This is a genomic window from Ciceribacter sp. T2.26MG-112.2 (genome assembly GCF_900492205.1).
In the GTDB taxonomy this organism is placed as follows: Bacteria; Pseudomonadota; Alphaproteobacteria; order Rhizobiales; family Rhizobiaceae; genus Allorhizobium; species Allorhizobium naphthalenivorans_A.
In genome coordinates, this window is the sequence record NZ_UEYQ01000005.1 from 111,721 (window position 1) to 167,234 (window position 55,514).

Below are 55,514 nucleotides of genomic sequence, written 5' to 3' on the forward strand. Positions count from 1 at the left end.
TTTGCGTCGCACAGCACATTCTGCGTCGCGGCCAGGCTGTCGCGCAACGAGCGGCTGCGCAACCGGCGCGGGGTGAACAGATCATAGAGCGCCATGTCGGCCAGCGCCACGATCAGATTGCCGTCGTTTTCCAGAATGGCGGTATAGCTCGGTGTGGCGCGATCGAGGAAGACGACCGGGCAATCCTCGATCCCCGCCTGCTCGGCGGCCGTCGCCACGCGCTGGCCGTTCGCATCGCCGCCGCGCGGCGCTATGAGGCGGACCGGATGGCCGAGCCGCGCCAGATTGCAGGCGGCATTGAAGGCCCCGCCGCCGGGCTCTTCGAACCAGGTGCCGGGATTGCTCGCGCCCAGGCGGGTCTGACCGCCGATCCGGCCGCGGCGGTCGATATGGGCGCCCCCGATGACCAGCACCGGCGCGGTCAAAGCGGACCTGCCGAGGCGTCTTGAAAGCGCGAATCGCCGGCCCATGAACCCGTCGCCCGGTCGTCGGCCGGAGGGCTCGCGCCGCGTGGGATCGCGTCCGGGACAAAAGTGGAACGCAGGCCTGGAAAGCCAGTTGATCCAATTGCTTGACCGGGTCTTGCCAAATGAGAACAAAACATGTACATATTCGCCATCGGCTGCTTCATTGCCTATGCGGCTTCAATAACCTAAAGGTGGACCAGATGGCACAAAATTCTTTGCGGCTCGTAGAGGACAAATCGGTGGACAAAAGCAAGGCATTGGAAGCGGCGCTCGCGCAGATCGAACGATCGTTCGGCAAGGGCTCGATCATGAAGCTCGGCGCAAACGAGAGCGTGGTCGAAGTCGAGACGGTTTCGACCGGCTCGCTCAGCCTCGACATCGCGCTCGGCATTGGCGGACTGCCCAAGGGCCGTATCATCGAAATCTACGGCCCGGAAAGTTCGGGCAAGACGACCCTTGCGCTGCAGACGATCGCCGAAGCGCAGAAGAAGGGCGGCATCTGCGCCTTCGTCGATGCGGAGCATGCGCTTGATCCGGTCTATGCCCGCAAGCTCGGGGTCGATCTGCAGAACCTTCTGATCTCGCAGCCGGATACGGGTGAGCAGGCGCTCGAAATCACCGATACGCTGGTCCGTTCGGGTGCGGTCGACGTTCTGGTCGTCGATTCGGTTGCGGCGCTGACCCCGCGCGCCGAAATCGAAGGCGAGATGGGCGACAGTCTGCCCGGCCTGCAGGCCCGCCTGATGAGCCAGGCGCTGCGCAAGCTCACCGCCTCGATCTCCAAGTCGAAGACTATGGTGATCTTCATCAACCAGATCCGCATGAAGATCGGCGTGATGTTCGGCTCGCCGGAAACCACGACCGGCGGCAATGCGCTCAAGTTCTACGCTTCGGTCCGCCTCGACATCCGCCGCATCGGCGCGGTCAAGGATCGCGAAGAGGTCGTGGGCAACCAGACCCGCGTGAAGGTGGTGAAGAACAAGATGGCGCCGCCCTTCAAGCAGGTGGAATTCGACATCATGTATGGCGAGGGCGTGTCGAAGACCGGGGAGCTGGTCGATCTCGGGGTGAAGGCCGGCATTGTCGAGAAGTCGGGTGCCTGGTTCTCCTATAACAGTCAGCGCCTCGGTCAGGGCCGCGAAAACGCCAAGCTTTTCCTGCGCGACAATCCGGCGCTGGCCCAGGAAATCGAGATGGCGCTGCGGCAGAATGCCGGGTTGATCGCCGAACGCTTCCTGCAGAATGGCGGTCCCGACAGCGAGGATGCGGGCGGCGACGAATAGTTCCGCATCGCGCATTTGCCTTTCGACCTATCGGACGGCCACATCTCGAAAGAGGTGTGGCCGGTTTTACGTTCGGCGGCTGGACAGGGGGAGTGGCGAACGATAAAAGCCATTGATTTTCGCGGATAGGCCGGTTTACGGCCTGAATGAAGGGCGTGACATGAGCGGCGTGAACGACATCCGGTCGACTTTTCTCGATTTCTACAAGGCGAACGGCCACGAGATCGTCTCATCGAGCCCGCTGGTTCCGCGTAACGACCCGACGCTGATGTTCACCAATGCTGGGATGGTGCAGTTCAAGAACGTCTTTACCGGGCTCGAGCATCGTCCCTATTCGACGGCGGCAACGGCGCAGAAATGCGTACGGGCCGGTGGCAAGCACAACGATCTCGACAATGTCGGCTATACCGCCCGCCATCACACCTTCTTCGAAATGCTCGGCAATTTCTCGTTCGGCGACTATTTCAAGGAACAGGCGATCGAGCTCGCGTGGAAGCTGATCACCAAGGAGTTCGGCCTCGACCGCAAGCGCCTGCTGGTTACCGTCTACCACACCGACGACGAGGCCTTCGACCTGTGGAAGAAGATCGCCGGGCTGACCGACGACCGCATCATCCGCATTCCGACCAGCGATAATTTCTGGGCCATGGGTGACACCGGTCCCTGCGGTCCGTGCTCGGAAATCTTCTACGACCACGGCGACCACATCTGGGGCGGTCCGCCCGGCTCGCCGGAGGAGGATGGCGACCGTTTCATCGAGATATGGAACCTCGTCTTCATGCAATATGAGCAGGTGACGAAGGAAGAACGCGTCAGCCTGCCGCGTCCGTCGATCGACACCGGCATGGGTCTCGAGCGCGTCGCCGCCGTACTGCAGGGACGCCACGACAATTACGACATCGACCTGTTCCGGGCGCTGATCGAGGCATCCGTCGACCTGACCGGCGTTCCGGCCCAGGGCGATCGCCGCGCCAGCCACCGGGTGATCGCCGACCATCTGCGCTCGTCGGCCTTCCTGATTGCCGACGGCGTGCTGCCGTCCAACGAAGGCCGCGGCTATGTGTTGCGCCGTATCATGCGGCGCGCCATGCGCCATGCGGAACTGCTCGGCGCCCGCGAACCGGTCATCTACAAGCTGCTTCCCGTGCTCGTCCAGCAGATGGGTCGGGCCTATCCCGAACTGGTGCGCGCCGAGGCACTGATCGCCGAGACGCTGAAGCTCGAGGAAACCCGGTTCCGCAAGACGCTCGAGCGCGGCCTGTCGCTGCTGTCGGATGCGACGACCGATCTTGGCAAGGGCGACACGCTCGACGGCGAGACGGTGTTCAAGCTCTACGACACCTATGGCTTCCCGCTCGACCTGACGCAGGATGCGCTGCGCGCCCGCGGCATCGGCGTCGACATTACCGGTTTCAACGATGCCATGCAGCGGCAGAAGGCCGAGGCGCGTGCGCACTGGGCGGGATCGGGCGACAAGGCGACGGAGACCATCTGGTTCGAGCTCAAGGAAAAGCACGGGGCGACCGAGTTCTTCGGCTACTCCTCCGAGACCGCCGAGGGCCAGGTCCAGGCCATCGTGCGTGACGGCGTGGCGGTCGAGAGCGCCTCGGCCGGCGAGAACGTGCAGATCGTCGTCAACCAGACCCCGTTCTACGCTGAATCGGGTGGCCAGATGGGGGATGCCGGGATCATCGCCAGCGATGCCGCGCGCGTAACGGTCAGCGATACCCAGAAGAAGGGTGAGGGCCTGTTCGTCCATGTCTCTACCGTTTCCGAGGGTACGCTGAAGGTCGGCGACGCGGTCGTGCTCACCGTGGATCACGCCCGCCGCTCGCGGCTGCGTTCCAACCATTCGGCCACGCACCTGATCCACGAGGCGCTGCGCGAGGTGCTTGGTACCCATGTGGCCCAGAAGGGTTCGCTGGTCGCGCCGGAACGCCTTCGCTTCGACGTCTCGCATCCGAAACCGATGTCGGCGGAGGAGCTCAAGGTCGTCGAGGATATGGCCAATGCCATCGTCGTGCAGAATTCACCGGTGACGACGCGTCTGATGAGCGTCGACGACGCAATCGCTGAAGGTGCGATGGCCCTTTTCGGCGAGAAATACGGCGACGAGGTCCGGGTCGTGTCGATGGGCACGGCGCTTGACGGTCCCAAGGCCGGCAAAGCCTATTCCGTCGAATTGTGCGGCGGCACCCATGTCGGTGCCACCGGCGATATCGGCCTGGTGCGCATTCTCGGCGAAAGCGCCGTCGGCGCCGGCGTGCGTCGAATCGAGGCCCTGACCGGGGAAGCCGCACGGGCCTATCTCGCCGATCAGGACGAGCGGGTGAAGCAACTCGCCTCGACCCTCAAGGTGCAGCCCGGCGATGTCGTTTCGCGTGTCGAGGCGCTGATCGACGAGCGTCGCAAGCTCGAGCGCGAGCTGGCCGACGCCAAGCGCAAACTCGCCATGGGCGGCGGTCAGGCCGGGGCGGACGAGGCTGTTCGCGAGGTCAACGGTATCCGTTTCATCGGCAAGGTGCTGAATGGTGTCGACCCCAAGGACCTGAAGGGCCTGGCCGACGACGGCAAGACGACGCTCGGATCGGGCGTCGTGGCGCTGGTCGGGGTGTCGGAAGACGGCAAGGCAAGCGCCGTCGTTGCGGTGACCGCCGATCTTGTGGCCAGGGTGAGCGCTGTCGAACTGGTGCGCGTCGCTTCGGCCGCTCTCGGCGGCAAGGGCGGCGGTGGTCGTCCGGACATGGCACAGGCCGGCGGCCCGGACGGTACCCAGGCGGACGCGGCGATCGAGGCCGTCGCAGCGGCGCTCGCCGGCTGATCGCCGGCAGCCTGGTTCGCTCGCCGCAGTTTTGCGGCGGCGGGTTGTCGGGCGAAGGTTCTGTTCGATCCTCTGAAGTTTAAGAGGGCGTGGCTTGAGACCGCGCCCTTTTTTGTGCCCATGGACCTTCCGCAGGGTTTTCGCCGCGCTGCGCGACCGTTCGCGAGGGGCGCACTTTACGGCATGTGGCGGATCCCGGTCCGATCCGTGCGCAGCGTCCCCCTCTGTCGATCCGGCGCATTGCGCAGGACGGTGGTAAATCCCGATCACCCAGACTTTTCGGCAATCAGGGCGCGCGCTTCGCCGACCGAGGGCAGGTAGACGACATTGGCGCCGTGAACCTCGTGGGTTTCCAGCATGCGGCGCACATCCGGTTCGGCGCCGGTGATGTAGACGCTGACGCCGGCGCGTCGGGCCTTGCGCACCGTGCCGGCGATGACATTGGCGGCGGTCGAATCGATGAAATGCAGGCCCGAGCAGTCGAGGACGAAATGGTGGTATTGGTCGGCGATCCGGTCGAGAACCGATCCGACCGTTGCCGCCGCGCCGAAGAAGAAAGCGCCGCCCAGGCGATAGACGACGGTATTCCCATCGATATTGTCGAGCGGCCGTTCCTTGAGTTCGTCCTGGGGCGCGACGGTGACGCTCTTTCCCATGCGGTCGATGAAGAGCAGTGCACCGAGGGTGAAGCCGACGATGATCCCTTCCGTCAGGTCGCGGAAGACGACGAGCAGCATGGTGACGAGCAGTACCACGGCGTCGCCGCGCGAGGTGCGGATGAGGGCGGCGAAGGCCGGTCGCTCGATCATGTTCCATGCGACGATCGCCAGGACGCCGGCAAGTGCGGCCAGTGGAATATAGCTGGCGAGCGGCGCGGCGATCACCATGAACAGCAGCAGGAAAAGCGCGTGCAACATGCCGGCGACCGGGCTCGTCCCGCCGGCGCGGACATTGGTCGCGGTGCGGGCGATCGTGCCGGTCACGCAGAAGCCACCGAACAGGCCGGAGCCGATATTGGCGATGCCCTGTCCGATCAGTTCGACATTCGAGCGATGGCGTCGGCCGGTCATGCCATCGGCGACGACGGCCGAAAGCAGCGATTCGATGGCGCCGAGGAGGGCGAAGGCGATGGCATCGGGCAGCACCGCCCGGGCGAGGTCGAGCGACAGGGCGGGAAGCTGCGGCAAAGGGAGGCTGCGGGGAATGCCGCCGAAGCGGCTGCCGATGGTGGCGATGTCGAGGTGGAGGAACGCGGTCACGGCGGAGGCGAGGCAGACGGCGATCAGCATGCCGGGCCAGGTCGGGCGCAGACGCCGCAGAGCGAGGATCGTGCCGACGGTGAGTGCGGCGATGGAGGCCGCGCCCGGGTCGAAGCTGGGCATCGCGGCGGCAAGCGCCGGCAGTTTGTCAATGAGCGGACCCGGTTCCTTGGCCGGCAGCGTCAGGCCGAGCAATTCGCTGATCTGGCTGGCAAAGATGATGACGGCGATCCCGGCGGTGAAGCCCACGGTCACGGGATAGGGTATGAACTTGACATAGTCGCCGAGCCTGAGCGTGCCTGCCAGAATGAGAAACGCCCCTGACATCATCGTCGCCAGCATCAGGCCATCGATTCCATGCGTTGCGACCGTTGTGGCCACAAGCACGATGAAGGCCCCGGCCGGTCCGCCGATCTGATGCCGGCTGCCGCCCAGCAGCGACACCAAAAAGCCCCCGACGATGGCCGTGTAAAGCCCGCGGTCCGGCGTGACGCCGGAGGCGATGGCGATGGCCATCGACAGCGGCAGGGCGACGACCGCCACGGTCAAACCGGCAAGGGCGTCTGCCCGAAGTCTCTCCAGGCCGTAGCCTTCACGGAAAACGGCTATGGACTTCGGTATGAAAGCGTCGGTCATGCAATCCCCCCGATGGCACAGGTCCGCCAGCGCAATCATCTAAGCAGACTTGGCTGGCCCATCGCTAGAGGCCCTGCCGGACAGACGTCCATTTTCAGGGCAACGACTGGCCGGCAGTTTCCATTTCCCGCATCGCGGCGTCATCCTTCTCCTTTGCACGGCGGAAGGCGGGTCGGTCGGTCACGCGGGCCAGGTAAGCCTCGAAGGCGGGTCGTTTCTCGATCGAGCCGAATTGCAGGCCCCAGCCCACATGGGAGCCGACATAGACGTCGGCGGCGGTAAAGGCGTGGCCGGCGACGAAAGGATTGGTCGAAACGGCGATCTCGAGCGTGTCCATGACATCCTCGAAACTGCCATAGCCGATCATGCGCCGTCGTTCGTCGGGAACTTCGAAGCCGAGGCTGCGATTGCTGACGGCCGCCTCCAGCGGGCCGGCGGCGAAAAACAGCCAGCGGTAATAGTTGCCGCGCTGGGTGTTGGGTGGCGCAAGCTTTGCCTCTGGGAAGGTGTCGGCCAGATAGGCGCAGATTGCCGCGCATTCGGTGACGACGATCTCGCGGTGGCGCACCGCCGGCACCTTGCCCATGGGGTTTACCGCCCGGTAGTCGGGCGACTTCATCGCCGGGCCGAAGGGAACGATCACCGCTTCATACGGCTGACCGGTCTCCTCCACCATCCAGCGGGCGATTCGCCCGCGCGACATGGGATTTGTGTAGAGCGTCAGATCGGCCAAGGCTTCCTCCCTCGTTCGTTCCTGTTATGTTCCATTTATTAACAGTCTTCGACCGGCTTCACAAGATGGCACAAAACAAAAAGGAAAACCCGGCGCGAGGCCGGGTTTCCGTCATTCTCAAAGGCGTGCTGCCGGATGGCTTAAGCCGCCATGGCCTTCTGCAGGTTTTCGTCGACCTTGTCGAGGAAGGCGGTGGTCGACAGCCAGGGCTGGTCGGGACCGATCAGCAGCGCGAGGTCCTTGGTCATGAAGCCGCTCTCGACGGTGTCGATGCAGACCTTTTCCAGCGTCGTGGCGAAGCGGGCGAGCTCGGCATTGTCGTCGAGCTTGGCGCGGTGGGCGAGGCCACGGGTCCAGGCGAAGATCGAGGCGATCGAGTTGGTCGAGGTTTCCTGGCCCTTCTGGTGCTGGCGGTAGTGGCGGGTCACCGTGCCGTGCGCGGCTTCGGCTTCGACCGTCTTGCCATCCGGGGTGAGCAGGACCGAGGTCATCAGCCCGAGCGAGCCAAAGCCTTGAGCGACCGTATCGGACTGCACGTCGCCGTCGTAGTTCTTGCACGCCCAGACATAGCCGCCGGACCACTTCAGCGCCGATGCGACCATGTCGTCGATCAGGCGGTGTTCGTAGATGATGCCGGCTTCGTCGAACTGAGCCTTGAACTCGTTCTGGTAGACTTCCTCGAAAATGTCCTTGAAGCGGCCGTCATAGGCCTTGAGGATGGTGTTCTTGGTCGACAGGTAGACCGGCCACTTGCGCATCAGGCCATACATCATCGAGGCACGGGCGAAATCGCGGATCGACTCGTCGAGGTTGTACATGGCCATGGCAACGCCGGCGCCCGGAGCCTTGTAGACTTCCTTCTCGATCACTTCGCCGTCTTCGCCGACGAACTTGATGGTCAGCGTGCCCTTGCCGGGGAACTTGAAGTCGGTCGCCTTGTACTGGTCGCCGAAGGCGTGACGGCCGACAACGATCGGCTTGGTCCAGCCGGGAACGAGGCGCGGAACGTTCTTGCAGATGATCGGCTCGCGGAAGATGACGCCGCCGAGGATGTTGCGGATCGTGCCGTTCGGGCTCTTCCACATTTCCTTGAGGTTGAATTCCTTGACGCGGGCTTCGTCCGGCGTGATCGTCGCGCACTTGATGCCGACGCCGTGCTTCTTGATGGCGTTGGCCGAGTCGATCGTCACCTGGTCATTGGTGGCGTCGCGGTTCTCGACCGAGAGGTCGTAATATTCGATCTGCAGATCAAGATAGGGCAGGATCAGCTTTTCCTTGATGAACTGCCAGATGATGCGGGTCATCTCGTCGCCGTCGAGATCGACGACGGGGTTGGCAACCTTGATCTTTTCCATGAATATCCTCGCAGCTAGGGGGAGGGACGAGGGTCCCTGTTTTCTGTCTGGCAGCGCCTATAGCATTCCGGATCGGGAACGCAAAGCGCCGAGCCGCGTGGTATGGGCTTTTCGTTGATGAAATGACACCAACTTTGGCCGCATTTCAGCCTCCCGCCGGCACTTGTGGCCGGTGTCGCCTTGGTTAGATTGCCAGCAGCATTCCACTCTTTTTCTGGAAGTCCCGCGATGAAATCTCTGGCTGCCGCCCATGTCCTTCTTCTCCTTGCCGCCGGTGTCTGCCAGGCAGCCGATCCGACCGCGCCGGTGCGGGAGGTGATCGACGTGGCGGCCGGCAACTGGGTGGCCGACGGGGCGACGAGCGAGGACGTGTTTGGCGAACCCCGCCTCGCCCGGCTGTTCAGCGCCGACTTCGCCAACACCTATCGCGAAGCGTCCCGGCATCCGGCCTATGATCCGCCCGAAGGGGGAACAACGGGTTCGCCATTCGACTACGATCCAATTGCCGGTGGCCAGGATGGCTGCCCGTTCGAGAACATCCGCATCGAGGACGATGGAGACGGACAGGTGACGGCGCTGTTCAACAACCGCAAATGCTTCGGTGATGGACCTGAATACCAGGAGGACACCGTCTTGATCTTCCACGTCGAAGAGGAGGGCGGGCGCCCGGTGATCGATGACATCTATCCGGTGGTGAACGGCAATTCCGGGGCGTCGATCAAGGACGAATTGAAAACCATCGCGGCCGATAGATAGGCAGTCGTGCCATCCTCGAGCCCGACGCATCGCCGCGTCGAGCACGTCAAGGGACCGGTGAACAATCGCAAGGATCGTCGCCTGGGGCCGATGTCCGGGCGAGAAAAAGGGCGGATGGGCTCGCAAGTCGGTGCGGGGTTTTGATTTTTCCGGCGCTTTGTGCCAGTTAAGCCGCGAAATTCCACTCGAGGCGGTCATGTCAGGCACCAATAGCGAACGCGAACTTCTGGCCGAGGGGCCGGCGATCATTCTTGTCGAGCCGCAACTCGGAGAGAATATCGGCATGGTGGCGCGTGCAATGGCCAATTTCGGCCTGTCGGAACTGCGGCTCGTCAATCCGCGCGACGGCTGGCCGAGCGAGAAGGCCCGGGCCGCCGCCTCCAAGGCCGACCATGTGATCGACGCAACCCGCGTCTTCGATACGCTGGAGGAGGCTCTGGCCGATCTCAACTTCGTCTATGCCACGACCGCGCGCGAGCGCTACGGCTTCAAGCCCGTGCGCTCGCCGGTGGTGGCGGCTGCGACACTGCGGGCGAAGTTCAAGGCGGGCGAGGCGACCGGCATTATGTTCGGGCGTGAGCGGTGGGGGCTCACCAACGAGGAAGTGGCGCTTGCCGACGAGATCGTCACCTTCCCGGTCAATCCGGCCTTTGCCTCGCTCAACATCGCCCAGGCCGTGCTGCTGATGTCCTATGAATGGATGAAGGGCGGCCTCGAGGATCTGACGGAGACCTCCTTCCAGCCGCTCGAGCAGAAGCCGGCCACCAAGGAGCAATTGTTCGGCATGATCGAATCCGTCGAGGAGGCGCTTGATGCGCGAGGCTATTTCAGGCCGGCCGCGAAGAAGCCTAAGATGATCGACAATCTGCGCGCCGTGCTGACGCGCCGCTCCTATTCGGAGCAGGAGATCAGCATCATGCGCGGCGTTTTCGCCACATTCGACCGATACAGCCGCAAGAGCCCGCGCGGCAAGGCGGGACCTTGGCAGGACCTGGACGGGGTGGACGATGACACAAACGGGGCATGAGCCGAAGCCGGTGCTGGTGTTCGACAGCGGCATCGGCGGGCTGACCGTGCTGCGCGAGGCGCGCGTGCTGATGCCGGAGCGCGGTTTCATCTATGTCGCCGACGATGCCGGCTTTCCCTATGGCGGCTGGGAGGAAGCGCCGCTTCGCAAACGCATCCTCGATCTGTTCGCCGAACTGCTCGCGACCTATGACCCGGAAGCGGTGATCGTTGCCTGCAATACCGCCTTCACCCTGGCGGGCACCGATCTGCGCCACGCCTTTCCCGACATGCGTTTCATCGGCACGGTGCCGGCGATCAAGCCGGCGGCCGAGCGCACGCGGTCGGGGCTCGTCTCGGTGCTCGCCACCCCCGGCACGGTCAAGCGCGCCTATACCCGCGACCTCATCCAGTCGTTTGCCGCCAAGTGCCATGTTCGGCTGGTGGGGTCGGAAAACCTGGCAAGGATGGCCGAGGCCTATATCCGCGGCGAGCCGGTGTCGGACGAGGCGGTGCTGGCCGAGATTTCCCCCTGTTTCGTCGAGAAGGACGGCGCGCGGACCGACATCGTCGTGCTGGCCTGCACCCATTATCCCTTCCTCGCCAATGTGTTTCGGCGCCTTGCACCCTGGCCGGTCGACTGGCTCGACCCGGCCGAGGCGATCGCTCGCCAGGCCCGCCGCTTGGTGCCGTTGGTCGAGGGGGCGGAACACCCGCAAGGTTTCGACTTTGCCGTCTTCACCTCCGGTAAACCCGATTTTTCCACCCGTCGTCTGATGCAGGGTTTTGGTCTCGACATCGCAGACGCATCGGTCAAAGCCATGTAGTGCCTCGAAAGCGCCGTCGGTATATTGGAGAACCACCGGCAAACATGGTAGTGGTCTCATTGCGGCCGGGCAGGCCGTCTTTCACAGGAGCCTCGAGCTTATTTTGTTTACGGAAATTCTGATTGTTGCCTTGCTGACCCTTCTCAATGGCGTTCTGGCCATGTCCGAGATGGCGGTCGTTTCCTCGCGCACGGCGCGCCTCAAGGTGCTCTCGGAGCAGGGCAATCGTGGCGCAACGATCGCCCTGCGGCTTGCCGAGGAGCCGGGCCGCTTCCTGTCGACGGTACAGATCGGCATCACGCTGGTCGGCGTCCTGTCGGGTGCCTTTTCCGGGGCGACGCTCGGCGCACGTCTGGCCGGATGGCTGCTACAGCAGGGGCTGTCCGAAAGTCTGGCCAGCGCTCTCGGCGTTGGCTCGGTGGTCGTGATCATCACCTATCTGTCGCTGATCGTCGGTGAACTCGTACCCAAGCAGATCGCCCTGCGCAATCCGGAGGCGGTCGCGGCCAAGGTTGGCGGGCCGATGCTGCTCCTATCGAAGGTGGCGGCACCCCTAGTCTGGTTGCTCGACAATTCCGGACGCACGCTGCTTGCGCTTCTTGGTCAGGGCGGCGCTTCCGCAGGGACGATGACCGACGAGGAAATCAAGTCCGTGCTGGCGGAAGCACAGAGCGCCGGCGTCATCGAGAACGAGGAATCGGCGATGATTTCCGGCGTCATGCGTCTGGCCGACCGTACCGCGCGGGGTCTGATGACACCGCGCCGCGACGTCGAGGTTCTCGATGTCGACGATACGCTCGAGGAAATCCGCGACAAGCTGCGCAGTGCCGCGCATTCGCGCCTGCCGGTGCGGTCGGGCGATTCCGACGAGATCATCGGCGTGCTGTTCTCCAAGCGAATCTATGACGCGATCGCGCTCGGTACCGACTTCGACATTCGCGAGCATCTGAGCGAGGTGCCGATCGTCTCCGACCTGGCCAGCGCCGTCGATATTATTCAGGCGATCCGCAGGACGCCGTTGCATATGGTGCTCGTCTATGACGAATACGGGCATTTCGAAGGGATCATCACCTCCGGCGACATTCTCGAGGCGATCACCGGCGTGTTCCAGGAGGATGAGGACGACGAACCCTCCGTCGTGCGCCGTGAGGACGGTTCCTACCTGGTCGCCGGCTGGACGCCGATCGACGAGTTCGTCGACCGCATCCGCATCCCGGTGGAATCCGATCCGGACTATACGACCGTCGCTGGCTATGTCATCGCCGAGCTGAAACGCATTCCCGATCTCGGCGAGAGCTTCGAGGCAAACGGCTGGCGCTTCGAGGTGATCGACCTTGACGGACGGCGCATCGACAAGCTGCTGGTCTCGCCGGTGGAAGCGCCCTCGATCTGAGGGGCTTACACCCCTGGCGAACACCCAATCGCCTGTGGGTTAACGATTTCGGGGCGCGAAAAACCGCCGCGCCTTTGCTAGGAAAGCCTTTGGTCCGCTACGGCGGTCTTTTTTCATTCTCCACGCGAGAGAGGTTCGCAATTGCAGGTCGGGATCGATATGGGAACGGTGTCGGGCGGGGAGCCGGCCAAGCTCGATATCGAGGAGCTTCTGGCCACGCGTCTTCTCGTGCAGGGCAATTCCGGCTCCGGCAAATCGCATCTTCTTCGGCGCCTGCTCGAGCAGTCGGCGCAATGGGTTCAGCAGGTCATCATCGACCCTGAGGGCGACTTCGTCACGCTTTCGGACCGGTTCGGCCATCTCGTGGTCGATGGCGAGCGCACGGAAGCCGAACTGGCCGGGATCGCCAACCGTATCCGCCAGCACCGTGTCTCCTGCGTGCTGACGCTGGAAGGGCTCGACATCGAGCAGCAGATGCGTGCCGCAGCGGCCTTCCTCAATGGCATGTTCGATGCCGAGCGCGAATACTGGTTCCCTGTGCTGGTGGTGGTCGACGAAGCGCAGATGTTCGCGCCCTCGGTCGGTGGCGACGTGTCGGAAGACGCCCGCAAGATGTCGCTCGGCGCGATGACCAACCTGATGTGCCGTGGCCGAAAGCGCGGGCTTGCCGGCGTCATCGCCACGCAGCGGCTGGCCAAGCTCGCCAAGAACGTCGCGGCGGAAGCCTCGAACTTCCTGATGGGCCGCACCTTCCTCGACATCGACATGGCTCGCGCCGCCGATCTGCTAGGCATGGATCGTCGCCAGGCGGAAATGTTCCGTGACCTGAAGCGCGGCAATTTCGTCGCCCTCGGTCCGGCTCTGTCGCGCCGGCCGCTGCCGATCGTCATCGGAACGGTCGAAACCTCGGCGCGCTCGTCGAGCCCGAAGCTGATGCCGCTGCCGGATGCGCCGCAGGACGTGGAAGACCTGATCTTCACGCCCGACCCGGAAGAGTTTACCCGGCCGATCGTGCGGCGCGCGCCGCCGGCGCCGCGTCCGACCACTGACATCCTCGCCGAACTGTCGAAGGCCGCGCCGGCCGCAAGTGGCGTCGGAGGATCGGGTGAGGGGCGTCCATCGACGCCGGAAATGTCTGGTGAGGAGCGCGAGGAGCGGCTCGCCCAGGTGCTGGCCGAAATTCTTGCCGACCCGCAGGCCGCCTATCGCACCGATTCGGTTCTCTATCAGGAGTTTCTGGTGCGTGCCCGCATGCGGCGCGTCTCAGGCCCGCCGATGGCCATGGGCGAGTTTCGCCGCCGCGTGGCGATCGCCCGATCCGGCGTCGACGAAGAGACGGCGGTGAGCGAAGGCTGGGCCATGGCGCTTGATCTGTCGCAGCGGGTCTCGGATGACCTGCAAGGCGTGTTCCTGCTGATGGCGAGGGCGGCCATCCGGGGCGAGGCCTGCCCGTCCGACCAGCGAATCGCCAAGGCCTACGGCACCCATTCGGCCCGCCGTGCCCGGCGTCTGCTCGGCTATTTCGAAGAGCACAACCTGATCGTCGTCCATACCGACTTTGCCGGCAAGCGCATCGTCGCCTTTCCGGACCTGCAGGCGGAGACCGCGCCCGGCGATCCAAACGCCACCGACGACTGCGAGGTCCCCTCGGCGGCGGAATAGCGGCCGGGCTAATCGATCAGCGCCAGCGTCTGCGGGTCCGGCTTTCCGTCGTAGTATTTTGCAAGCAGGGTATCGAACACGCTGTCGCCCTGCCTTGAGGCTCGGGCAAACAGCGTCAGGGACGAGCGCAGCTTGAGCACATCGGGGTAGCCGAAGATCTCCTCGGCGTTCCTGCCGTCGATGCCGAGCAGGATCTCGCAACACTCTCTCAGCCGCGTGCCAAGAACCGGGTGGTCGAGATAGGCGCGGGCCTCGGCGAGCGACGCAATGGCGTAGCGGATCGCCATCGGACTGCCGCCGAGGCCCGCAATCTGCGGAAAGACGAACCACATCCAGTGGCTGGCCTTATGTCCGCGGCGTAACTCGGCAAGCACGTTTGCGTACACGGGAGCCTGGGCTTCAACGAAGCGTTCGAGCGCATACGGATCGCCCCTGCGGGCGTCATTGGCGACAGTCTCGGTCATGGCGATCCGATCCTCAGGGTGTGTGGTGATCGACACCATATCCGCCCGGACGGCGGCCGTGAATGCCGTGTCGCGGGATCGCCGGGACTGGTCGGTTGATAACGTAGAGGGCGTGGGGCGGCCGGAGGCCGCCCCGTGCTCCTTATTCCTGCGCGACTTGCTTGGTGACGCTCTTCTCGGCCTTGCGGGTCGCCCAGAGAGAGCCGACAATTCCACTCGCCAGAATGGCGAGGGTCACGCCGAGCGAGACGGCCGGCGGGATCTTGGCGAGCCCCAGCATATCGGCGACGAAGATCTTCGAACCGATGAAGATCAGCACCAGCGCCAGCGCATATTTGAGGTATGCGAAGCGATGGATCAGCGCCGACAGGGCGAAGTAGAGGGCACGAAGGCCGAGGATGGCAAAAATGTTCGACGTGTAGACGATGAACGGATCGGTGGTGATGGCGAAGATCGCCGGGATCGAATCGACGGCGAAGATCACGTCCGCCAATTCAACCATGACCAGCGCCAGGAACAGGGGCGTGACGAAGGTCCGAAGCTTGCCACTCTTGTCGGCCTCGCGGACGAAAAAATGCTCCTCGCGCAAGCTCTCGGTCACGGGCAGGTGCCGGCGCAGATATTTCAGCACCGGATTGGCGGCGACGTCGTAGTCGTGATCGGCGGTCAACAGCATCTTCACGCCTGTGAAGACCAGGAAGGCGGCGAAGAAATAGAGCACCCAGTAGTAGTTCTCGACGATCGAGGCACCTGCGGCGATCATCACGCCACGCAGCACGATCACACCGAGAATGCCCCACAGCAGGACACGATGCTGGTATTGGCGGGGAATGGAGAAATAGCCGAAGATCATGGCGATGACGAAGATGTTGTCCATCGCCAGGCTCTTCTCGACGACGAAGCCGGTCAGGTATTCGAGTCCTGCTTGCTGGCCGCTCTGGAACCAGATCCAGCCGCCGAAGGCGAGGCCGAGGGACATGTAGAAGGCCGAGAGCATGAAACTCTCGCGAATGCCGATCTCGCGGCTTTCCTTGTGCAGGAGACCGAGATCGAGAGCGAGCAGGGTAATGACAATTGCGATAAAGGTGAGCCACATCCAGGCGGGGGTGCCCAGAAAATCAAACCAAAGAAAATCCATCGAGGGTTTCCTTTGCCGGAACGGTTGGGGATCGCAGCTCCGACATCACGGGAATCCGGCACTCGCGTCAGAGGGGCCCGGTGCTGCGTTTCCCCGAAATGGTCTCTGGATGAATTAGTTCAAGCGCAAGCCGTTGACTTTCGCGTGATCCACCGCTAATGACCCCCCAACGCCGGGCCGGAAAGCCCGGTGTTTCTTTGACATGTCCCGTGGTGTTCTCCATACGCTTTTTGTGAGAAACCTGTCAGAGCTTCCAAAACGAAGTTCAGAGGAGGGCGTGTTTCCTTGATCCGGTTTGGTAACAAACCGGTGTAACCTGTTGTAAAGGAAATGCGATGAGCAAGCGCGCTGCATCCAAGTACAAAATCGATCGCCGCATGGGCGAAAATATCTGGGGCCGTCCGAAGTCCCCGGTCAACCGTCGCGAATACGGCCCGGGCCAGCACGGCCAGCGTCGCAAGGGCAAGCTTTCCGACTTCGGCGTGCAGCTGCGCGCCAAGCAGAAGCTGAAGGGCTACTACGGCGACCTGCGCGAGAAGCAGTTCCGCGCCACCTACGACGAAGCCAACCGCCGCAAGGGTGACACCTCGGAGAACCTGATCGGTCTGCTCGAATCGCGTCTCGACGCGATCGTCTACCGCGCCAAGTTCGTACCGACCGTCTTTGCTGCCCGTCAGTTCGTCAACCACGGCCACGTCACCGTCAACGGCGTCAAGGTCAACATCGGCTCGTACCGCTGCAAGGCCGGCGACGTGATCGAAGTTCGCCAGAAGTCGAAGCAGCTGGTCACCGTTCTCGAATCGGTTCAGCTCGCCGAGCGTGACGTTCCGGACTACATCGAAGTCGACCACAACAAGATGGTTGCCACCTTCGTCCGCGTTCCGGGCCTGTCCGACGTTCCCTACGCTGTCGTCATGGAACCGCAGCTGGTCGTCGAATTCTACTCGCGCTGATCGCTGCGCGACCGGATTGTTGAAAGCCGCCTCTCGGGGCGGCTTTTTCTATTTGCGCTGCAATATTTTGCGGCGATTATGCAAGAACGGCGCTTGGCTGTGAAAGGATGCAGATGGATCTTCAGGCGGTCATCGACGACATCGCATTATCGCTCGCCGAGCGGCGCGGCGAGGGCAAGGTCGCCGATTACATTCCCGAACTTGCCAAGGTCGATCCCAACCAGTTCGGCATCGCCCTGACGACGGTGGACGGACAGGTGTTCACCGCAGGCGATGCGACGACGCCGTTTTCCATCCAGAGCGTCTCCAAGGTGTTCATGCTGACGCTGGCGCTCGGCAAGGCCGGCGAGGGAATCTGGAAACGCGTCGGCCGCGAGCCCTCCGGCTCCGCCTTCAATTCCATCGTGCAGCTCGAGCAGGAGCACGGCATTCCGCGCAACCCCTTCATCAATGCCGGCGCGATCGTCGTCTGCGACATGGTGCTGGCCGGTCACAAGCCGAAGGAGGCGATCGGCGAAGTGCTGCGCTTCGTGCGCTATCTTGCCGACGACGAGACCATCAGCATCGACAGAGCGGTCGCAAAGTCGGAAACCCAAACAGGCTTCCGCAATCATGCGCTGGCCAATTTCATGCGCTCCTTCGGCAATCTGCACCATGAGGTCGACCATGTGCTCGGCGTCTATTTCCACCAGTGCGCCATCGCCATGACCTGCCGGCAGCTGTCGCGCGCAGGGCTGTTCCTCGCCGCCCACGGCCATGATCCGATCAGCGGCTATTCGGTCGTCTCCCCGAAGCGGGCGCGGCGCATCAATGCGCTGATGCTGACCTGCGGCCACTATGACGGATCGGGCGACTTCGCCTTCCATGTCGGCCTGCCGGGCAAGAGCGGCGTCGGCGGCGGCATTCTCGCCATCGCGCCGGGCAAGGCCTCGATCGCCGTCTGGTCGCCGGGCCTGAACAAGGTCGGCAATTCGGCGCTAGGCTCCGTCGCGCTCGAAATGCTGGCGGCGCGCACCGGCTGGTCGGTATTCGGGACTTGATCTTGCCGCGGCAACCGGGCATTGGCAGGGCGCGCGCTCGATGCGCCCGTGGAGCCTGAAGCCATGACCGTCCCAGCCGCCGAACTGACCGTCGACCTGTCTGCCGAGGACGAGGAATTCGCCGCCGACGCGGCCGGCGTGCATCCGGTCTTCGCCCGCGCGCCGCGCTCGGTCGGCTTCAACAAGCTGCGCAAGCGGCTGATCCGCCAGGTTCGCCAGGCAATCACCGATTTCGACATGATGAAGGGCCAGAAGCGGTGGCTGGTCGGCCTTTCGGGCGGCAAGGATTCCTATGGCCTGCTCGCCATCCTGCTCGACCTGCAATGGCGCGGCCTTTTGCCGGTCGAACTCGTCGCCTGTAATCTCGACCAGGGCCAGCCGAATTTCCCCAAGCACGTGCTGCCGGACTATCTGGCCTCGATCGGCGTGAAACACCGCATCGAATATCGCGACACCTATTCGGTGGTGAAGGAAAAGATGCCGACGGGGGCGACTTACTGCTCGCTCTGCTCGCGCCTGCGCCGTGGCAATCTCTACCGGGTGGCGCGGGAGGAGGGCTGTGACGCCCTGGTGCTCGGCCACCACCGCGAGGATATTCTGGAAACCTTCTTCATGAACTTCTTCCACGGCGGCCGGCTCTCGGCCATGCCGGCCAAGCTTTTGAATGACGAAGGTGACCTGATGCTGCTGCGCCCGCTCGCCTATGCGGCCGAGGACGATCTGGCTCGCTTTGCCGCCACCATGGAGTTCCCCATCATCCCTTGCGATCTCTGCGGTTCGCAGGACGGCCTGCAGCGCAATGCGATGAAGGAGATGCTGGCCGGCATCGAGGCGAAGATGCCGGGCCGCAAGGACGCCATGCTGCGGGCGCTCGGCCATGTCGATCCTTCGCACCTGCTCGATCCAAAACTCTTCGACTTTTCCTCCCTTGTGACAAAGGACGTCTGACCATGGCCGAACTCGACATCGCGGCGCTTGCCAATGCGCTCCAGGAAGCGGCGGCGATGGAGATCCTGCCACGCTTCCGCAAGCTCGGCGACGGTGACGTGCGGATGAAAACCGAGGCCATCGACCTCGTCACCGAGGCCGACGAGGCCGCGGAGGAACTGATCCGCCAGCGCGTGACGGAGGCCATGCCGGACGCCGTGTTCATCGGCGAGGAGGCGGTCGCTTCAGACCCGGCTTTGCTCGACCGGATCGCCGATGCCGATCTTGCCGTGATCGTCGATCCGATCGACGGGACGTTCAACTATGCGGCCGGCCTGCCGCTGTTCGGCGTGATGCTGAGCGTGGTCGCCAAGGGCGAGACGGTCGCCGGCATTATCTATGACCCGATGGGCAATGACTGGCTGATTGCAGAAAAGGGCTCGGGCGCCTGGATGTGCGGCGCAGACGGTTCCCAGGCGCAGGTGGCGGTCGCACCCGCCGTGCCGCTCGACCAGATGGTCGGCATCGCCGCACTCACCTACATGGACACCGCGGCCAAGCGGCAGATCCTTGCCAATCTCGCCGAGGTCAGGCTGTTCACCAGCTACCGATGCTCGGCGCATGAATACCGCACCTTCGCCGCCGGCCATCTGCATTTCCTGATGTACAAGAAGCTGATGCCCTGGGACCACCTGGCCGGTACGCTGATCTCGCAGGAGGCCGGGGCCCATGTTGCCCGACTCGACGGTTCGCCCTACCTGCCGCACAATTTCGAAGGCGGCCTCCTGCTCGCGCCGGACCCCGAAAGCTGGCAGGAGTTGCGCGACAAGGTGTTCACGCTCTGACAGTGAAATCTCGACGTTAAAAAACCCGCACAGCCTGAGCCGTGCGGGTTTTTTCTTTTCCGAACGCGATTGTCAGGCCGCTCTTGAAGCGATCCGACCCGAGCCGGACGGGCCGTCGAGCCGGAAGCGGGACAAGGCATCGTTCAGCGTCTCGGTTTCGCCGAAGACCGAATGGACGGCCGCCGTCGTTTCCTCGACCATGGCGGCGTTCTGCTGGGTCACCTGGTCCATCTGGTTGACGGCGGTGTTGATCTCCTGCAAGCCGACCGACTGTTCCTGCGACGACGTGACCATGGCACGCACATTCTCGTTGATCGTCAGGACATGATCACCGATCTGCTTCAGAGCTTCGCCGGTGCGGGTGACGAGTGTCACGCCGGACTGGACATGCGCTTCCGAGCGTTCCAGCAGGGTCCTGATTTCCTTCGCCGCGGCGGCCGAGCGTTGGGCGAGTTCGCGCACTTCCTGAGCAACGACGGCAAATCCCTTGCCGGCTTCGCCGGCGCGGGCGGCTTCGACGCCGGCGTTGAGCGCCAGCAGGTTGGTCTGGAAGGCGATGTCGTTGATCACGCCGATGATCTGGCCGACCTGGTTGGACGAGGATTCGATCTCGCCCATGGCGGAGACGGTGTCTTCGACGATCACTGCCGACCGGCCCGCGACAGCGGTCGCCTCGCCGACCATGCGGCTGATTTCTTCGGCGCGGCGGTGGGCTGCCTTGACCGTCGTGGTGATCTGATCGAGGGCGGCGGCGGTTTCCTCGAGCGAGGCTGCCTGTTGCTCGGTGCGGCGCGACAGGTCGTCGGTCGAGCCGCGGATTTCCGATGTGCCCTGCCGGATGTTGTCGGAGCTTTCGGCAATCGTGCCCAGTGCTCCCGCGAGTGTTTCCATCGATCGGTTGAAATCCTGCCGCAGGGTCTCGAGCGCGCCGGAGAACGGAACCTCGATGCGGAAGGAAAGGTCACCCTTCGCCAGGCTGTCCAGCCCGCGGGCCAGGGCGTCCACGGCGATTTGCAGCCGGTGTGCCTGTTCGGCCTTTTCGGCTTCGGTGCGCTCACGTTCCTGCTCGCTGGCCGACCGGTTGTCGTCGGCTTCGTGCTCGAGTTCGATATTGCGCAGGGCCGACTTGCGGAAAACGTCAACCGCATCCGCCATGGAGCCCAGTTCGTCGGCACGACCGGCATAGGGCACCTCGGTGTTGAGGTCGCCGCGGGCCAGGAGACCCATATAGTCGGTCATCCGCGCCAGCGGGCGATAGACCATCGGCTTGCTGATCAGGGCGATGGCACCGGCAATCAGCAGCATGAGGGCAAAGACGCCCGCCGCCGCCCACAAGCCGGTGGAGGCGATTTCATTGTAACGGGCCCGATCGACCGCGACCACGGCGAGACCGATCGTGTTGTTGGAGAAGTCGCGGACCGGGAAGACGACGCCGGCAAGCGCGCCTTCGGTTTCCGGCATGGTCTCGAAGGTCGTGCGCTTGCCGAGCAGATCGTCGAGTTTGAAGACCTTCGCCGCGTCCATGCCGTTCGGCAAGGTGGAGCCGATCTGCTCCAGACCCTTCGTGCCGACCGCGAAGATGGCGGCGGGGTGACCGGTGCTCTGGGTGAATTTTTCGACGAAACCGCTGTGCAGGCTGAGGCCGAACTCGACGGAGCCGAGATGATTGCCGTCAAGGGCGATCGGTGCCAGACCGCGAATGCCGATGCCGGCCTCGCCGCCTTCCAGGCCGCTCAGGAGTTTCTTCTCGGAATTGACCTGAACGACCGTGGTGCGGAAGCTCGACAGGTCGTCGCCGAACTGCTCCGGCTTGTGGACGCGCAGGAAGGCGATGGCCGGGGGCAGATGAAACTGGAACTGGCGAACGTCGTAGGTGCCCTTCAGGGCCTTGAAGGCGCCGGCGAATTCACCGGCAAGGGCGTCGCGGTCGCCGGCTGCCATGGCTTGCTTGACGCCCTTTTGTTCGGCGGTGAGCAGAGCCAGCATGGTCGCCGCGCGCTGCGATGCGGTCAGCTCGGATTGAAACTGCATTTCGACGCTTGCGAGCTTGTCCTCCATCGCCTGCGAGACAAAGCGGGTGCTGAGCGTCACCACCGTCCCGGCGACGGCGATCGCTGAAATGAGCGCGCCTCCGAAGAGGAGGGAATTGAACTTGGTGCTAATCTTGAGTTTCAACATAAACGGCTCCGGAAAAGGACGGCCAGCGCGAACGGGCGACGAATGCAGTTCTGGTCCAGGCGCAGCGTGCAGATGCAATGTTCGGCGACGCGAACAGTGATCCTGCCCCTGGTGCGGACAGCGATTAAGGGAAGCGGGCGTCATGCCCGAGCGCTGCATGATTCGCTGGAAAAATGGCGACACGGCAGCTCGTGCTAGATTTATGGCACGAGTCGTCTTGAATAACTGTAAATATAGATGAGGAAGCGCGTATCAACGCAAGTGCGTAGCAATGGAAGAGCGTAGCAATACAGGACGGCTTGGCCGGGAAAGACCTTGCGAGCCGCTGCCGGCCCCGTCCGGAACGCTTTCCGGACGGGGCCAATGCCGGGTCGTCAGACGGCGGGGTTCTGCTGGCGGAACAGCACACCACGCTCGCCGATCAGGACGAAGACGAGGCCGATCACCGAGACGATGAAGTATCCGGCGACCATCGGCAGGGCCGTGCCGTCATAGGCCTGGCCGATCGCAGCCCCGATCAGCGAGCCGCCGACGGTTCCCATGAAGCCCAGAACGGACGAGGCCGTGCCGGCGACATGGCCGAGCGGTTCCATGGCGAGCGAGTTGAAGTTCGAGCCGATCCAGCCGAACTGGAACATGGCGAGCGAGAAGAACACCATGAACAGCAGGAAGGGCATGGGCTGCGGCCCGAGCACCTGTGCCACCAGCCAGACGAAGTTGATGGCGATGAAGCCGATCAGCGAGGCATGCGACAGGCGACGCATGCCGATCCGGCCGACCAGCCTAGCGTTGACGAAGGACGACAGCGCCATGAACAGCGCCACACCGGCAAAGGCGGCGGCAAACCATGCGCCGAGATCGTAGATCCCGACATAGACCTGCTGGGCGGAGTTGATGAAGCCAAATAGCGCGCCGAAGATGAAGGTGCTGGCGATCGTGTAGCAGAGCGCGATCCGGTTGGTGAGCACGATGCGAAAACCCTGGTAGATCGACGCGGCGGTGAACGGCCGGACGTCATCGGCCGTCAGTGTTTCCGGCAGGCGGGCATACATCCACAAGCCGACGACCATGGCCGACACCGCCATGAAGACGAAGATCCAGTGCCAGTGGCCCATGAACATGATGACCTGGCCCGTTCCCGGCGCGATCACCGGGATGACCATGAAGACCATCATGATGAGCGACATGACCTCCGCCATCTGCCGCCCGCCATAGACGTCGCGGACGATGGAGACGGTGATGACGCGGGTGGCGGCCGAGCCGATGCCCTGGATGAAGCGCAACAGGAGCAGGGCGCCGAAGGACGGGACGAGGACCACGGCAAGTGATGAAACGATGTAGATGGCAAGACCGAACAGCATGGGACGACGCCGGCCGAAGCGGTCTGCGATCGGGCCATAAAAGAGCTGTGCGACGCCGAAGCCGATCAGGTAGGCGGAGACGACATATTGGCGGTGGTTCTCGTTGACCACATTGAGTGCACTGCCTATCTGCTGAAGCCCCGGCAGCATGATGTCGATGGCGAGCGCGTTGAGCGACATCAGGAAGGCCATCATGGCGATGAATTCGACCCGGCCCATGCCCCGCAAATTGGCGGGCGCCGGCTGTAACGATGTAGACATGGCTCAATATCCAAAACAGAGATAAGGCGTTGCTTGGGGCAACGCCTTGAAAAAGTTGATTGAATGACGAAATCCGCTAAAAGGCGGATGACGGGTCAGGCAGCGCCGCGAACGGCGACGCCCTGGTCCTCGAAATGCTTCTGCAATTCGCCGGCCTGGAACATCTCGCGGATGATGTCGCAACCGCCGACGAACTCGCCCTTGATGTAGAGCTGCGGAATGGTCGGCCAGTTGGAAAAGTCCTTGATGCCCTGGCGGATCTCGTCGTCGGCGAGCACGTTGATGCCCTTGTAGTCGACGCCCACGTAATCGAGGATCTGGACGACCTGGCCGGAGAAGCCACACTGCGGGAACTGCGGCGTTCCCTTCATGAACAGCACCACGTCGTTGCTCTTCACTTCATTGGCGATAAATTCCTGGGCGCTCATGGGATATCCTTTCACATGCGGTTTCAAGGGCCGCTGTCTCAATTCTGCATTCTAAATAGCAAGCAGTCGCCGTCTTTGCCAGAGCGCAAATTCGCATGACTGGCCTGCGCGGCTCAGCGCGTCCGCTGGCGGCTGCGATTGGCCGCCGTGCGCCGGCGACTGACCTGCTTCTTCGCCGGCTTGCGCGGGCGGCTCGTCTTCCTGACGAAACGTCCGGTGGTGGCCGAGCGCGCCTGCCGCTTGCGGCGGCGCGTCGTGCCGCGGCCCGTGGTCTTCTTCAAAATTTCCTTGAGAACACCCTTTACGACGTTGTCGATCACTTCCTTGACGAGATCAGCCATCTGCCGTTTCCCTGGCGCTTCAGTCCGGAATGGAGGTCTGGAGGGCGAGCGCATGCAGTACGCCGCCCATATTGCCCTTCAGGGCGTCATAGACCATCTGGTGCTGCTGCACGCGCGACTTGCCACGAAAGGCCTCCGCCACAACTTCGGCCGCATAATGATCGCCGTCGCCGGCGAGGTCGCGGATGACCACCTTGGCGCCGGGAATACCCGCCTTGATCAGGTCTTCGATGTCACCGGGTTTCATAGCCATGTCTGCTTCTCCTGCGTATGCGAAGCACCGCCTCAGGCGATGCTGCCTTCCATGAAGCGAGGGAACCACGATTCATGCGCCGAGCGCAATTCCTCAATTGCGACGGGACGGGCGTCGCCCAGCACGACATTGTTACCGCCGGTGCGGCCGATCCACGGGCAGAAGACGCCTGCGGCTTCGGCGCGCATCTGGACCGCATCGACATTGTCCTGGGTGACGGTCAGCACGTAACGGCCCTGGTCTTCGCCATAGAAGACGGCGATCGGATCAGCGTCGTTGAGCGCGTTGATGGTGGCGCCGATGCCCGAGGCCAGGGCCATTTCGGCGACGGCCAGCGCCAGGCCGCCCGACGAGCAGTCGTGGACCGCGGTGGCGAGACCGTCCTCGATCAGGCCGCGGACGAAGTCGCCCACTTTCTTTTCATGGACGAGATCGACATGCGGTGCCGGGCCGTCGGTGCGGCCGTGGATATCGCGCAGGTAGACCGACTGGCCGAGATGGCTGCCCCAGCCCGATGGTGCGCCGGCGAGAAGCACGGCCTCGCCCTGCGCGGCAAAGCGGATGCGGGCCATCTTGGCCCAGTCCTTCATGAGACCGACGCCGGCAATGGTCGGGGTCGGCAGGATGGCCTGGCCGTTGGTCTCGTTATAGAGCGAGACATTGCCCGAGACGATCGGGAAGTCGAGCGCCTTGCAGGCCTCGCCGATGCCCTTGATTGCAAAGACCAGCTGGCCCATGATCTCCGGCTTTTCCGGATTGCCGAAATTGAGGTTGTCGGTGGCCGCCAGCGGCAGGGCGCCGGTCGCGGTGATGTTGCGCCAGCATTCGGCTACCGCCTGCTTGCCACCCTCGAACGGGTCGGCCTCGACATAGCGCGGCGTGACGTCGGACGAGAAGGCGAGCGCCTTTGTCGGATGGGTGTCGACGCGCACGACACCGGCATCGCCGCCGGGAAGCTGCAGCGAATTGCCCTGGATCAGCGTGTCGTACTGTTCATAAACCCAGCGGCGCGAAGAATTGTTCGGCGAACCGGCCAACTGAATGAGCGCATCGGCGACATCGACCTGCGGAACGTCGTTTTCGGCCAGCGGCGCCGGGGTCTTCGGCTCGACCCAGGGGCGGTCGTATTCCGGCGCCTGGTCGCCGAGATCCTTGATCGGCAGGTTGGCGACTTCCTCGCCCTGGTGGATGATGCGGAAGCGCAGGTCGTCGGTGGTGTGGCCGACGATGGCGAAGTCGAGGCCCCACTTGACGAAGATCGCCTTGGCGACTTCTTCTTTCGAGGGTTCAAGCACCATGAGCATGCGCTCCTGGCTCTCCGACAGCATCATTTCATAGGCCGACATGCGTTCTTCGCGTACCGGCACCTTGTCGAGGTCGAGCTCGATGCCAAGGTCGCCCTTGGCGCCCATTTCCACCGCCGAGCAGGTAAGGCCGGCGGCTCCCATGTCCTGGATGGCGATGACGGCGCCGGTCTGCATCAGTTCGAGGCAGGCTTCCAGCAGGCACTTTTCGGTGAACGGGTCGCCGACCTGAACGGTCGGGCGCTTTTCCTCGATCTGCTCGTCGAATTCGGCCGATGCCATGGTCGCGCCGCCGACACCGTCGCGGCCGGTCTTGGCGCCGAGATAGACGACCGGCAGGCCGACGCCCTTGGCTTCCGACAGGAAGATGGCGTTCGACTTGGCGAGACCCGCGGCAAAGGCGTTGACCAGGATGTTGCCGTTGTAGCGCGGGTCGAACTCGACCTCGCCACCAACCGTCGGCACGCCGAAGGAATTGCCATAGCCGCCGACGCCGGCAACGACCCCGGTGACGAGATGGCGGGTCTTCGGATGATCCGGCGCGCCGAAGCGCAGCGCGTTCATCGCGGCGATCGGACGGGCACCCATGGTGAAGACGTCGCGCAGGATGCCGCCGACGCCGGTCGCCGCGCCCTGGTAGGGCTCGATGTAGGACGGATGGTTGTGGCTCTCCATCTTGAACACGACGCAATCGCCGTCGTCGATGTCGACCACACCGGCGTTTTCGCCGGGGCCCTGGATGACGCGCGGACCCTTGGTCGGCAGCGTCTTCAGCCATTTCTTCGACGACTTGTAGGAGCAGTGCTCGTTCCACATGGCGGAAAAGATGCCGAGTTCGGTGAAGGTCGGTTCACGACCGATCAGGTCGAGGATCCGCTCGTACTCGTCAGGCTTCAGCCCGTGGGAAGCTACGAGTTCGGGGGTGATCTGGATCGTGTTGGGGATCGTCATCGCTGGTCCTGGATAGCCTGCCGGAAATCGGGGTTTGGGCGCTTCTTAGCGCATGTGGGGCAATGGTGCGACAGGAAAAATGCGGGCGGCACCCGCGCAGTGCCAATCCCTTGCAGTGAGGCCGCGCCGCCCGACCGCCGGTTCGCTCAAGCGATGCTGTCGTAGCCGGCGCTGCCGTTTTCCAGAAGGCGTCGCAGAATGGCGAAACCGGCGCGGACCTCATCGCGCTGTTGCGGCGACGAGAAGCTGATGCGGGCACGATGCAGCACCTTTTCCGAGCGCCCGGCCTTGAACTCGTCCTCATCGTCGATCAGCACGCCTTCGGTGAGGGCCGCATTCTTGAAGGTACCCGACAGCCAGGGCTCGGGAAGCGCCAGCCACAGGAACGGGACGGCGGGGTGGGAAACGAAGTCGAAACCGGAAAGATAGTCCCGCGCCAACGTCTCGCGTGCCGCGATTTCTTCGGCGCAAAGGGTTCGAATGCGAGGGGCGTCGCCCGACAGCACGAGGCGCGCGCAGAGCTCGGCGAGAAGGAAGGGCATGCCGCCGGTCATCATCTTGTGGGCGATGCGTACCCGCTGGGCAAAATGCGGCGGGCAAGCGACCCATCCGCCGCGCACGCCGGCCGCAACCGATTTGGACAGGCCGCCGACCATGAAGGTGCGCTCGGGGGCCAGTTTCGCGAGAGGCGGCAGCGGCTGCGGCGACATGGCGCCGTAAAGGTCATCCTCGATCAGCCAGACGCTGTAGCGGCGGGCGATATCGACGATCGCGATGCGCCGATCGAGGGGCAGGGTGGCCAAGGTCGGGTTCTGCGCCGACGACATGAGGAAGGCGACCTTGGGATGTTGCTGGGCGCAGACGCGTTCGAAATCCTCGGGGATCACCCCGTGACCGTCGCTGTCGACGAGGATGGTGCGGCGTCCGGCAAGGCCTGCGGCGCGGCTCACCTGGGAATAGGTGTGGTGCTCGAACACGACCTTGTCGCCCGGTGACGTCACGGCGGCGATGACCGCCATGATGCCGGCATGGGCGCCGAGCGTGGGAACGATGTCGCGCGGTGACGGCGCCCAGTCGCCCTTGCTCAGCCAGCGGGCGCCGGCGGCGAACCAGTGATCGGGGAAACTGCGCGTGTAGCTGGCGATGTCAGTCGGATGTTCGCGAAGGATCGCCGCGATATGCGTCTGCAGATAGGCCCCTTGGCCGACGTCCGGTGCGGCCGTGCTGTCGAAGCGGATCTTGCCCGGTGGTGGCGTGATCGGCCGGGTGCCGACGAGGGCAGCCGTCACCGGATCGAGATTGGCCTCAGGCGCGACATGATGGGTGTCGCGCACGAAGGTGCCGCGTCCCACCTCGCCGCTGACCAGACCCCTTTCGTGGACCAATGCATAGGCGCGGCTCACCGTGCCAATGGTGATGCCGAGATCATAGGCCAGGTTGCGCTGCGGTGGGAGCTTGGCCCCCGCCGGCAGCGCGCCGCCGGTGATTGCCGTTTCGATCTGGTCGGCGAGCCGGACATAGATCGGGCCATTGCCTTGCTGGAGGTCGGGGAGCCAATTTGTCATCATGACAATGCAATACATTGTCTCGAAAGAACGGTCAATATAAGTCGATTGTATCGAATTAAGCTACAAAATGGGCCCCAATGTGATGGATTCAGCGCGCTACATCAGATCAATTGATACAATGTACCCGGACGGTTTCGTTCGCGAGAGTTTGTTTCGTTCCTCCGGCGACCTATTGGCCCCGGCGGAGCGGCCGGCGACATTTCTTGCGCGCCTGTGGCTGATCCTGCGCCATTGGCGAATGAAACGGGCAGGTCGGATGGCCCTCCATGAACTGACCGACGATCAGTTGCGCGACATCGGTGTCACCCGCGTGCAGGCCGAGCAGGAAGTGCAGAAGTCGCGGCTATTGATGCTGTGAACGGACACCCGATCCATGGCGGAGACCGGCAGTATCGGTCAAAGGACCAATCGGGAGTTTCCTCAACTGCGGTCAGTGCGAAAAGCCGTCAGAACTTGTAGGCGAGCGAAAGACCGGCGTGACTGATGCCGTCATTCGGGTCGCAAAGGTCGGCATTGGAGGAGTGGTCGATGGATGCGACGATGTCGAGCTTTTCGTTCAGGCGAAAGCCGGCCGCGGCATATTCACGGAACATCAGGCTGCAGCCAAGCTTCGGGCCGCTGGATCCGTCATCTTCATTGTCGCCATTGTGGACCGTACCACCGAAGCCGAGGTCGATATAGAAGCGATCGGTGACGTCGACGGTCCAGTTGAGGCCGGCGAAAACCTGGCTGGCCTCACCCGCTGTGCTGATCGTCGCGCCGGCATGGATCCGCGGACGCAGGATGGTGTCCTGCCAGGTGGCGGCATTTGCCGAATCCAGCGGATCGAAGTAAAGGGCGACGGTCGGGAAGAAGCCCGGCTCAAACGTGCTGCGGGCCTGGACGGAGCCCAAGACGCCGGCGCGGACTTCCTTGATCGACCAGTCGGCCGCAACTGCGCTTTGGGGGAGCAAGGTGCCAGCGGCCAGCAAAGTCAGAAGCACGGTTCGGCTCAGGCAGGCGGTCTTGCTCGGCATCATGTCCACGCACTCGGATTCGGGTGAAATCGTGGCAGACGCTAGCACACGATTTTGTGAACCGCGATGGCCAATATGTCACGCATGGCCGGTATTTTCGTCGTAGAAGCCCGTTCAGCAGCCCCTTGCCCCGCCCGACCATCGACGGACATCGGCGGCGATGCGCGGCGCGACCGGCTCGTTCATCATCGGGCCGAATGCGTCGAGCCGCGCAGGCCTGCCTTCGGCCTGGACGACGAGCAGGGGGCGGATGTCGCTCGAGCCCTTGCGCACGAGAAGAATGCGCGGCTTGCCGGAAAAGGAGTTGAGCTCGGGCGCCATGGAATAGGCCCTGAAGGCCGGATCACCGGACTTGATCCAGCAGTTGTTCGCGCCGACGGCCACGCGCTCCATCACGTCGAGCGCCGATTGGCCCTGGGCCGGCTTCGTCTTCGGCTCGGACTGGCAGGAGGCGAGGGCCAGCAAGGGCAGGGCAAGAATGCAGAGGGCAGGGCGCATGCGGGGTGCTTTCCGGTTAAGAGCCCGGCCTTCTATCATCGGTCTGGTTAAGCGGCGATTACGTCGAGGGCGGAGGCGAAGATGCCGCGGCCGTCATTGCCGCCATGGGCCGCCTCGATCAGGTTTTCCGGATGGGGCATCATGCCGAGCACATTGCCCTTGTCGTTGATCACGCCGGCGATATCGTTGATCGAGCCGTTCGGATTGGTGCCCTCGGCGTAGCGGAAGACCACCTGGCCATTGCCTTCGATCGTCTTCAGCGTCTCGGCGTCGGCGAAATAATTGCCGTCGTGATGGGCGACCGGGCAGCGGATGATCTGGCCCTTGGCATAGGCGCGGGTGAAATCGGTCTCGGCGTTGACGACCTCGAGTTTGATTTCCCTGCAGACGAACTTCAGCGAGGCGTTGCGCATCAGGGCGCCGGGCAGGAGGCCCGCCTCAAGCAGGATCTGGAAGCCGTTGCACACGCCGAGCACCTTGACGCCGCGTTCGGCGGCAGCCTTGACGGCCTGCATGACCGGCATCCGCGCGGCAATCGCCCCGCAACGCAGGTAGTCGCCGTAGGAGAAGCCGCCCGGAATGACGATCAGGTCGACGTCCGGAAGGCTCGTTTCGGTCTGCCAGATGGTGACCGGTGCATGGCCCGAAATCTTCGTCAGCGCAGCGATCATGTCGCGGTCGCGGTTGAGGCCAGGAAGTTGCAGAACGGCGGATTTCATGGGTGGGACTCAAACCTTGCTTGTGCTTCCTGGAGCTCCCGCAGCTCCAGGCGATTTTCGATGCGATCGAGGCGGTCGAGGACCTGCGTCATCGTTCCGCGCATATTGTTGAAATCGCCTTGCAGGAGATGCATGTAGTTGCGAAGAGAGGCAATGTCCTGACGCGTATCGCGCTGACCATCCTTGATCGTCGTGATGTCGGCTTGCAGTTTCCGCAAGATTTCGAACATCAGTTCCTGTGTCTGGTCAGCCATCCCATCGCTCCTTCAACCTTCAGGCGATGGCGATAGTATAGTTCTCGATGACGGTGTTGGCGAGGAGCTTTTCGCACATGGCTTTCAGATCGGCCTCGGCCTTGGCCTTGTCCGAACCTTCCAGTTCGAGATCGAATACCTTGCCCTGGCGGACATGGCCGACGCCTTCGAAACCGAGTGCGCCGAGCGCGCCCTCGATCGCCTTGCCCTGGGGATCGAGAACGCCGTTCTTGAGGGTTACTGTCACGCGTGCCTTGATCACTCTTAAAGTCTCCCTGGGCTTGTTACTTTACCAGCACCGGGCCGGTGCCGCGCAGCGGCTCGTTTTCGTTGATGATGCCGAGGCGCTTGGCCACTTCCTGATAGGCTTCGAGCAGGCCGCCGAGATCCTGGCGGAACCGGTCCTTGTCGAGCTTTTCATGCGTCTCGATGTCCCACAGCCGGCAGCTGTCCGGCGAGATTTCGTCGGCGAGGATGATGCGCATCATGTCGCCTTCATAAAGACGGCCGCATTCGATCTTGAAGTCGACGAGCTGGATGCCGATGCCGAGGAAGAGGCCCGACAGGAAGTCGTTGACGCGGATGGCGAGCGCCATGATGTCGTCGAGCTCGGCCGGATTGGCCCAGCCGAAGGCGGTGATGTGCTCTTCCGAGACCATGGGGTCGGCCAGCGCATCGGATTTGTAGTAGAACTCGATGATCGAGCGCGGCAGCACGATGCCTTCGTCGATGCCGAGGCGCTTGGCCAGCGAGCCGGCGGCGACGTTGCGCACGACGATCTCGAGCGGGATCATCTCGACTTCCTTGATCAACTGCTCGCGCATGTTCATGCGGCGGATGAAGTGGGTCGGGATGCCGATCTTGTTCAGGTGCGTGAAGAGATATTCGGAAATGCGGTTGTTGAGAACGCCCTTTCCGTCGATGACTTCGTGCTTCTTCTTGTTGAATGCGGTTGCATCGTCCTTGAAGAACTGGATCAGCGTGCCGGGCTCCGGACCCTCGTACAGGATCTTGGCCTTGCCTTCGTATACACGGCGGCGACGGTTCATGACTGGTTTTTCTCTGTTGTTGGCGCCACGCATCGGGGCGCAAGTGGATCGTTGAAGCGGTCCCTTAGCGGAAAAGCCGGGTTTTCACAATGCAACAGTTGTCGCCCCGACCGAATTCGTCGAAAGCAAGGCTTCGCTTGGAGATTCGACCAAGTTTGCATTGCACTTTGTACCGCCTTTTGATTAATGGGTGAACGGAAACCGCACGGTGGCGGGATAATTTGGGAGACGCAGATGAGCGGCATGAGTGATCGCGAAAAGGCATTTGAAAACAAGTTCGCGCACGATCAGGAGCTCCGTTTCAAGGCCGAGGCGCGGCGCAACAAGCTGCTGGGCCTCTGGGCCGGTGGCCTGCTCGGCAAGGCCGATCTCGATGCCTATGCGAGGGAAGTGGTCGCTTCCGATTTCGAGGAAGCCGGCGACGCCGATGTGCTTCGCAAGGTGAGCGGCGACCTCAAGGACGGCGGCGTTGCGATCACCGACGAGGAAATCCGGGCCAAGATGCAGGAATTCCTCGCCCAGGCGGTGGAGCAGATCCAGGGCGAGTAATCGCCGACAAACTATTTCTACATGCCGGGCGCCTTTGCGCCCGGCCGATCTGGTTGCTGCCCGCCGCGCCATTCCTGGCGCCGAATGAAATCGGGTGCCCCGCCAAACCCGATGGGCGGCCGGGCCGTAACCTCGCACGGCAGTGCAGCCGAGCATGCGCAGCCAGCGCCCATGGCCGATGTGATCCGCCACTCTCCCCAAAGCTGATACCGAAATACCGTTTCTGATGAGCGATCACCGAAAACGTCGCGCGAGAAGCTGTGCGCCGGTTGGATCAGAGGCGGTTGAGGAACTGGGCGAAGACCATCGTGCCTTCCGGCCAGGGGCCGTGGCCGGATTCGGCATTGATGTGCCCGGATTCCCCGGCATCGACCAGCAGCGAGCCCCAGGCATTGGCAATATCGTCGGCGTGTTCGAAGCTGCCGAAGGGATCGTTGCGGCTGGCGACGGTGAGCGACGGGAAAGGTAGCGGTTCGCGCGGGTAGGGACCGAAGGTCATCAGGTGCTTCGGCCGAATCGCCGGATTGGCGACGTCCGGCGGAGCGACCAGAAAGGCGCCTGCCACCTTGTCGGCGATCTGCGGCACCGCATGGATCAGGGTCGGCACACCGAGCGAATGGGCGACGAGCACCACGGGCCGGGTCGATGCATTCACCTCTTCGATCAGGCGGGCAACCCAGTCTTCGCGCACCGGTTTCGACCATTCGGCCTGTTCGACGCGGCGCGCGGTCGATAGCCGCAACTGCCAGCGCGTCTGCCAGTGATCGGGGCCGGAATTGGTGTATCCCGGAATGATGAGAATGTCGGCGTCGGATGCTTTCATGTCGCCTTATCTGCTGTCGACAGCGCTTTGCGTCAAGGGCGCGGTTGCCTCCATCATGCGAATTTGTCTCTAGGTCGCCGCGATCAGTGCGACGGTCAGGACGCTGGCGAAGACGGTGGCCATCAGGGCGATGAAGCGATGGCGGATGCTGGCGCAGACGGCGTCGTTGCCGGCGTCGAAATCGAAACGCTCCATGACGATCCGCTCGATGGGGATCCCGGCTTGAAGCAGGATCGCCACGGCGCTCTCCATCATCGGCGGCGGACCGCAGACGAAAGCGGTGGTCTCGGCGGGCGCAAGCCCTCGCAGCAGACGCGATACATGCTCGCGGCGACAGGTACCGGATTCACAGTCGTCACCGCCATCGGTGTCGGCCAGATAGATCGCTTCGAAGTCCAGCCCTTCCATCAGGGGCAAAATCTCGCCGCGTGCGATGTGATCCGCTCGGCTCCGCGCGGCGGCGATCAGACGGATAGGCCTCCTGTCGCGCGCATGGGAAAGCTCTCCAAGCAGGCTCATCACCGGCGCGATGCCGATGCCGCCGGCCAGCAGCAGCAGAGGTCCGGGTCCGGTTTCGTCGAGCGTGAAGCTGCCATGCGGCCCGTCGACGCCGACCGGCGTTCCTGGGGCAAGGCGAGGCACCGCTGCGGTCATGTCGCCGGCATTGCGGATGAGGAAGCGCAGGCGCGGCAGATCGGACGGGGCCGACGCGATGGAGAATGGATTGTCGGTAACGGTATGGCGCCGGCCAATGGCCAGCCAGGCGAACTGGCCGGCCGCGAAGGTGAAACGCTCAGGGCGCTTCGTCGTCAACACCAGTTCGGCCACCGTCGGGCTCAGCGCGCGGGCGGATTCGACCTTGAAGCCTGGGCGGAAGGCATGGATTGGTCGCAGTACATAGACCACGAGGAGCGATGAAAGCGCCAGCAGAGCGACCAAGAGGATGGCGGTTGCGCCGAACGGATCGGCCATGAACCGCGCGTGGGTGAAGGCGTGTTGCAGTGAGAGTGCGACGAGAGCCACGGCCAGCAGACCGTGGCCGATCCGCCAGGCCTGGTAGGGAATGATCCGCCCGCGCAGGTGTTTGCCGGTGATGACGAGAATGACGGCGAGCCCGGCGGCGACAATGCCGGTTCTCAGATCCGGCGTCGTCATGTAGGCGACAAGCCTCTGCCACATGACGTCAAGGCTGCCGTCCCGGCCGCGAAAGAGGAAGAAGAAGACGTGCAACAGGATCATCCACAGCGCGCCCTTTGCCGCCAAGCGGTGAAAGCCCATGGTGCGGTCGAGGCCGATCCGACCGGAGATCAGCTCGAAACGGCCGGATGTGGCAAACTGCATCATGAACATCGCCAGCGCAGCGACGCCGGTGGCCCGCGCAAGAACGGGGTAGACCGTCGGAGAATTGAGGCCGCCGCTGAGAGATGCCAGCAGAACAGGGCCGGCCGTCAGGATCAGGTAGAGGACTGCGAGCGATCGGGCTGAGAAGGCCCATGGTCGCTGCTTGGCCGATTGTGCCATGATCTCCCCTGTTCCACCCGGTGCCGCGCATCGATCGTGCATATAGGATCTTCGATATGTCGCCGATAGTTGCCGGTGAAGCCGCGCCAAGTCAACGTGACACCTTGTGCCGGTCGCCGGGAACCATAGCAGCGGATGGACGTTACCCTGCACCTTGCCCAGGGAGTGAGCGATGGCCGATCGCGTGAATGTCTTTTCCCGTTTTGCCTCAGCCGTGTCGGAATGGTCCGGTCGTCCGGCCATCTTTTTCGCCGCGCTCGGCGCGCTGATCCTCTGGGGGCTGACGGGGCCTTATTACGGTTACTCGAGCACGTGGCAGACGCTCGCCAGCACCGGCGCCACGCTCATTACCTTCCTGATGGTGTTCATCCTGCAAAATGCGCAGATGCGCGACACCCGCGCCATCCAGACCAAGCTCGACGAATTGATCCTGACGAGCCAGGGCGCCGAGAACCATTTCATCGGCATCGAAAGCCTCGACGAGAACGAGCTGAAGAAGCTCAACCGGCTATTGGCGAAAGCGGCCGCGGCGGACGGCGATGCGCGCGGCGAGCGGCTCGAGGAGGTCGAGCGCCATGTCGAGGAGGCGATGGAGCAAGAGGGCGCCGAGGAGAAGAGGGAAAAGGCCGCCGAGTCGGCCGAAGCCTAGGAGATTTCTCTTCGAATGCGGTACCAGAAGAAGCCGACCGGCATGCACGTGCATGCCGGTCGCGAGCTTGAGGATCAGCCGAAGACGCGCCTGAAGATCGTGTCGACGTGCTTGGTGTGGTAGCCGAGGTCGAATTTTTCCCGGATCTCTTCCTCCGAAAGCGCGGTGCGCACTTCCGGGTCAGCGAGCAGTTCTTCGAGGAAGTCGGCACCCTTTTCCCAGACCTTCATGGCGTTGCGCTGCACGAGGCGGTAGCTGTCCTCGCGGGAAACGCCGGCCTGGGTGAGCGCCAGGAGGACGCGCTGGCTCATCACCAGGCCCTTGAACTTGTTCATGTTCTTCAACATGTTTTCCGGGTAGATGACCAGCTTCTCGATGACACCGGCGAGCCGGTTCAGGGCGAAGTCCAGCGTGATCGTCGTGTCGGGGCCGATGGCGCGCTCGACGCTCGAATGGCTGATGTCGCGCTCGTGCCAGAGCGCAACGTTTTCGAGCGCCGGCACGACTGACATGCGCACAAGGCGGGCAAGGCCGGTCAGGTTTTCCGTCAGGACCGGGTTGCGCTTGTGCGGCATCGCCGACGAACCCTTCTGGCCCGGCGAGAAGAATTCTTCCGCTTCCAGCACCTCGGTGCGCTGCATGTGGCGGATCTCGATCGCGACATTCTCGATCGACGAGGCAATGACGCCGAGGGTGGCGAAGAACATGGCGTGGCGGTCGCGCGGGATGACCTGGGTCGAGACCGGCTCGGGCACGAGGCCGAGCTTTTCGCAGACATGCTCCTCGACGCTGGGGTCGATATTGGCAAAGGTGCCGACGGCGCCGGAGATGGCACCGGTGGCGATCTCGGCGCGGGCGGCGACCAGGCGGGCGCGGTTGCGGCTCATCTCGGCGTAGAAGCGGGCAAAGGTCAGGCCCATGGTCGTCGGCTCGGCATGGATGCCGTGGCTGCGGCCGATGCGGACCGTGTCCTTGTGTTCGAAGGCGCGGGTCTTGAGCGCCGTCAGAACCCGGTCCATGTCCGCCAGCAGCAGGTCGGCGGCGCGCACCAGCTGGATGTTGAGCGTGGTGTCGAGCACGTCGGACGAGGTCATGCCCTGGTGGACGAAGCGACTATCCGGGCCGATGAATTCGGCGAGATGGGTGAGGAAGGCGATCACGTCGTGCTTGGTGACGGCCTCGATCTCGTCGATCCGATCGACGTCGAACTTCGCCGCGCCGCCCTTTTCCCAGATGGTCCGGGCGGATTCCTTCGGGATGACGCCGAGTTCGGCAAGCGCATCGCAAGCATGCGCCTCGATCTCGAACCAGATGCGGAACTTGGTTTCGGGAGACCAGATGGCGACCATTTCAGGCCGGGAATAACGCGGGATCATCGGACGTTCTCACTTTACGGCTGGAGTTGGCGTCGCTTTAGCAAAGACGGGCGGCAATCTCAACGGCTGCGGCGCGCATGGAGGATGCTGGCCGCGATCAACAGGATCAGGCCGAAGGGCAGGTAGTGGCGAATGCCGAGTACGGCAAATTGATAGACGGCGGAGGCGGAAGTAAAGGCGAACTGGAACAGCCAGATCCGGGTGCCGAACGGTTCGTGCCATTGGGCATAGAAGTGCCGGTATTGCAAAGCGAACAGCAGCGCGGTGAAGGCGGCGGTGCTGCCGGCGAGGAAGAGAAAGGCGGCGGCGAAGCGCGTCTCTTGCGTCCGTGAATGGCTGGCGAAGCGTATCAGCGGCAGGGCGGCGATCCAACCCAGTGCGGCGCCGGTGAAATAGAGGCCGAGCACGATCGTCTTGTGGCTCGCCGGTAGCCGGTGCAACCCGTAGGCGGAGAAGGTGACCGACAGGGCGATGAGGAAGCCCCAGAGCAGTGCGCCGATCAGCCATTCGGCAATAGGCGGCCGGCTTGCGGCGAGGCGGGCGCGAAATCCGGAGGCGGCTCGGGGGCCGGGCGGAAGCGGCGTCACGGACGGACCGGCACGGCGATCCAGCGGCCGTCATTGCCCTCGAAGCCGAGGCTCAGCACATTGACCAGCGCCATGTGCACGATCGCTTCCCCGAGCGGCGAATAGGTCACGGCACCGCCGAGGCGATAGCCGACGGTGCAGCCGCGACTGGCCGGCACGCTCTTATCCTCGTAGACCAGCTCGTCCGCCGGTGTGCCGTCCTTCTCCGTCATCTTCAAACGGAAGGCGATCAGCGCATCCACCATGTCGATGCAATGGCCGGTCGGGGTGGCGAAGAAGGTTTCGAGCTTGAGCGCATAGGGTTTGCCGAAGATCGGGTCGGCCGGGTATTCCAGATAGCGCAGTTCGTGTTTCTCCACGCCCACCTCGCTCACCGGATTGAAGGCGACAAGACTGCCGGGATTGTCGCCGAGCGCGTATCTGGCGATCAGCGGCTGTGCCTTGTCCATCGCCGCACGGCGCGCATCGGACAGGCCGGCATTCTCGTCGTCGAGACGAATGCGGATCGGCGTGCCCGGGAGATAGGCGTCCTTGACCGTGTCGATCACATAGATGTTGGAATAGGGAAAGCCGGAACCATCCTGGATCCCGTATTCCTCGAAGGCGTAGACACTGCCGTCATCGGAAAAGCCGATCGACTGAAGCGCTGCGATATCTCCGGCAACGGCCGGGGCGGCGGTCAATATGATTGCCGCTTTTGCCACCAGCCATGTCCGGAATATTGTCACCGACGACCCTCGAGCGCTGCCTTTTTCAAAGTGTCGACGGTTTTGCGGTAGTCGTCAACGCCTTCGCCCTTGTAGACGGCCGACCCGGCGACCAGCACATTGGCGCCAGCGGCGGTGACGAGCGGGGCCGTCTCGGCGGTGACGCCGCCGTCGACCTCCAGGTCGATCGGGCGGTTGCCGATCAGCATGTTGGCCTGGGCGAGCTTGGCGGTCGCCTGGGGGATGAATTTCTGGCCGCCGAAGCCCGGGTTGACGCTCATGATGAGGATCAGGTCGAGATCGTCGAGGACGTTTTCCAGAACCGAGACGGGCGTTGCCGGATTGAGCGAGACGCCAGCCTTCTTGTCGAGTGAGCGGATCTTCTGCAGCGAGCGGTGCAGGTGCGGACCCGCCTCGGCATGCACGGTGATCACGTCGCAGCCGGCATCGGCGAAGGCCTCGAGGAAGGGATCGGCCGGCGAAATCATCAGGTGGCAGTCGAACACGGCCTTGGTATAGGGGCGCAGCGCCTTGATGACTGCCGGACCGTAGGAGATGTTCGGCACGAAATGGCCGTCCATGACGTCGAGATGGATCCAGTCGGCGCCGGCTTCGACGACGTCGGCCACTTCCTGGCCGAGCTTGGCAAAATTGGCGGCAAGGATCGAAGGGGCGATCAGCAGGGGGCGGGTCATGGGGCGTAAACTCCGGATCGTGAGCGGTTCAGGCGCGTTTTGCTGCCCATAGCACCGGGACGGAGGCCCGGCAACACTGCGAAGGTCTGGCCTTTAGACGCGGCGGCTTGACCCGACGCGGCGATCCGGTCACTTCTGTCGGACTTTCGAGCGAGGAGGTCCAGATGGGACGGCATGCGATCATCACCGGCGGCAGCAGCGGCATCGGCCGCCATCTCGTCTCGGCCTTCGTCGAGGCCGGCTATGATGTCGCTTTCACCCATTTTGGCGACCATGGCGCGGCGGAAGAGGCTGTGACGGAGATCGGCACGGCGGGGCGTGTCCGGGGCTTCTCTTCCGATGTCGGCGATGGGGAGGCCGTTTCCCTTTTGATGGACGAGGCTTCCGCTTGGTTCGGCGACGCGCCCGATGTTCTCGTCAACAATGCCGGCATCCAGACTTGGTCGCCGTTGCTCGATCTGTCCGAGGAAAGCTGGGATGCCGTCATTCGCACCAACCTCAAGGGCTGTTTTCTCAATACGCGCGAGGCCGGCAAACGCATGGCCAAGGCCGGCAAGGGCGGGGCGATCATCAATATCGGTTCGGGCTGCAACAAGCTCGCCTTTCCGGGACTGGTCGACTACACCGCGTCGAAGGGCGGCATCGAGCAGTTCACCAACGTGTCGGCCGTGGAACTTGGACCGCATGGCATCCGCGTGAACTGCGTCGCGCCGGGCGCGATCGAGACGGAACGGACAAGGGCGGAAGCGCCGGACTATGCCGAGACCTGGGGTCGCGTCACGCCGCTTCGCCGGGTCGGGACGCCGGCCGATATTGCCGGCCCCGTCCTCTTTCTCGCAAGTGCTGAGGCGGCTTTTGTCACCGGCCAGACGCTGTGGGTCGACGGTGGTGTCTTCAGCCAGGCCTTCTGGCCTTATCAATCCTAGTTCCGAAGAACGGCGATCCCGTCTATTGCGCTGGGGCGGAAGGTTCGACAAACCGTCCACCGCGCCATTCCATCAGGCGATAGGGGTTTTCGCTGAGTTCGTGGTTTTCGTCGAAGGCGATCGGACCGATCACGGTGTCGACATGCGTTTCGCCGATCGCCTGCGCCAGCGGCATGCCAAGGGCCGCGGCCGCGCCGGCCGCCTGCGCCACCACCGTGACGGCTGCATAAGCCGGCAGAACATAGCCCTCGGGCTCCACGCCGGCCGCCTTTAATTCAGCAGCCACCTCTTTGGCGGCAGGCTGATCCTGCTCATCGGGCAGGATCACCGCACGCACGCCGTCGGCCAGCGGGACCGGCCGGTCCGCGGCATTCAGGCTTTCGCCACCCAGCAGCGTCAGCGTGATGTTCTCGGCCGCCGCGTCCCGGGCGATGATGGCCGCGTCATTGCGGTCACCGCCCACGAAGACATGTGTCGCGCCTGCCTTTTTCAGCCGCCGAACAAGCGCCACCTGTTGTTCCTGGCCGGGCCGGAAGGTGTCGGTAAAAACGGGTTTCAGGCCGCGCTCCTCCAGGCTGTTGCGCAGCGTCTCGGCGAGCTCGCGGCCGTGGATCGTGCCGTCCTCGATCAGCGCGAAGGCGTCGCCGGACCAGTCTCGCAGGATGACTTCGGCGAGTTTTTGCGCCTCGTCCTCGGTTGCGGGCGCCATGCGGTAAAACGGCCAGCCATTCTTTATCGCATCCTCCCGCACGCCTTTCCATCGAACGGAGAGGCTGAGCGCCGGTATGCCGGCCTCGGACAGGACCACAAGTCCGCCATCGAGGGATTCGGAGCAGAGGAAACCGACGGCTGCCTTGGCACCCGATTCGCGGATCTCGCGGGCAAGGGCGGGGCCGCTGCCGGGCTCGCAGGTTTCGTCGATGACCGCAAGCTCCAGCCCCTGCCGTCGCGCCGCGAAGGTCGCGCCCTCGCGCATCTGCGTGCCCAGAATGGCGAAAGGGCCGGTCTGCGGCGCAACAAGCGCGATCTTCGGCCCCTCGGCCAGGGCCGAAGAGGCCGGGGACAGGCCGACGAGGACGGACAGCAGCATTCGGCGGAGCATTCGGACGGGTTTTCCTGTTCTTTGGAACGTTGCGCGGCATCCTATCCGCACGATAGCGGCCACCGCAACGCCAATCGGCGGCAAGGCTCAGGACGAAAAAACCGCTTCGTTGTGGAAAACGTAAACCTTGGCGGCCATATAGTCATGCATCATGCCACCAAGGCCCGAAGCGTCCCGGAGAAGAGATTGTTGAACTCGCAGCAGATGGACCCCGTCGTCTACCGGGAAGCGATGAGCCGCTATGCCGGCCATGTGCAGATCGTCACGACCGAGTACGAGGGCGTCAGACGCGGCGTCACCATTACGGCGGCCTGCTCGGTGTCCGACCGTCCGCCGAGCCTGCTCGTATGCCTCAACAACGGTAACCCGAACAACGCAGTCTTCTTTGAAAGCGGCTATTTTGCCCTCAATACGCTGGCCGCCCATCATCAGCCGCTCGCCAATGCCTTTGCCGGCTTCGGTGGACTGGCGCCCGACGACCGGTTCGCGCTGGCCGAATGGCAGACGCTGGTCACCGGCGCGCCGGTGCTTGCCGATTCGATCGTTTCCTTCGACTGCCGGGTCACCGACAGCAAGGTGACGGCGACCCACACCGTGCTGTTCGGCGAGGTCAAGGCGGTGCATTTCGGCCCGATCGACGCCTCGCTCATCTATCTGGACCGCGGCTATCGCAGCCTGTAAGCTTTCCCTCAATCAAGGGGAGGAAGCATGGCGGAGACGTCAAGAACTGGTCTGCCGGGATCGATCGACCCCGTCATCGAACTCCTGTCTGCAAACGATTATCTGGCGGGACGTCCGCTGGCGACCGTGCTCTTTCTCGCGCTTCGCATGCAACGGCCGCTGTTTCTCGAAGGGGAGGCCGGGGTCGGCAAGACGGAGGTCGCGAAGGTGCTGGCCAAGGCGCTCGACCGCCCGCTGATCCGCCTGCAATGCTATGAAGGCCTCGACGTCGCGTCCGCCGTCTACGAGTGGAACTATCCGGCTCAGATGCTGGAGATCCGCCTGGCCGAAGCCACCGGCATCTCCGACCGCGACCGGCTGGAACATGATCTGTTTTCCGAGCGCCACCTGATCCGCCGCCCGGTTTTGCAGGCGCTGCAATGCGAGCCGGGCCGTGCGCCGGTCTTCCTGATCGACGAACTCGACCGCACCGACGAGGCCTTCGAGGCCTTCCTGCTCGAAGTGCTGTCCGACTTCCAGGTGAGCATTCCCGAGTTCGGCACGGTCAAGGCGACCGAGCCGCCGATCGTGATCGTCACCAGCAACCGCACCCGCGAGGTGCATGACGCGCTGAAGCGCCGCTGTCTCTACCACTGGGTCGACTATCCCAAGGCGGCCGAGGAACTGGCGATCATCCGGCGCAAGGTGCCGGGCTGCAACGAGCAGCTGTCGCGCCAGATCGTCGCCTATGTGCAGAAGATCCGCACCATCGACCTGTTCAAGAACCCCGGCATTGCCGAGACCATCGACTGGGCGACCGCGCTCACCGAACTCGACCGGCTGGCGCTCGATCCGGAAACCATTGCCGATACGCTCGGCACGCTCCTGAAATATCAGGAGGACATTGCCCGGATCCAGGGCGGCGAGGGCCACAAGGTGCTCTCCGAGGTCAAGGCCGAACTGCTGGCGGCGGGTTAGGCCATGCAGACGCCGGGAACCGGGGAAGGCATTGTCGTCGTGACGCCGCCGATCGGCGACGGGCGGCTCGCCGACAACATCGTCTATTTCGCCCGCGTCCTGCGCCGCGCCGGGCTGAAGCCCGGTCCTGGAGCGGTTGCCGATGCGATCGCCGCCATCGATGCGATCGGCATCGGTTCGCGCGAGGAATTCCATGCCGCGCTCTCGGCCGTGCTCGTCAAGCGGCACGAGGACCAGCCGGTGTTCGACGAGGCGTTTCGCCTGTTCTGGCGCTCGCGCGACCTGGTCAACAAGATGATCGCCATGATGTCGCCGGTGGCGCTGGACAGCAGCGAGCGCGAGAAGGCCAAGGCCGGGTCGTCGCGGGTGAGCGACGCGCTGTTTGCCGAGCGCGAGCGCCAGAGCCGTGAGCGCGACGAGCCGGACATCGAGATCGACGCCCGCTTCACCGTCTCCGGCAGCGAAGTCCTGCGCCGCACCGACTTTGCCCAGATGTCGGCCGAGGAGCTGTCGCAGGCGAGGCGCGAAATCGAGCGCATGACAATGCCCTTCGACGAGGTGCCGATCCGGCGCTACCAGCCGACCTCGCGGTCGCGCCATGTCGATCCGCGGGCGATGATGCGGGCGGCGATGCGCACCGGCGGCGACCTGATTCTGCCGAAATACCGTGAGCACCGCCGTCAGCCGCCGCCGCTCGTCATCCTCGCCGACATTTCCGGCTCGATGAGCCAGTACACCCGCATCTTCCTGCATTTCCTGCATGTGCTGACCGAGCGCCGGCGCCGCGTGCACACCTTTGTCTTCGGCACGCGGCTCACCAATGTGACGCGGCAGATGCGCAATCGCGATCCCGACGAGGCGATCGACCAGTGCACGGATGCGGTGCGCGACTGGTCGGGCGGCACGCGAATCGGTGAGACGCTGAAGGAGTTCAACCATCAATGGGCGCGCCGCGTGCTGGGACAGGGCGCCATTGTTCTCTTGATCACCGACGGGCTGGAGCGCGAGGGGGCCGAGCTGCTGGCCACGGAGACCGATCGCCTGCACCGGTCCTGCCGTCGGCTGATCTGGCTCAATCCGCTGCTGCGCTTCGAGGGCTTCGAGGCGCGGGCGCGTGGCGTGCGGGCCATGCTGCCGCATGTCGACGAGTTGCGGCCGGTCCACAATCTCAATTCGCTGTCCGACCTGGTCGGCGCGCTTTCGGCCACGTCCGCGGACATGGGCGATCCGCGCCGGCTTCTGCGCACTCTGAGGGGGCTCCAATGACCACCGACATGCAGACAAGGGATCCGCTTTTCATCGCCGAGGACTGGATCGGCCAGGGACGTCAGGTGGCCGTTGCCACCGTGGTCGAGACCTGGGGCTCGGCGCCGCGTCCGGTCGGAAGCCATCTGGTGATCGACGCGGACGGCAGTTTCGAGGGGTCTGTCTCGGGCGGCTGCGTCGAGGGCGCTGTGATCACCGAGGCGCTCGACGTACTGCAGTCGGGCCGGGCGAAGATGCTTGAATTCGGCGTGGCCGACGAAACCGCCTGGAGGGTCGGGCTCTCCTGCGGCGGCAAGATCCGCGTCTTTGTCGAGAGGCTTTCCTGATGCAGCTCTCCAGTCTCAAGGCGCTCAACGCGGCGCGCGCCGCCCGGCAGGCGGCGATCCTGATCACCGATCTTACCGACGCTCACGACCGGGTGGTCGTTGAGGGCGACACCGTTCAAGGCGCGCTCGGCGCGGAGATCGGGGGTCGTTTCCGCTCAGGCAAGTCCGGCGCCGTCGAGATCGACGGCCGCCCGCTCTTCCTCAATGTCCACCTGCCGCCGCCGCGCATCGTGGTGATCGGCGCGGTGCATATCAGCCAGGCGCTTTATCCCATGGCGGCGATCGCCGGCTATGACATGACCATCATCGATCCGCGCACCGCCTTTGCCACGCCGGAACGCTTTTCCGGCGTCGACCTCGTCGCCGACTGGCCGGAGGATGCGCTGTCGACCCGTTCGCTCGACCGCTACAGCGCCCTCGTCGCCGTGACCCATGACCCGAAGATAGACGACTTTGCGATCGCCGCGGCGCTCACGGCCGGCTGTTTCTATGTCGGCGCGCTCGGCAGCCGAAAGACCCATGCGAAGCGGGTCGAGCGGCTGATGGCGCAGGGCTTTTCCGAAGCGGAGATCGCCCGCATCTCGGCCCCCGTCGGCATCGACATCGGCGCCGCGACCCCGGCCGAGATCGCCGTCGCCACCCTGGCGGACGTCATCCAGGCCTTCCGCCGGCGCTCGCTCTCCGTGGCCGGAGGCGAGCCCGCATGATCTTCGGGGAGTTCGCCACGCGCGACGCCGAGGGCCTGATCCTCGCCCATGCGGTGAAGCTGCCCGCCGGGCGCTTGCCGAAGGGGCATGTACTCCGGACGGCAGACGTTACAGCACTCGCCGAGGCCGGCATCGCCAGCGTGATCGCCTGTCGCATTGAGGCGGGCGATCTCGGCGAGGACGAGGCGGCGGAGCGCTGCGCCTCGGCGATCGATCCGGCCAACCTGCGGCTCACCCCGGCCTCCACCGGCCGCGTCAATTTTTACGCCAACTGCAACGGGCTGTTCGTCGCCGACAAGGGCCTTGTCGACCGGTTCAACCGCGTCGATCCGGCGATCACGCTCGCCTGTCTCGCCGACCATAGCGACGTGCGCGACGGCGATCTGGTGGCGACCGTCAAGATCATTCCGCTTGCCGTGTCTGGCGATAGCGTCGAGCGGGCGCGGGCCATCCTGACCGAGGGTGCCGCCTTCCGGCTCAAGCCCTACCGGCCGCATGCCGTCCAGCTGATCGCCACCGAACTGCCGTCGCTGAAGCCCTCGGTGATGGACAAGACCGCGCGGGTGCTGGCGCAGCGCCTGGCCCCCTCGTCGAGCGAACTGGTGGCCGAGCAGCGGGTCGCGCATCGGGCCGAGGCGGTTGCTGCGGCGATCGAGAATGCCCTGCACCGCGTCGATTCCCGGCCGCCGATGATCGTCGTCTTCGGCGCCTCGGCCATGTGCGATGCCGTCGACGTCATCCCCGAATCGATCCGCATGGCCGGCGGCGTGGTTGATCAGGTGGGGCTTCCCGTCGATCCCGGCAATCTTCTGGTGCTCGGCCATGTCGACGGCGTCCCGGTGATCGGTGCGCCCGGCTGCGCCCGCTCGCCGAAGGAGAACGGCTTCGACTGGGTTCTGAACCGGCTCCTGGCCGGCGAGACGCCCACATGCGATGAGCTGACGGGCCTGGGGGTCGGAGGGCTGCTGATGGAAATTCCAAGCCGGCCACTGCCGCGCGAACTGGCAACCGAGGGCGAAAGCCAGCCGCTCAAGGTGGCGACCGTGCTTCTCGCCGCCGGCAGGTCGAGCCGTATGGGTGAGGGTGGGCGGCATAAGCTGCTGGCCGAGTTCGAGGGCGAGCCGCTCGTGCGCCGCTCGGCGCGGATCGCGCTCGAGGCGGGAGCCGGCGAGGTCATCGTCGTCACCGGCCATCGCGGCTTCGAGATCGCCGGGAGCCTGAAGGGTCTTGCCGTAGTCTGCGTCGACAATCCCGATTATGCGAGCGGCATGGCGAGTTCGCTGAAGGCCGGCTTTGCCGTGGCCAATGCTGGCGGCGCCGACGGCGTTCTCGTCATGCTGGCCGACATGCCGGGCGTGTCGGTCGGCGATCTTCACGCGCTGGTGGCGGCCTTCCGTGCCTCTGGCGGGCGTTCGATTGTGCGTGCAGTCGCCGACGGCAAGCGCGGCAATCCGGTCATCCTGCCGCGCTCGACCTTCGAGGCGGTGAAATCGCTCGAAGGCGACATCGGCGCCCGGCCGATCATCGAGACCGCCGGCCTGCCGATCGTCGACGTTGAGATCGGACTTGCGGCGCGGCTCGACGTCGACACACCCGAGGCGGTGATTGCGGCAGGTGGAATTCTGAAGGGGTAGGCCATGGACAATGTCGAGATCGAGGAGGTGTTCTCGTCGCTCGGGCCGGTCGGCATCAAGCGCATGTTCAGCGGCAAGGGCATCTACCACCAGGGCGTCATCATCGCCCTTTATCTGTTCGACGAACTGATGCTGAAGGCCGATGTGCAGTCCGCCCCGCAGTTCGAGGCGGCCGGCGCGCGGCAGTGGGTCTACCAGCGCGAGGGAAAGAACCCGGTCGCCATGCCCTACTGGTCGGTGCCCGAGGATGCCTATGACGATCCGGATGAGATGGCGAAATGGGTGCGCCTCGCCTTCGAGGCGGGTCTGAGGACCGAAGCCGGAAAGGCAAGGCCGAAGGGCAAGACTGCCCGCGCATCAGCGAAGATGAGGCAAAAGGGCCCGGGTGAAGGCTGAGAGCGGCTCCGGCAGGGCGTCGAGATCGAACCATTCGAGGGCGGAGAGCTTGTCCGGCTCGGTCAGCCACGGTTCGCCGTGAAAGTCCGAGGTCTTGTAGAGCAGCGAGATCCAGTGCTGGCGATCGGCGTCGATGATCTGTTCGCTGGTGGTGACGAATTCGATTGCGCCGATGGAAAGTCCGGTCTCTTCCTCGGCCTCGCGGCGGGCTGCCGTCTCCGCCGGCTCCAGGTGATCCACCTTGCCGCCGACGATGTTCCAGTGGCCTGCTTCAGGCGCCTTCAGCCGACGGCAGAGCAGAAGCTTGCCGTCGCGCAGGATCGCCAACCCGACGCCGACACCGGGGAAATCGATGCCGGGCTTGGCCATTTAAGACTTCGCGGCGGCGACGATCAACATGAAGGCGGGGATTTCGTCGCCGAAGCCGACCGGTGTCGGGCCGTCGTCATGATCGCGATAATGGCTGCGGCGGCGTTCGCGCTGGTCGTCATTGGCCGGGTTCGGCCGTGCATTGCGGTTTCCGGGGTTCGGCCGCCTGTCAGCCTTGCGCTCGCTGTTCACTGGTTCGGTCCTTACCGGTTCGATGACTTCTTCGATTTCACGGGCCTTGGCAGGCTCTGCCTCGCGTGCCTTGACGGGCTCGGCCGGTGCCTCGGAACGGCGACCGCCGCGGCGCTCACGTCCCCGGTCCTTATCCTTGTCCTTGTCGCGCGATCCGCGCCGGCCACGACCCTCGTCCTGGCCTTCCGCCATGGCGGGCAGCGAGGAGAGATCGCCGTCGAGCCATTCGATCTTCTGGCCGATCAGCTTTTCGATGGCGTCGAGATATTTGGTGTCCGACTTGGAGACCAGCGTGAAGGCTGCGCCCGAGCGCCCGGCGCGGCCGGTACGGCCGATGCGGTGGACATAGTCCTCGGCATGGATCGGGATGTCGAAGTTGAAGACGTGGCTGACGTCGGGAATGTCGAGACCGCGCGCGGCGACGTCGGAGGCGACGAGCAGGGTGATCTGGTTGTCCTTGAAGCCCGCCAGCATGTTGGTGCGCGAGCGCTGGTCCATGTCGCCATGCAGGGCGCCGACGGAGAAGCCGTGCCGTTCCAGCGAACGGAACAGGTCGGCGACATCCTTCTTGCGGTTGCAGAAGATGATGCCGTTCTTCAGGTCTTCCTGGGCGCGGATCAGGTCGCGCAGGCGCGAACGCTTCTCGTAGTCCTTGTTGTGGACGGCGACGAGGCGCTGCGTCACGGTCTTGGCGGTCGATGCGGGAAGAGAGACTTCGACCCGTTCCGGGTTCTGCAGGAAACGGTCGGCCAGCTTCTGGATCTCCGGCGGCATGGTGGCCGAGAAGAACAGCGTCTGGCGGGTGAACGGGATCATCTTGGCGATTCGCTCGATGTCCGGGATGAAGCCCATGTCGAGCATGCGGTCGGCTTCGTCGATGACGAGGATCTCGACACCGGTCATCAGCAGCTTGCCGCGTTCGCAATGGTCGAGCAGGCGGCCGGGCGTGCAGATCAGCACGTCGGCGCCACGTTCGAGCTTGCGGTTCTGTTCTTCGAAGGAGACGCCGCCGATCAGCAGCGCGACGTTCAGCTTGTGGTTCTTGCCGTATTTCTCGAAGTTCTCGGCGACCTGGGCGGCCAGTTCGCGCGTCGGCTCGAGAATCAGCGTGCGCGGCATGCGGGCGCGGGCGCGGCCGTTTTCGAGCAGGGTCAGCATGGGCAGTACGAAGGATGCGGTCTTGCCCGTGCCGGTCTGCGCGATGCCGCAGATGTCGCGGCGCTGCAGGGCAAACGGGATGGCGCCAGCCTGGATCGGCGTCGGCACGGTGTAGCCGGCGTCGGTGACGGCTGAAAGTACTTTTTGGCTCAGGCCAAGGTCAGAAAATGTGGTCAAAGGGGAATCTATTCCGTTCCGGTTCTTGCGAACGCAATTGAGACGCCCGTGACGCGGGCGCTAACGTCAGCGCGGGATAGTGCCAAATTGCTCGAAAGTCAAGGAAACTGCCGGATTTGCAGTAACAAAGGGTGAATATTCGGACCAACTATCGAGATTGGGGACCCTCATCACGATCCTGTTCACGATTTGCTGGTTGCCGACGACCACCGGGGCGCGGGAAGGCCGGCCCGGAGGCACGGCTCCCATCGGGCCGTGGCCTTCAGAGAGGCTTCGCTCCGGTGACGGGGCTCAATTGATGAGTGTCGTGAGTTTCATGCCGGCATTGAGGAAGTGCATGGGGTCGACCGCCTCGCCGTTGCGACGGACTTCGTAGTGCAGATGCGGGCCGGTCGAGCGTCCTGTATTGCCCGACAGGCCGATCGTGTCACCACTCGCCACCTCGTCGCCGACCTTGACCAGCACGCGCGACATATGGCCGTAGCGCGTCGTCAGGCCCAGCCCGTGATCGATCTCGACCATGTTGCCATAGCCGCCGGCAGGACCGGCAGCGATGACCTTGCCGGCGCCGCTGCTCCTGATTTCGCCGCCGATCGGTGAACGGAAATCGATCCCGGCATGCATGGCAAGGCCGCCGAGGAAGGGATCGGGTCGGTTGCCGAAGCGGCTGGTGATGTCCTTTCCGGGGGCCGGATTGGCGAAGGGGAGCCGTTTCGCCGTATCGCGCATCGTCTCCAGCCGTGTCAGTGCCGCGTCGAGGTCGTTGAGCGAGGCGTTGAACGGTTCGGAGGACTGCGGCGCCACATAGGGGCCGCCGATCGCACCCGGGGAAGGGGAGAGCTTTTCGTCGTCCAGCGGTATGCCGTTGCGCAGCAATATGCCGGAAATCTGCTCGGCGGTTTCGGTCGCGCCGCTCGTCAGGCGTTGAATGCGATCGATCTGGTCCTGCTCTATGTCCTTGAGCGAAAGCGTCATATGCGAAAAGAGGCGGTCGGCGCGATCGGCGACCGTGTCGGTCAGCGGGACAAAGCCGAGCGCGGTCGTTTTCTGTGGGGCGGCTGGGGCATTTTGCCCAAGCAATGTGCCGATCGCTTCGATCCCGCCCGTGACGCGGGCCTGCTTGTTCTGCGCGCCCGGCCGCACCGTCGGCATAGGCCCGGCTTCCGGCAGTTCTCCGACAGCCTCGGCCCGATCGAGGAGCGCATCCAGTCGACCATGCCGGGAGGCCAGCGCCACCTGTTGTTCGAGCAGTTTTTCCACCTTCTCCTCGACCACCTGCTGGTCGAGCAACTGGCGCGACGTGACGCGGTCAACCTGGGCGCGCAGTGCTGCGATCCGGTCTTCGTATTCGTGCTGCATTCGGGCCTGACGGGCCATCGAGCCGCCGATCAGATTGTCGCGAAAGACGAGGTAGGTGGTAGCGCCGAGATAGCCGATCGCCATGACCCCGGCAAAACAGAAGGCAAGTGCGGCCATCCAGGGGCGGATCGTCATGTGGCGGATCTTGTCGCCGCTTGCCAGGATGACGATATGCTCTTGCCGCCGCTTCCCGAAGACCTGATTTGCTGTCTTGCCCGCCACCGCTGTCTCCCATTCCGCCTCGGCCGTATCCGGTGTGAGACTTGGGATGATTACACATGATTAAGGTTAACAACGGCTGAATTCCCTGCGGCGGGCGCCGTGACGTCAGCTGTTCGTCGAGGTCAGGGATCGGTAGAAGGAGGGCGTCAAGCCGGCTTCGGCGCGGGCGACATCGTTGAACGGGGCCTTGAGCGCACCGCGGAAATTGGCCCTCACCAGCGCCTTGAAAGTCGCTGCCGGGTCCTTCTTCTCGCGCGCGCAGAGGAAGCGGAACCATTTGGCGCCGACGGCGACATGGCCTTTCTCGTCCTCGTAGATCACCTTCAACACGTCGGCGCTCTCAATGTCACCGGTTTCGCGCATCTTGTCCTGTAGCGAGGGGGTCACGTCGAGACCGCGGGCTTCGAGAATCAGGGGAACCACGGCCAGCCGCGCCGTCAGGTCGTTGCGCGTCGAATGGGCCGCCTGCCACAGTCCGTCATGGGCCGGCATGTCTCCATAGTCGGCACCGAGGGCTCTTAAGCGATCGCGCACCATGCGAAAATGCTTGGCCTCCTCGAAGGCGACGCGCATCCAGCCGTCGAAGAAGGAATGGGGCACCGGCTCCGAGGCGAACCGCGCGACGATGTCGAGTGCCAGGTCCACGGCATTGAGCTCGATATGGGCCAGTGCGTGCAGCATGGCTATGCGTCCGGCAAGTGTGTGCAGCGACCGCTTTTCCGTGGCTTTTGGCGGAACGAGCACCGGCCTTGCCGGCCGGCCGGGTCGCTCCGGCAGGTCCGGATCGAGAGGCGAGCGTAGCGACAACCGCCGTTCGTGCCAGCGCCGCGCAGTCTGCTGCGCCAGGTCGGTCTTTTCGTCTAGATCGGCGCTCAAGATCGCCATCGTTGCGCCGCCGCGCAAGGTTGCGATTCGCAGCGGGTCGGATGCGGCCATCAGAGAGACTGCGCCGCTTTCAGGACTGCTTCCGCGTGGCCGGCGACCTTGACCTTGCGCCACACCGCTGCCACGCGCCCATCGCGGTCGATCAAAAAGGTGGAACGCTCGACGCCCATGTAGGTCCGGCCATACATGCTCTTTTCTTTCCAGACCCCATAGACGGAGAGGACCGTTTTTTCCTCATCGGAGGCCAGGATCACCGACAGGTCGTGCTTGGCGACGAACTTGTCGTGGCTCTTGACCGGATCCGGCGACAGGCCGATCACCTTGGCGTCCACCTTGGCGAATTCGTCGGCCAAAGCGCTGAATGCCAGCGCCTCGGTCGTGCAGCCGCTGGTATCGTCCTTCGGGTAGAAATAGAGCACGACGGGCGATCCGCGCATCTCGGCGAGCGAAACCGTGCCGCCGCCGTCGCGGGGAAGGGTGAAATCCGGAGCCATGTCGCCCGCTGTCAAATCTGCCATGGGATAACCTTTCTTTTGCCCGCTTTGTGGATGATTGTCGTCGCACTCGATATATAGTCCGCGACGCAGTCGTCCACGCGCGACTGTGATAACGGCATCGATCGACGGAGACAATCGCCGGCACATGGGAGAAATCCGGGGCGAAAAGGTGCGGTTTCGCAGGCAAGACTTCGTGGCCTTGCACGAACTTCCGTCTTCGCTCGTCGATGACCCTTTGATCGTTCATTGCCCGCCGCGGTCGAACCTGGCCCGCCGCCTGCTACGCTACATCGTCGGCATTGTCGGGATCGTCCTCCTCATTGGTGGCGGCGTCTTTGCCGTGATCGAGAGCGGAACGCTCGACACGGCGCTTTCCAACGGCGCACGCACGGTTCTCAATGCCGCTGTCGCGCCGGGCTTTCGGGCCGAGATCGGCGAGACGGCGATCCGCTTTTCCGACAGTTTTCAGCTGGCGGTCGAGGCCCGCAATGTCGCGATCGTGCCCGAGGGCGGCAAGAGTCCGCTGGCGCTGACGCAGTCGGTCAACATGGTGCTCGATCCGATCGCGCTTCTCGGCGGCGATTTCAAGGTCAGGGAGATCGTGACCGAAGGGGTGGCGCTCGACGCCCGCCTGCTGCCGGCCGGTCCGCCGATCGATCTGGCGAATCTTCGCATCGACAGCATTCCAGCCTTTCTCGACCGCGCCTTCGTGCAGCTCGATCAGATTCAGGCCTTTATCGCCAAGGGCGGCCTAGATCGCATGCGGATCGGCGGGCTCGAAGTCTCGACCACCGGGGTCAGCGGCCGTCCGCTGGTGATTGCGGTCGATGACCTCGCCATGGAGCGCGGCGCCGATGATTCGCTTTCCTTTTTCGGCGCGGTCTCGGTGAATGGACAGCAAACCGAAATCTCAGCCCTGACCGCCAATACCGGCGGCAAGGCGCAGTCGCTTACGCTGAGGCTTGCGGATGTGCGCCTGACGCCATTCCTGCTGCGGCGCGGCGCGACGGGCAATCCGCGCCAGGGTCTCGACGGTTCGGCCGAGGTTTCGATATCGGCGAAACGGGCAAGCGAGGGGCAGAAGCCGTCGGTCAACATGATTGCCGAGATTGCCGGCGCAACGATCTATTCGGATGGTATCGGCCAGGAGTTGACGCGGGCGCGTCTCAACTTCGGCTATGATTTCGCCAAGGACACACTTGAGCTTTCGTCCTCGCAGGCCGAATTCGGGCCCATGTCCCTGCCGCTTTCCGGTGGATTGATCGATCTCGACCGGTTGCCCGGCAACACCAAGGCCGGAAAGGGCTTCGGGATCGATTTGCTGGTGAGCGAGGGGCGGGCCGATGTGCCGTCTGCGGGCGAGGCGCCATTCCCGTTTTCGCTGAAGGCGTTCGGTCACTATCTCCTGGAGGAGAAGGAACTCAAGTTCGAGACCTTCACCGTGCAGACGCCGTCCGGCACGATGGACGCCTCGCTTGCCGTCCGGTTCGTCGGTACCGGTCCCGAAGTTCGGTTTGATGCGCTGATCCGTAACATGAAGACGGCGGTGGTCAAGCAGCTCTGGCCCTACTGGATCGCCGAAAAGCCACGTCGCTGGGTGCTGGCAAATATCTTCGGCGGTACGATCACCAACGGACAGATCTCGGTCTTCATCCCGCAGGACCGCCTGACGGTCGAACCCAAGCCGCTGCGTCTCGACGAGAACGAACTGCGCGTCAGCTTCGACATTGTCGATGCTCGGATGAACGTCACCGGCGAGATCCCCCCACTGCGCGATACCTCGGCGCATTTCGACCTGTCGGGTCGCAAGGTGGTCACCAGCATCCGCTCGGCCACATCCTATTTTCCGTCGGGCCGGATGGTGACCGTGGAGAAGGGCCAACTCGCGCTCGAGGACATTTATCACAAGCCGTTGATGGCGGACATCGAGATCGCGGTATCCGGCGCGGCCGATGCCGTGGCGGAGCTGGTTTCGTTCAAGCCGATCCGGGCGCTCGAGCGCGCCGGTTTTGCCGTCGAGGATTTCTCCGGCAAGGTGAGCGGCGTGGCGAAGGTGCGCCTGGGCCTGATCTCGGACCAGCATCCACCCGATCCGGTCTGGGAGGCGCATCTCGACCTTGCGGATGTCGACGTGACCAAGCCCTATTCGGGCCGCACCATCAGCGATCTCGAGGGCAAGCTCGATGTTGATCCGCGGGCCGCACGGTTGAACGCCAAGGCGAAGATCGATGGCGTGCCGATGGACCTGGAGGTGACCGAGCCGGTCGAGAAGACCGACCCGGTGGCGCGCGAGCGCGTCGTCAGGCTGCGACTCGACAATGAGGAACGGCGAAAGTTCGTACCCGGACTCGACGATCTGGTCGACGGCCCGATCACCGTCGAGCTTACGCGCATCGACGACGAGCGCCAGGCGGCGGTGATAGACCTGACATCGGCAAGCCTGACCGTGCCTTGGATCGGCTGGTCGAAGGGGCAGGGAATAGCCGCCAAGGCGAGTTTCGAGGCGCTGGAAGGCGAAACACAGACGGCCATCGAGAATTTCGTTCTCGACGGAGAGGGTTTCGGCGCGACCGGCAAGCTTGCGGTCGGCAAGCAAGGGCTGGTTTCGGCTGATCTCAGCCGGATGCGCCTTGCGCCCGGCGACGATTATGCGCTTGCCATTCGGCAGAACAAGGGGGGCTATGACGTCTCGGTCTCGGGGAAGTCGGCGGATGTCCGCTCGCTGATTGTCGCGCTCAAATCGCCGGGGGACGGGCCGGGCAGCGGCGGAGATGAAAAGCCGCTCTCGGTACAGGTCAAGGGTCGACTGGACCGCGTGGTCGGATTTGGCGACGAGGTGCTTTCCGGCGTATCGATCCTATACGGTTCACGCGGTGGCAAGACGACGGCGCTCGACGTATCGGGTGTCACCGACAGCCGCCAGGCCGTGGTGGCCAAGATGCGCCGCCCCGGGGAACTCAGCGAGCTGTCGGTCACCAGCAGCGATGCCGGCGCGCTGGCGCGTTTCATCAACCTCTACAACCGGATGATCGGCGGACTGATGAACCTCAAGCTCTCTCAGGCCGCCAATGGCAGCTGGAGCGGTTCGCTCGACATTCGCGATTTCCGGGTCGAGAACGAAGAACGGCTGCAGTCGATCGTCTCGACGCCCACCGGTGCCGACGGCCGCAGCCTCAATACTGCGGTGAAGAAAGACATCGACGTCAGCTCCGCACGCTTCCAGCGGGCCTTCGCGCGGCTTGTCTACAGCGACGGATCGCTTCGGGTCGACAATGGCGTGGTGCGTGGCGAGCAGATCGGCGCGACGTTCCAGGGCGGGGTGCGCGACACGCGCGGCCAGATAGACCTGACCGGCACCTTCATGCCTGCCTACGGCCTCAATCGGCTTTTCGGCGAACTGCCGTTGATCGGCATCCTGCTCGGCAACGGCCGTGACAGAGGCCTGCTCGGGATCACTTTCAAGCTGACAGGTGCGACCGAGCAGCCTAAACTGGTCGTCAATCCGCTGTCGATCATCGCGCCCGGCGTGTTCCGCCAGATCTTCGAATTCCGCTGATCCGAGGCACGCCGTTCAGGCCAAAGTGTCGCTCAGAGGAACTCGGTGAGGGCTTCGCGCGACTGCAGGGTGAGGAACTCGATCGCCACGCCTTCGAGGAAGTGGCGGACCACGCGACCACGCATGTTGCCGAGCTGGACGGCCGTGCCGATCGGGGGGCGGATGTCGATGTCGACAGCGGCCCCCGACAGCGACAGGTCCATCAGGCGACAGGGATAACGGCGGCCGTCCTCGAGCTTGAGTTCGGTGCGGGTGACACGCGGCGTCAGGCGGTCGTGGCGGCGGTCTTCGGGAAGGCCAAGTTCGTGCTTGTTGGCGATCCAGGTCAACTGCGCGGCCAGTTTTTCGCGCTTGCGGCCTGTGGCGTTGATCGACATGACGAAACCGCCCTCGACCAGCTTGATGACGGTTCCTTCGACGCGGCCGAGATGATCGATATAGGCGATGACCCG

General features: G+C 63.9%; 55 protein-coding genes (2 of these 55 only partly in view). 23 read left to right on the forward strand and 32 right to left on the reverse strand.

The annotated features are described in order from the left end of the window. A protein-coding gene (locus DYZ14_RS10190; protein WP_195949897.1) for a carbohydrate kinase family protein crosses the window boundary here: on the reverse strand, positions 1-470 show its beginning. It extends 547 nt beyond the left edge of the window; only the first 470 of its 1,017 coding nucleotides appear in the window; it begins with the start codon at positions 468-470; the stop codon falls past the left edge of the window. A 197-nt stretch (positions 471-667) separates the two neighbouring features. Between DYZ14_RS10190 and recA the strand changes: the two genes are divergently transcribed. Then, a complete protein-coding gene (gene recA / locus DYZ14_RS10195; RefSeq protein ID WP_154720570.1) occupies positions 668-1,750 on the forward strand; it encodes a recombinase RecA in 1,083 nt (360 codons plus the stop codon). 160 nt (positions 1,751-1,910) lie between these two features. Further along, complete coding sequence (gene alaS / locus DYZ14_RS10200) at positions 1,911-4,571, forward strand: alanine--tRNA ligase (RefSeq protein WP_154720571.1); 2,661 nt, start codon at positions 1,911-1,913, stop codon at positions 4,569-4,571. Between the two features lie 266 nt (positions 4,572-4,837). Here alaS and DYZ14_RS10205 read toward each other — a convergent pair whose 3' ends face one another. The 3 genes from DYZ14_RS10205 to DYZ14_RS10215 form a co-directional block, all read right to left on the reverse strand. Beyond that, positions 4,838-6,466, reverse strand: a complete 1,629-nt coding sequence (locus DYZ14_RS10205) for a SulP family inorganic anion transporter (RefSeq protein ID WP_154720572.1) — start codon at positions 6,464-6,466, stop codon at positions 4,838-4,840. A gap of 94 nt (positions 6,467-6,560) precedes the next feature. Continuing rightward, entirely contained in the window at positions 6,561-7,199 is a 639-nt protein-coding gene (locus DYZ14_RS10210; protein ID WP_154720573.1) for a glutathione S-transferase family protein, read from the reverse strand. A 140-nt stretch (positions 7,200-7,339) separates the two neighbouring features. Continuing rightward, positions 7,340-8,554: an NADP-dependent isocitrate dehydrogenase gene (locus tag DYZ14_RS10215; RefSeq protein ID WP_154720574.1), complete on the reverse strand. Its 1,215-nt coding sequence runs from the start codon at positions 8,552-8,554 to the stop codon at positions 7,340-7,342. Positions 8,555-8,782: 228 nt separating this feature from the next. On the opposite strand from DYZ14_RS10215, the gene DYZ14_RS10220 reads away from it, so the two are divergent. From DYZ14_RS10220 to DYZ14_RS10240, 5 genes are all read left to right on the forward strand, one after another. Beyond that, positions 8,783-9,310, forward strand: coding sequence for a hypothetical protein (locus tag DYZ14_RS10220; RefSeq protein ID WP_154720575.1), 528 nt, complete (start codon positions 8,783-8,785; stop codon positions 9,308-9,310). A 196-nt stretch (positions 9,311-9,506) separates the two neighbouring features. Further along, the gene (locus tag DYZ14_RS10225; RefSeq protein ID WP_154720576.1) at positions 9,507-10,337 is read left to right on the forward strand and encodes an RNA methyltransferase; all 831 of its coding nucleotides are present in this window, start codon (positions 9,507-9,509) and stop codon (positions 10,335-10,337) included. Next, positions 10,318-11,142 (forward strand): glutamate racemase, encoded by an 825-nt coding sequence (gene murI, locus DYZ14_RS10230; protein ID WP_154720577.1) that lies wholly within the window; start codon positions 10,318-10,320, stop codon positions 11,140-11,142. The genes DYZ14_RS10225 and murI overlap by 20 nt, the downstream gene beginning before the upstream one ends. 118 nt (positions 11,143-11,260) lie before the next feature. Then, positions 11,261-12,535 carry a hemolysin family protein gene (locus tag DYZ14_RS10235; protein WP_195949917.1) on the forward strand — a complete coding sequence of 425 codons (1,275 nt, stop codon included), beginning with the start codon at positions 11,261-11,263 and terminating at the stop codon, positions 12,533-12,535. A 141-nt stretch (positions 12,536-12,676) separates the two neighbouring features. Further along, positions 12,677-14,197, forward strand: a complete 1,521-nt coding sequence (locus DYZ14_RS10240; RefSeq protein ID WP_154720579.1) for an ATP-binding protein — start codon at positions 12,677-12,679, stop codon at positions 14,195-14,197. An 8-nt stretch (positions 14,198-14,205) separates the two neighbouring features. Here the strand turns inward: DYZ14_RS10240 and DYZ14_RS10245 are convergent, their stop codons facing one another. Together DYZ14_RS10245 and DYZ14_RS10250 are read right to left on the reverse strand one after the other, a co-directional pair. Further along, positions 14,206-14,661: a DUF1810 domain-containing protein gene (locus DYZ14_RS10245; protein WP_154720580.1), complete on the reverse strand. Its 456-nt coding sequence runs from the start codon at positions 14,659-14,661 to the stop codon at positions 14,206-14,208. Between the two features lie 142 nt (positions 14,662-14,803). Next, a complete protein-coding gene (locus DYZ14_RS10250; protein ID WP_154720581.1) occupies positions 14,804-15,799 on the reverse strand; it encodes a TerC family protein in 996 nt (331 codons plus the stop codon). A gap of 335 nt (positions 15,800-16,134) precedes the next feature. Here DYZ14_RS10250 and rpsD point away from each other — a divergent pair, with 335 nt between their 5' ends. The 4 genes from rpsD to DYZ14_RS10270 all read left to right on the forward strand — a co-directional run bounded on the left by rpsD (position 16,135) and on the right by DYZ14_RS10270 (position 19,564). Beyond that, positions 16,135-16,752 (forward strand): 30S ribosomal protein S4, encoded by a 618-nt coding sequence (gene rpsD, locus DYZ14_RS10255; RefSeq protein WP_115669309.1) that lies wholly within the window; start codon positions 16,135-16,137, stop codon positions 16,750-16,752. 113 nt (positions 16,753-16,865) lie between these two features. Next, positions 16,866-17,792 (forward strand): glutaminase, encoded by a 927-nt coding sequence (locus DYZ14_RS10260; RefSeq protein ID WP_154720776.1) that lies wholly within the window; start codon positions 16,866-16,868, stop codon positions 17,790-17,792. Between the two features lie 63 nt (positions 17,793-17,855). Beyond that, a complete protein-coding gene (ttcA, locus tag DYZ14_RS10265; protein ID WP_154720582.1) occupies positions 17,856-18,740 on the forward strand; it encodes a tRNA 2-thiocytidine(32) synthetase TtcA in 885 nt (294 codons plus the stop codon). 2 nt (positions 18,741-18,742) lie between these two features. Further along, a complete protein-coding gene (locus tag DYZ14_RS10270; protein WP_154720583.1) occupies positions 18,743-19,564 on the forward strand; it encodes an inositol monophosphatase family protein in 822 nt (273 codons plus the stop codon). Positions 19,565-19,636: 72 nt separating this feature from the next. Here DYZ14_RS10270 and DYZ14_RS10275 read toward each other — a convergent pair whose 3' ends face one another. From DYZ14_RS10275 to DYZ14_RS10305, 7 genes are all read right to left on the reverse strand, one after another. After that, positions 19,637-21,739 (reverse strand): methyl-accepting chemotaxis protein, encoded by a 2,103-nt coding sequence (locus DYZ14_RS10275; protein ID WP_195949899.1) that lies wholly within the window; start codon positions 21,737-21,739, stop codon positions 19,637-19,639. A gap of 377 nt (positions 21,740-22,116) precedes the next feature. Continuing rightward, positions 22,117-23,322, reverse strand: a complete 1,206-nt coding sequence (locus DYZ14_RS10280) for a multidrug effflux MFS transporter (protein ID WP_154720777.1) — start codon at positions 23,320-23,322, stop codon at positions 22,117-22,119. A 137-nt stretch (positions 23,323-23,459) separates the two neighbouring features. After that, positions 23,460-23,792, reverse strand: a complete 333-nt coding sequence (gene grxD, locus DYZ14_RS10285) for a Grx4 family monothiol glutaredoxin (protein WP_154720585.1) — start codon at positions 23,790-23,792, stop codon at positions 23,460-23,462. A gap of 113 nt (positions 23,793-23,905) precedes the next feature. Next, a complete protein-coding gene (locus DYZ14_RS10290) occupies positions 23,906-24,133 on the reverse strand; it encodes a hypothetical protein (RefSeq protein WP_154720586.1) in 228 nt (75 codons plus the stop codon). Positions 24,134-24,152: 19 nt separating this feature from the next. Then, entirely contained in the window at positions 24,153-24,386 is a 234-nt protein-coding gene (locus DYZ14_RS10295) for a BolA/IbaG family iron-sulfur metabolism protein (protein WP_028735353.1), read from the reverse strand. A 32-nt stretch (positions 24,387-24,418) separates the two neighbouring features. Next, complete coding sequence (purL, locus tag DYZ14_RS10300; RefSeq protein WP_154720587.1) at positions 24,419-26,641, reverse strand: phosphoribosylformylglycinamidine synthase subunit PurL; 2,223 nt, start codon at positions 26,639-26,641, stop codon at positions 24,419-24,421. A 146-nt stretch (positions 26,642-26,787) separates the two neighbouring features. Beyond that, the gene (locus DYZ14_RS10305) at positions 26,788-28,206 is read right to left on the reverse strand and encodes an aminotransferase-like domain-containing protein (RefSeq protein WP_154720588.1); all 1,419 of its coding nucleotides are present in this window, start codon (positions 28,204-28,206) and stop codon (positions 26,788-26,790) included. Positions 28,207-28,327: 121 nt separating this feature from the next. Here DYZ14_RS10305 and DYZ14_RS24560 point away from each other — a divergent pair, with 121 nt between their 5' ends. Continuing rightward, entirely contained in the window at positions 28,328-28,567 is a 240-nt protein-coding gene (locus DYZ14_RS24560; protein WP_269749450.1) for a DUF1127 domain-containing protein, read from the forward strand. Positions 28,568-28,655: 88 nt separating this feature from the next. On the opposite strand, the gene DYZ14_RS10315 is transcribed toward DYZ14_RS24560, so the two are convergent. The 6 genes from DYZ14_RS10315 to purC all read right to left on the reverse strand — a co-directional run bounded on the left by DYZ14_RS10315 (position 28,656) and on the right by purC (position 31,745). Then, positions 28,656-29,228, reverse strand: a complete 573-nt coding sequence (locus tag DYZ14_RS10315; RefSeq protein ID WP_154720589.1) for an acyloxyacyl hydrolase — start codon at positions 29,226-29,228, stop codon at positions 28,656-28,658. A 111-nt stretch (positions 29,229-29,339) separates the two neighbouring features. Beyond that, positions 29,340-29,723 (reverse strand): hypothetical protein, encoded by a 384-nt coding sequence (locus tag DYZ14_RS10320; protein ID WP_154720590.1) that lies wholly within the window; start codon positions 29,721-29,723, stop codon positions 29,340-29,342. 47 nt (positions 29,724-29,770) lie between these two features. Then, positions 29,771-30,442: a phosphoribosylformylglycinamidine synthase subunit PurQ gene (gene purQ / locus DYZ14_RS10325; RefSeq protein ID WP_154720591.1), complete on the reverse strand. Its 672-nt coding sequence runs from the start codon at positions 30,440-30,442 to the stop codon at positions 29,771-29,773. Further along, positions 30,439-30,696, reverse strand: coding sequence for a hypothetical protein (locus DYZ14_RS10330; RefSeq protein WP_154720592.1), 258 nt, complete (start codon positions 30,694-30,696; stop codon positions 30,439-30,441). Before DYZ14_RS10330 ends, purQ begins: the two co-directional genes overlap by 4 nt. A gap of 19 nt (positions 30,697-30,715) precedes the next feature. Further along, positions 30,716-30,958, reverse strand: a complete 243-nt coding sequence (purS, locus tag DYZ14_RS10335; protein WP_154720593.1) for a phosphoribosylformylglycinamidine synthase subunit PurS — start codon at positions 30,956-30,958, stop codon at positions 30,716-30,718. 22 nt (positions 30,959-30,980) lie between these two features. Further along, the gene (purC, locus tag DYZ14_RS10340; protein ID WP_115669323.1) at positions 30,981-31,745 is read right to left on the reverse strand and encodes a phosphoribosylaminoimidazolesuccinocarboxamide synthase; all 765 of its coding nucleotides are present in this window, start codon (positions 31,743-31,745) and stop codon (positions 30,981-30,983) included. 234 nt (positions 31,746-31,979) lie between these two features. Here purC and DYZ14_RS10345 point away from each other — a divergent pair, with 234 nt between their 5' ends. Next, entirely contained in the window at positions 31,980-32,294 is a 315-nt protein-coding gene (locus DYZ14_RS10345; protein ID WP_154720594.1) for a DUF1476 domain-containing protein, read from the forward strand. Between the two features lie 274 nt (positions 32,295-32,568). Here DYZ14_RS10345 and DYZ14_RS10350 read toward each other — a convergent pair whose 3' ends face one another. Beyond that, the gene (locus DYZ14_RS10350) at positions 32,569-33,117 is read right to left on the reverse strand and encodes an alpha/beta hydrolase (protein WP_154720595.1); all 549 of its coding nucleotides are present in this window, start codon (positions 33,115-33,117) and stop codon (positions 32,569-32,571) included. Between the two features lie 69 nt (positions 33,118-33,186). Then, positions 33,187-34,638: a ferredoxin reductase family protein gene (locus DYZ14_RS10355; RefSeq protein ID WP_195949901.1), complete on the reverse strand. Its 1,452-nt coding sequence runs from the start codon at positions 34,636-34,638 to the stop codon at positions 33,187-33,189. A gap of 172 nt (positions 34,639-34,810) precedes the next feature. Here DYZ14_RS10355 and DYZ14_RS10360 point away from each other — a divergent pair, with 172 nt between their 5' ends. Next, positions 34,811-35,287 (forward strand): low affinity iron permease family protein, encoded by a 477-nt coding sequence (locus DYZ14_RS10360; RefSeq protein ID WP_154720597.1) that lies wholly within the window; start codon positions 34,811-34,813, stop codon positions 35,285-35,287. A gap of 74 nt (positions 35,288-35,361) precedes the next feature. Here DYZ14_RS10360 and purB read toward each other — a convergent pair whose 3' ends face one another. From purB to rpe, 4 genes are read right to left on the reverse strand one after another with little or no spacing between them, the layout of a single operon-like run. Continuing rightward, positions 35,362-36,663 (reverse strand): adenylosuccinate lyase, encoded by a 1,302-nt coding sequence (gene purB, locus DYZ14_RS10365; protein ID WP_154720598.1) that lies wholly within the window; start codon positions 36,661-36,663, stop codon positions 35,362-35,364. Between the two features lie 59 nt (positions 36,664-36,722). Then, on the reverse strand, positions 36,723-37,250 hold the full coding sequence (locus DYZ14_RS10370) for a hypothetical protein (RefSeq protein ID WP_154720599.1): 528 nt from the start codon (positions 37,248-37,250) through the stop codon (positions 36,723-36,725). Beyond that, on the reverse strand, positions 37,247-37,954 hold the full coding sequence (locus tag DYZ14_RS10375; RefSeq protein ID WP_232365499.1) for a DUF2259 domain-containing protein: 708 nt from the start codon (positions 37,952-37,954) through the stop codon (positions 37,247-37,249). Before DYZ14_RS10375 ends, DYZ14_RS10370 begins: the two co-directional genes overlap by 4 nt. Before the next feature lie 20 nt (positions 37,955-37,974). Then, positions 37,975-38,652 carry a ribulose-phosphate 3-epimerase gene (rpe, locus tag DYZ14_RS10380; protein ID WP_154720600.1) on the reverse strand — a complete coding sequence of 226 codons (678 nt, stop codon included), beginning with the start codon at positions 38,650-38,652 and terminating at the stop codon, positions 37,975-37,977. A 164-nt stretch (positions 38,653-38,816) separates the two neighbouring features. Between rpe and DYZ14_RS10385 the strand changes: the two genes are divergently transcribed. Next, entirely contained in the window at positions 38,817-39,578 is a 762-nt protein-coding gene (locus tag DYZ14_RS10385) for an SDR family NAD(P)-dependent oxidoreductase (protein ID WP_154720601.1), read from the forward strand. A gap of 22 nt (positions 39,579-39,600) precedes the next feature. On the opposite strand, the gene DYZ14_RS10390 is transcribed toward DYZ14_RS10385, so the two are convergent. Next, positions 39,601-40,680: a branched-chain amino acid ABC transporter substrate-binding protein gene (locus tag DYZ14_RS10390; RefSeq protein WP_154720602.1), complete on the reverse strand. Its 1,080-nt coding sequence runs from the start codon at positions 40,678-40,680 to the stop codon at positions 39,601-39,603. A gap of 186 nt (positions 40,681-40,866) precedes the next feature. Here DYZ14_RS10390 and DYZ14_RS10395 point away from each other — a divergent pair, with 186 nt between their 5' ends. Genes DYZ14_RS10395 through DYZ14_RS10425 form a run of 7 tightly spaced genes read left to right on the forward strand, consistent with a single transcriptional unit; the run spans position 40,867 to position 46,647 of the window. Continuing rightward, the gene (locus DYZ14_RS10395) at positions 40,867-41,361 is read left to right on the forward strand and encodes a flavin reductase (protein ID WP_154720603.1); all 495 of its coding nucleotides are present in this window, start codon (positions 40,867-40,869) and stop codon (positions 41,359-41,361) included. 27 nt (positions 41,362-41,388) lie between these two features. Further along, positions 41,389-42,318: an AAA family ATPase gene (locus DYZ14_RS10400; protein ID WP_154720604.1), complete on the forward strand. Its 930-nt coding sequence runs from the start codon at positions 41,389-41,391 to the stop codon at positions 42,316-42,318. 3 nt (positions 42,319-42,321) lie between these two features. Further along, the gene (locus tag DYZ14_RS10405; protein WP_154720605.1) at positions 42,322-43,584 is read left to right on the forward strand and encodes a vWA domain-containing protein; all 1,263 of its coding nucleotides are present in this window, start codon (positions 42,322-42,324) and stop codon (positions 43,582-43,584) included. Next, positions 43,581-43,910: an XdhC family protein gene (locus DYZ14_RS10410; RefSeq protein WP_154720606.1), complete on the forward strand. Its 330-nt coding sequence runs from the start codon at positions 43,581-43,583 to the stop codon at positions 43,908-43,910. The genes DYZ14_RS10405 and DYZ14_RS10410 overlap by 4 nt, the downstream gene beginning before the upstream one ends. Next, positions 43,910-44,617 (forward strand): XdhC family protein, encoded by a 708-nt coding sequence (locus tag DYZ14_RS10415; protein WP_154720607.1) that lies wholly within the window; start codon positions 43,910-43,912, stop codon positions 44,615-44,617. Before DYZ14_RS10410 ends, DYZ14_RS10415 begins: the two co-directional genes overlap by 1 nt. Further along, positions 44,614-46,251, forward strand: a complete 1,638-nt coding sequence (locus DYZ14_RS10420) for an NTP transferase domain-containing protein (RefSeq protein ID WP_154720608.1) — start codon at positions 44,614-44,616, stop codon at positions 46,249-46,251. Before DYZ14_RS10415 ends, DYZ14_RS10420 begins: the two co-directional genes overlap by 4 nt. 3 nt (positions 46,252-46,254) lie before the next feature. Further along, positions 46,255-46,647 (forward strand): TfoX/Sxy family protein, encoded by a 393-nt coding sequence (locus DYZ14_RS10425; protein WP_154720609.1) that lies wholly within the window; start codon positions 46,255-46,257, stop codon positions 46,645-46,647. Here the strand turns inward: DYZ14_RS10425 and DYZ14_RS10430 are convergent. The 5 genes from DYZ14_RS10430 to DYZ14_RS10450 form a co-directional block, all read right to left on the reverse strand. Beyond that, entirely contained in the window at positions 46,609-47,016 is a 408-nt protein-coding gene (locus tag DYZ14_RS10430; RefSeq protein WP_154720610.1) for an NUDIX domain-containing protein, read from the reverse strand. The two genes, DYZ14_RS10425 and DYZ14_RS10430, sit on opposite strands and share 39 nt — an antisense overlap. After that, a complete protein-coding gene (locus tag DYZ14_RS10435; protein ID WP_154720611.1) occupies positions 47,017-48,543 on the reverse strand; it encodes a DEAD/DEAH box helicase in 1,527 nt (508 codons plus the stop codon). 291 nt (positions 48,544-48,834) lie between these two features. Beyond that, on the reverse strand, positions 48,835-50,124 hold the full coding sequence (locus tag DYZ14_RS10440) for a peptidoglycan DD-metalloendopeptidase family protein (protein WP_232365500.1): 1,290 nt from the start codon (positions 50,122-50,124) through the stop codon (positions 48,835-48,837). Between the two features lie 105 nt (positions 50,125-50,229). Next, positions 50,230-51,060 carry a ferritin-like domain-containing protein gene (locus DYZ14_RS10445; RefSeq protein ID WP_154720612.1) on the reverse strand — a complete coding sequence of 277 codons (831 nt, stop codon included), beginning with the start codon at positions 51,058-51,060 and terminating at the stop codon, positions 50,230-50,232. Then, the gene (locus DYZ14_RS10450; protein ID WP_154720613.1) at positions 51,060-51,527 is read right to left on the reverse strand and encodes a peroxiredoxin; all 468 of its coding nucleotides are present in this window, start codon (positions 51,525-51,527) and stop codon (positions 51,060-51,062) included. Before DYZ14_RS10450 ends, DYZ14_RS10445 begins: the two co-directional genes overlap by 1 nt. A 172-nt stretch (positions 51,528-51,699) precedes the next feature. Here DYZ14_RS10450 and DYZ14_RS10455 point away from each other — a divergent pair, with 172 nt between their 5' ends. Continuing rightward, entirely contained in the window at positions 51,700-55,062 is a 3,363-nt protein-coding gene (locus tag DYZ14_RS10455; protein WP_195949903.1) for a YhdP family protein, read from the forward strand. Between the two features lie 32 nt (positions 55,063-55,094). Here DYZ14_RS10455 and DYZ14_RS10460 read toward each other — a convergent pair whose 3' ends face one another. Further along, on the reverse strand, positions 55,095-55,514 hold the 3' portion of the coding sequence (locus DYZ14_RS10460; RefSeq protein ID WP_115669344.1) for a PilZ domain-containing protein. 192 nt of this gene lie beyond the right edge of the window; only the last 420 of its 612 coding nucleotides appear in the window; its start codon lies beyond the right edge, outside the window; its stop codon occupies positions 55,095-55,097.

Excerpts from the sequence above, each read along its gene's own strand:
- recA (WP_154720570.1), top strand. The coding sequence starts at position 668 with ATGGCACAAAATTCTTTGCGGCTCGTAGAGGACAAATCGGTGGACAAA.
- alaS (WP_154720571.1), top strand. The coding sequence starts at position 1,911 with ATGAGCGGCGTGAACGACATCCGGTCGACTTTTCTCGATTTCTACAAG.
- DYZ14_RS10205 (WP_154720572.1), bottom strand. The coding sequence starts at position 6,466 with ATGACCGACGCTTTCATACCGAAGTCCATAGCCGTTTTCCGTGAAGGC.
- DYZ14_RS10215 (WP_154720574.1), bottom strand. The coding sequence starts at position 8,554 with ATGGAAAAGATCAAGGTTGCCAACCCCGTCGTCGATCTCGACGGCGAC.
- DYZ14_RS10220 (WP_154720575.1), top strand. The coding sequence starts at position 8,783 with ATGAAATCTCTGGCTGCCGCCCATGTCCTTCTTCTCCTTGCCGCCGGT.
- DYZ14_RS10225 (WP_154720576.1), top strand. The coding sequence starts at position 9,507 with ATGTCAGGCACCAATAGCGAACGCGAACTTCTGGCCGAGGGGCCGGCG.
- murI (WP_154720577.1), top strand. The coding sequence starts at position 10,318 with ATGACACAAACGGGGCATGAGCCGAAGCCGGTGCTGGTGTTCGACAGC.
- DYZ14_RS10245 (WP_154720580.1), bottom strand. The coding sequence starts at position 14,661 with ATGACCGAGACTGTCGCCAATGACGCCCGCAGGGGCGATCCGTATGCG.
- DYZ14_RS10250 (WP_154720581.1), bottom strand. The coding sequence starts at position 15,799 with ATGGATTTTCTTTGGTTTGATTTTCTGGGCACCCCCGCCTGGATGTGG.
- rpsD (WP_115669309.1), top strand. The coding sequence starts at position 16,135 with ATGAGCAAGCGCGCTGCATCCAAGTACAAAATCGATCGCCGCATGGGC.
- DYZ14_RS10260 (WP_154720776.1), top strand. The coding sequence starts at position 16,866 with ATGGATCTTCAGGCGGTCATCGACGACATCGCATTATCGCTCGCCGAG.
- ttcA (WP_154720582.1), top strand. The coding sequence starts at position 17,856 with ATGACCGTCCCAGCCGCCGAACTGACCGTCGACCTGTCTGCCGAGGAC.
- DYZ14_RS10270 (WP_154720583.1), top strand. The coding sequence starts at position 18,743 with ATGGCCGAACTCGACATCGCGGCGCTTGCCAATGCGCTCCAGGAAGCG.
- DYZ14_RS10280 (WP_154720777.1), bottom strand. The coding sequence starts at position 23,322 with ATGGGCCGGGTCGAATTCATCGCCATGATGGCCTTCCTGATGTCGCTC.
- grxD (WP_154720585.1), bottom strand. The coding sequence starts at position 23,792 with ATGAGCGCCCAGGAATTTATCGCCAATGAAGTGAAGAGCAACGACGTG.
- DYZ14_RS10290 (WP_154720586.1), bottom strand. The coding sequence starts at position 24,133 with ATGGCTGATCTCGTCAAGGAAGTGATCGACAACGTCGTAAAGGGTGTT.
- DYZ14_RS10295 (WP_028735353.1), bottom strand. The coding sequence starts at position 24,386 with ATGGCTATGAAACCCGGTGACATCGAAGACCTGATCAAGGCGGGTATT.
- purL (WP_154720587.1), bottom strand. The coding sequence starts at position 26,641 with ATGACGATCCCCAACACGATCCAGATCACCCCCGAACTCGTAGCTTCC.
- DYZ14_RS10305 (WP_154720588.1), bottom strand. The coding sequence starts at position 28,206 with ATGACAAATTGGCTCCCCGACCTCCAGCAAGGCAATGGCCCGATCTAT.
- DYZ14_RS24560 (WP_269749450.1), top strand. The coding sequence starts at position 28,328 with ATGTACCCGGACGGTTTCGTTCGCGAGAGTTTGTTTCGTTCCTCCGGC.
- DYZ14_RS10315 (WP_154720589.1), bottom strand. The coding sequence starts at position 29,228 with ATGATGCCGAGCAAGACCGCCTGCCTGAGCCGAACCGTGCTTCTGACT.
- DYZ14_RS10320 (WP_154720590.1), bottom strand. The coding sequence starts at position 29,723 with ATGCGCCCTGCCCTCTGCATTCTTGCCCTGCCCTTGCTGGCCCTCGCC.
- purQ (WP_154720591.1), bottom strand. The coding sequence starts at position 30,442 with ATGAAATCCGCCGTTCTGCAACTTCCTGGCCTCAACCGCGACCGCGAC.
- DYZ14_RS10330 (WP_154720592.1), bottom strand. The coding sequence starts at position 30,696 with ATGGCTGACCAGACACAGGAACTGATGTTCGAAATCTTGCGGAAACTG.
- purC (WP_115669323.1), bottom strand. The coding sequence starts at position 31,745 with ATGAACCGTCGCCGCCGTGTATACGAAGGCAAGGCCAAGATCCTGTAC.
- DYZ14_RS10345 (WP_154720594.1), top strand. The coding sequence starts at position 31,980 with ATGAGCGGCATGAGTGATCGCGAAAAGGCATTTGAAAACAAGTTCGCG.
- DYZ14_RS10350 (WP_154720595.1), bottom strand. The coding sequence starts at position 33,117 with ATGAAAGCATCCGACGCCGACATTCTCATCATTCCGGGATACACCAAT.
- DYZ14_RS10355 (WP_195949901.1), bottom strand. The coding sequence starts at position 34,638 with ATGGCACAATCGGCCAAGCAGCGACCATGGGCCTTCTCAGCCCGATCG.
- DYZ14_RS10360 (WP_154720597.1), top strand. The coding sequence starts at position 34,811 with ATGGCCGATCGCGTGAATGTCTTTTCCCGTTTTGCCTCAGCCGTGTCG.
- purB (WP_154720598.1), bottom strand. The coding sequence starts at position 36,663 with ATGATCCCGCGTTATTCCCGGCCTGAAATGGTCGCCATCTGGTCTCCC.
- rpe (WP_154720600.1), bottom strand. The coding sequence starts at position 38,652 with ATGACCCGCCCCCTGCTGATCGCCCCTTCGATCCTTGCCGCCAATTTT.
- DYZ14_RS10385 (WP_154720601.1), top strand. The coding sequence starts at position 38,817 with ATGGGACGGCATGCGATCATCACCGGCGGCAGCAGCGGCATCGGCCGC.
- DYZ14_RS10390 (WP_154720602.1), bottom strand. The coding sequence starts at position 40,680 with ATGCTCCGCCGAATGCTGCTGTCCGTCCTCGTCGGCCTGTCCCCGGCC.
- DYZ14_RS10400 (WP_154720604.1), top strand. The coding sequence starts at position 41,389 with ATGGCGGAGACGTCAAGAACTGGTCTGCCGGGATCGATCGACCCCGTC.
- DYZ14_RS10405 (WP_154720605.1), top strand. The coding sequence starts at position 42,322 with ATGCAGACGCCGGGAACCGGGGAAGGCATTGTCGTCGTGACGCCGCCG.
- DYZ14_RS10410 (WP_154720606.1), top strand. The coding sequence starts at position 43,581 with ATGACCACCGACATGCAGACAAGGGATCCGCTTTTCATCGCCGAGGAC.
- DYZ14_RS10415 (WP_154720607.1), top strand. The coding sequence starts at position 43,910 with ATGCAGCTCTCCAGTCTCAAGGCGCTCAACGCGGCGCGCGCCGCCCGG.
- DYZ14_RS10420 (WP_154720608.1), top strand. The coding sequence starts at position 44,614 with ATGATCTTCGGGGAGTTCGCCACGCGCGACGCCGAGGGCCTGATCCTC.
- DYZ14_RS10425 (WP_154720609.1), top strand. The coding sequence starts at position 46,255 with ATGGACAATGTCGAGATCGAGGAGGTGTTCTCGTCGCTCGGGCCGGTC.
- DYZ14_RS10430 (WP_154720610.1), bottom strand. The coding sequence starts at position 47,016 with ATGGCCAAGCCCGGCATCGATTTCCCCGGTGTCGGCGTCGGGTTGGCG.
- DYZ14_RS10445 (WP_154720612.1), bottom strand. The coding sequence starts at position 51,060 with ATGGCCGCATCCGACCCGCTGCGAATCGCAACCTTGCGCGGCGGCGCA.
- DYZ14_RS10450 (WP_154720613.1), bottom strand. The coding sequence starts at position 51,527 with ATGGCAGATTTGACAGCGGGCGACATGGCTCCGGATTTCACCCTTCCC.